This window comes from Streptomyces sp. NPDC018026 (assembly GCF_044327745.1).
Taxonomy (GTDB): domain Bacteria; phylum Actinomycetota; class Actinomycetes; order Streptomycetales; family Streptomycetaceae; genus Streptomyces; species Streptomyces rubrogriseus.
Genome location: NZ_JBIRFY010000007.1, coordinates 88,881 through 146,551 on the forward strand (window position 1 = coordinate 88,881; position 57,671 = coordinate 146,551).

The 57,671-nt window shown below is 72.5% G+C and carries 49 protein-coding genes and 1 pseudogene (1 of these 50 only partly in view); 6 read left to right on the forward strand and 44 right to left on the reverse strand.

Features of this window, described 5'->3' with window-relative positions; all coding sequences use genetic code 11:
- Positions 1-83 precede the first annotated feature (83 nt).
- The 10 genes and pseudogenes from ACH4D3_RS22420 to ACH4D3_RS22465 form a co-directional block, all read right to left on the reverse strand.
- On the reverse strand, positions 84-1,526 hold the full coding sequence (locus ACH4D3_RS22420) for a GuaB1 family IMP dehydrogenase-related protein (RefSeq protein ID WP_398325300.1): 1,443 nt from the start codon (positions 1,524-1,526) through the stop codon (positions 84-86).
- Positions 1,527-1,634: 108 nt separating this feature from the next.
- Positions 1,635-1,988, reverse strand: a complete 354-nt coding sequence (locus ACH4D3_RS22425; protein WP_398324556.1) for a barstar family protein — start codon at positions 1,986-1,988, stop codon at positions 1,635-1,637.
- 39 nt (positions 1,989-2,027) lie between these two features.
- Positions 2,028-3,071, reverse strand: coding sequence for a sugar-binding transcriptional regulator (locus ACH4D3_RS22430; protein ID WP_087810377.1), 1,044 nt, complete (start codon positions 3,069-3,071; stop codon positions 2,028-2,030).
- A 77-nt stretch (positions 3,072-3,148) separates the two neighbouring features.
- Complete coding sequence (rpe, locus tag ACH4D3_RS22435; protein WP_398324559.1) at positions 3,149-3,835, reverse strand: ribulose-phosphate 3-epimerase; 687 nt, start codon at positions 3,833-3,835, stop codon at positions 3,149-3,151.
- A gap of 183 nt (positions 3,836-4,018) precedes the next feature.
- A complete protein-coding gene (locus ACH4D3_RS22440) occupies positions 4,019-5,224 on the reverse strand; it encodes an ABC transporter substrate-binding protein (protein ID WP_398324562.1) in 1,206 nt (401 codons plus the stop codon).
- A complete protein-coding gene (locus ACH4D3_RS22445) occupies positions 5,221-6,159 on the reverse strand; it encodes a hypothetical protein (protein ID WP_398324565.1) in 939 nt (312 codons plus the stop codon). Before ACH4D3_RS22445 ends, ACH4D3_RS22440 begins: the two co-directional genes overlap by 4 nt.
- 62 nt (positions 6,160-6,221) lie before the next feature.
- Positions 6,222-7,649: a VWA domain-containing protein gene (locus ACH4D3_RS22450; RefSeq protein WP_398324568.1), complete on the reverse strand. Its 1,428-nt coding sequence runs from the start codon at positions 7,647-7,649 to the stop codon at positions 6,222-6,224.
- Positions 7,650-7,731: 82 nt separating this feature from the next.
- Entirely contained in the window at positions 7,732-9,060 is a 1,329-nt protein-coding gene (locus tag ACH4D3_RS22455; protein ID WP_398324571.1) for a tetratricopeptide repeat protein, read from the reverse strand.
- A gap of 187 nt (positions 9,061-9,247) precedes the next feature.
- Positions 9,248-10,150, reverse strand: a pseudogene (locus tag ACH4D3_RS22460) (serine/threonine protein kinase); the annotation flags it as partial.
- A complete protein-coding gene (locus ACH4D3_RS22465; RefSeq protein WP_398324574.1) occupies positions 10,140-11,870 on the reverse strand; it encodes a trypsin-like serine peptidase in 1,731 nt (576 codons plus the stop codon). The gene ACH4D3_RS22465 and the pseudogene ACH4D3_RS22460, both read right to left, overlap by 11 nt.
- A gap of 75 nt (positions 11,871-11,945) precedes the next feature.
- On the opposite strand from ACH4D3_RS22465, the gene ACH4D3_RS22470 reads away from it, so the two are divergent.
- The gene (locus tag ACH4D3_RS22470; protein WP_398324577.1) at positions 11,946-12,242 is read left to right on the forward strand and encodes a trypco2 family protein; all 297 of its coding nucleotides are present in this window, start codon (positions 11,946-11,948) and stop codon (positions 12,240-12,242) included.
- 22 nt (positions 12,243-12,264) lie between these two features.
- Here the strand turns inward: ACH4D3_RS22470 and ACH4D3_RS22475 are convergent, their stop codons facing one another.
- Positions 12,265-13,692 carry an RsmB/NOP family class I SAM-dependent RNA methyltransferase gene (locus ACH4D3_RS22475; protein WP_398324580.1) on the reverse strand — a complete coding sequence of 476 codons (1,428 nt, stop codon included), beginning with the start codon at positions 13,690-13,692 and terminating at the stop codon, positions 12,265-12,267.
- Positions 13,693-13,780: 88 nt separating this feature from the next.
- Positions 13,781-14,713: a methionyl-tRNA formyltransferase gene (fmt, locus tag ACH4D3_RS22480; protein WP_398324583.1), complete on the reverse strand. Its 933-nt coding sequence runs from the start codon at positions 14,711-14,713 to the stop codon at positions 13,781-13,783.
- Between the two features lie 312 nt (positions 14,714-15,025).
- Here fmt and ACH4D3_RS22485 point away from each other — a divergent pair, with 312 nt between their 5' ends.
- Entirely contained in the window at positions 15,026-15,577 is a 552-nt protein-coding gene (locus ACH4D3_RS22485) for a hypothetical protein (protein ID WP_398324586.1), read from the forward strand.
- 94 nt (positions 15,578-15,671) lie between these two features.
- On the opposite strand, the gene ACH4D3_RS22490 is transcribed toward ACH4D3_RS22485, so the two are convergent.
- The 14 genes from ACH4D3_RS22490 to pyrR all read right to left on the reverse strand — a co-directional run bounded on the left by ACH4D3_RS22490 (position 15,672) and on the right by pyrR (position 32,203).
- Positions 15,672-17,822, reverse strand: a complete 2,151-nt coding sequence (locus tag ACH4D3_RS22490; RefSeq protein WP_398324589.1) for a primosomal protein N' — start codon at positions 17,820-17,822, stop codon at positions 15,672-15,674.
- A 125-nt stretch (positions 17,823-17,947) separates the two neighbouring features.
- Entirely contained in the window at positions 17,948-19,156 is a 1,209-nt protein-coding gene (gene metK, locus ACH4D3_RS22495; protein ID WP_398324592.1) for a methionine adenosyltransferase, read from the reverse strand.
- A 239-nt stretch (positions 19,157-19,395) separates the two neighbouring features.
- Positions 19,396-20,598: a bifunctional phosphopantothenoylcysteine decarboxylase/phosphopantothenate--cysteine ligase CoaBC gene (coaBC, locus tag ACH4D3_RS22500; RefSeq protein ID WP_398324595.1), complete on the reverse strand. Its 1,203-nt coding sequence runs from the start codon at positions 20,596-20,598 to the stop codon at positions 19,396-19,398.
- Between the two features lie 122 nt (positions 20,599-20,720).
- Positions 20,721-20,993 (reverse strand): DNA-directed RNA polymerase subunit omega, encoded by a 273-nt coding sequence (gene rpoZ / locus ACH4D3_RS22505; RefSeq protein ID WP_003977348.1) that lies wholly within the window; start codon positions 20,991-20,993, stop codon positions 20,721-20,723.
- Between the two features lie 62 nt (positions 20,994-21,055).
- A complete protein-coding gene (gene gmk, locus ACH4D3_RS22510) occupies positions 21,056-21,649 on the reverse strand; it encodes a guanylate kinase (protein ID WP_003977347.1) in 594 nt (197 codons plus the stop codon).
- Between the two features lie 37 nt (positions 21,650-21,686).
- Positions 21,687-22,010: an integration host factor gene (locus ACH4D3_RS22515; RefSeq protein ID WP_003977346.1), complete on the reverse strand. Its 324-nt coding sequence runs from the start codon at positions 22,008-22,010 to the stop codon at positions 21,687-21,689.
- A 223-nt stretch (positions 22,011-22,233) separates the two neighbouring features.
- Complete coding sequence (gene pyrF, locus ACH4D3_RS22520) at positions 22,234-23,079, reverse strand: orotidine-5'-phosphate decarboxylase (protein ID WP_398324598.1); 846 nt, start codon at positions 23,077-23,079, stop codon at positions 22,234-22,236.
- Positions 23,076-24,182 (reverse strand): quinone-dependent dihydroorotate dehydrogenase, encoded by a 1,107-nt coding sequence (locus ACH4D3_RS22525; protein WP_087810368.1) that lies wholly within the window; start codon positions 24,180-24,182, stop codon positions 23,076-23,078. Before ACH4D3_RS22525 ends, pyrF begins: the two co-directional genes overlap by 4 nt.
- A 51-nt stretch (positions 24,183-24,233) precedes the next feature.
- The gene (carB, locus tag ACH4D3_RS22530) at positions 24,234-27,542 is read right to left on the reverse strand and encodes a carbamoyl-phosphate synthase large subunit (RefSeq protein ID WP_398324602.1); all 3,309 of its coding nucleotides are present in this window, start codon (positions 27,540-27,542) and stop codon (positions 24,234-24,236) included.
- Positions 27,535-28,677, reverse strand: a complete 1,143-nt coding sequence (gene carA / locus ACH4D3_RS22535; protein WP_398324605.1) for a glutamine-hydrolyzing carbamoyl-phosphate synthase small subunit — start codon at positions 28,675-28,677, stop codon at positions 27,535-27,537. Before carA ends, carB begins: the two co-directional genes overlap by 8 nt.
- Complete coding sequence (locus ACH4D3_RS22540; protein WP_398324608.1) at positions 28,674-29,249, reverse strand: hypothetical protein; 576 nt, start codon at positions 29,247-29,249, stop codon at positions 28,674-28,676. The genes carA and ACH4D3_RS22540 overlap by 4 nt, the downstream gene beginning before the upstream one ends.
- Positions 29,246-30,532: a dihydroorotase gene (locus ACH4D3_RS22545; RefSeq protein WP_398324611.1), complete on the reverse strand. Its 1,287-nt coding sequence runs from the start codon at positions 30,530-30,532 to the stop codon at positions 29,246-29,248. Before ACH4D3_RS22545 ends, ACH4D3_RS22540 begins: the two co-directional genes overlap by 4 nt.
- A 5-nt stretch (positions 30,533-30,537) precedes the next feature.
- Positions 30,538-31,518 carry an aspartate carbamoyltransferase catalytic subunit gene (locus ACH4D3_RS22550; protein ID WP_385969325.1) on the reverse strand — a complete coding sequence of 327 codons (981 nt, stop codon included), beginning with the start codon at positions 31,516-31,518 and terminating at the stop codon, positions 30,538-30,540.
- 115 nt (positions 31,519-31,633) lie between these two features.
- A complete protein-coding gene (gene pyrR / locus ACH4D3_RS22555; RefSeq protein ID WP_398324614.1) occupies positions 31,634-32,203 on the reverse strand; it encodes a bifunctional pyr operon transcriptional regulator/uracil phosphoribosyltransferase PyrR in 570 nt (189 codons plus the stop codon).
- A gap of 297 nt (positions 32,204-32,500) precedes the next feature.
- Between pyrR and bldD the strand changes: the two genes are divergently transcribed.
- Positions 32,501-33,004: a transcriptional regulator BldD gene (gene bldD / locus ACH4D3_RS22560; RefSeq protein WP_003977337.1), complete on the forward strand. Its 504-nt coding sequence runs from the start codon at positions 32,501-32,503 to the stop codon at positions 33,002-33,004.
- 203 nt (positions 33,005-33,207) lie between these two features.
- On the opposite strand, the gene nusB is transcribed toward bldD, so the two are convergent.
- The 12 genes from nusB to ACH4D3_RS22620 all read right to left on the reverse strand — a co-directional run bounded on the left by nusB (position 33,208) and on the right by ACH4D3_RS22620 (position 46,507).
- Entirely contained in the window at positions 33,208-33,636 is a 429-nt protein-coding gene (gene nusB, locus ACH4D3_RS22565; RefSeq protein ID WP_398324618.1) for a transcription antitermination factor NusB, read from the reverse strand.
- 2 nt (positions 33,637-33,638) lie between these two features.
- The gene (gene efp, locus ACH4D3_RS22570; protein ID WP_398324621.1) at positions 33,639-34,205 is read right to left on the reverse strand and encodes an elongation factor P; all 567 of its coding nucleotides are present in this window, start codon (positions 34,203-34,205) and stop codon (positions 33,639-33,641) included.
- A gap of 63 nt (positions 34,206-34,268) precedes the next feature.
- Positions 34,269-35,375, reverse strand: coding sequence for an aminopeptidase P family protein (locus ACH4D3_RS22575; RefSeq protein ID WP_398324624.1), 1,107 nt, complete (start codon positions 35,373-35,375; stop codon positions 34,269-34,271).
- Between the two features lie 161 nt (positions 35,376-35,536).
- Positions 35,537-36,406: a Pro-rich N-terminal domain-containing protein gene (locus tag ACH4D3_RS22580; protein WP_398324627.1), complete on the reverse strand. Its 870-nt coding sequence runs from the start codon at positions 36,404-36,406 to the stop codon at positions 35,537-35,539.
- A gap of 167 nt (positions 36,407-36,573) precedes the next feature.
- On the reverse strand, positions 36,574-38,223 hold the full coding sequence (gene aroB, locus ACH4D3_RS22585; RefSeq protein WP_398324630.1) for a 3-dehydroquinate synthase: 1,650 nt from the start codon (positions 38,221-38,223) through the stop codon (positions 36,574-36,576).
- Entirely contained in the window at positions 38,220-39,404 is a 1,185-nt protein-coding gene (aroC, locus tag ACH4D3_RS22590) for a chorismate synthase (RefSeq protein ID WP_398324633.1), read from the reverse strand. The genes aroB and aroC overlap by 4 nt, the downstream gene beginning before the upstream one ends.
- A gap of 417 nt (positions 39,405-39,821) precedes the next feature.
- Positions 39,822-40,661: a shikimate dehydrogenase gene (locus ACH4D3_RS22595; RefSeq protein WP_398324636.1), complete on the reverse strand. Its 840-nt coding sequence runs from the start codon at positions 40,659-40,661 to the stop codon at positions 39,822-39,824.
- The gene (gene mltG / locus ACH4D3_RS22600) at positions 40,642-42,390 is read right to left on the reverse strand and encodes an endolytic transglycosylase MltG (protein ID WP_398324638.1); all 1,749 of its coding nucleotides are present in this window, start codon (positions 42,388-42,390) and stop codon (positions 40,642-40,644) included. Before mltG ends, ACH4D3_RS22595 begins: the two co-directional genes overlap by 20 nt.
- Positions 42,391-42,518: 128 nt before the next feature.
- Entirely contained in the window at positions 42,519-42,983 is a 465-nt protein-coding gene (gene ruvX, locus ACH4D3_RS22605) for a Holliday junction resolvase RuvX (RefSeq protein WP_398325303.1), read from the reverse strand.
- A gap of 35 nt (positions 42,984-43,018) precedes the next feature.
- A complete protein-coding gene (gene alaS, locus ACH4D3_RS22610; RefSeq protein ID WP_398324641.1) occupies positions 43,019-45,691 on the reverse strand; it encodes an alanine--tRNA ligase in 2,673 nt (890 codons plus the stop codon).
- Positions 45,691-46,050: a hypothetical protein gene (locus ACH4D3_RS22615; RefSeq protein WP_398324644.1), complete on the reverse strand. Its 360-nt coding sequence runs from the start codon at positions 46,048-46,050 to the stop codon at positions 45,691-45,693. Before ACH4D3_RS22615 ends, alaS begins: the two co-directional genes overlap by 1 nt.
- A 7-nt stretch (positions 46,051-46,057) precedes the next feature.
- The gene (locus ACH4D3_RS22620) at positions 46,058-46,507 is read right to left on the reverse strand and encodes a DUF948 domain-containing protein (protein WP_398324646.1); all 450 of its coding nucleotides are present in this window, start codon (positions 46,505-46,507) and stop codon (positions 46,058-46,060) included.
- A 165-nt stretch (positions 46,508-46,672) separates the two neighbouring features.
- On the opposite strand from ACH4D3_RS22620, the gene ACH4D3_RS22625 reads away from it, so the two are divergent.
- A complete protein-coding gene (locus ACH4D3_RS22625) occupies positions 46,673-48,862 on the forward strand; it encodes an ATP-binding protein (RefSeq protein ID WP_398324649.1) in 2,190 nt (729 codons plus the stop codon).
- A 44-nt stretch (positions 48,863-48,906) separates the two neighbouring features.
- Here the strand turns inward: ACH4D3_RS22625 and rpsD are convergent, their stop codons facing one another.
- From rpsD to ACH4D3_RS22650, 5 genes are all read right to left on the reverse strand, one after another.
- Positions 48,907-49,521, reverse strand: coding sequence for a 30S ribosomal protein S4 (rpsD, locus tag ACH4D3_RS22630; protein ID WP_003977321.1), 615 nt, complete (start codon positions 49,519-49,521; stop codon positions 48,907-48,909).
- Between the two features lie 293 nt (positions 49,522-49,814).
- Positions 49,815-51,170 (reverse strand): replication-associated recombination protein A, encoded by a 1,356-nt coding sequence (locus ACH4D3_RS22635; RefSeq protein WP_398324652.1) that lies wholly within the window; start codon positions 51,168-51,170, stop codon positions 49,815-49,817.
- Positions 51,171-51,239: 69 nt separating this feature from the next.
- Complete coding sequence (locus tag ACH4D3_RS22640) at positions 51,240-51,902, reverse strand: vitamin K epoxide reductase family protein (protein ID WP_030871078.1); 663 nt, start codon at positions 51,900-51,902, stop codon at positions 51,240-51,242.
- A 196-nt stretch (positions 51,903-52,098) separates the two neighbouring features.
- The gene (gene hisS / locus ACH4D3_RS22645; protein WP_398324655.1) at positions 52,099-53,361 is read right to left on the reverse strand and encodes a histidine--tRNA ligase; all 1,263 of its coding nucleotides are present in this window, start codon (positions 53,359-53,361) and stop codon (positions 52,099-52,101) included.
- An 11-nt stretch (positions 53,362-53,372) separates the two neighbouring features.
- Positions 53,373-54,080 carry an MBL fold metallo-hydrolase gene (locus ACH4D3_RS22650; RefSeq protein ID WP_398324658.1) on the reverse strand — a complete coding sequence of 236 codons (708 nt, stop codon included), beginning with the start codon at positions 54,078-54,080 and terminating at the stop codon, positions 53,373-53,375.
- A 183-nt stretch (positions 54,081-54,263) separates the two neighbouring features.
- Between ACH4D3_RS22650 and ACH4D3_RS22655 the strand changes: the two genes are divergently transcribed.
- The gene (locus ACH4D3_RS22655; RefSeq protein ID WP_398324660.1) at positions 54,264-55,100 is read left to right on the forward strand and encodes a peptidylprolyl isomerase; all 837 of its coding nucleotides are present in this window, start codon (positions 54,264-54,266) and stop codon (positions 55,098-55,100) included.
- A 135-nt stretch (positions 55,101-55,235) separates the two neighbouring features.
- The gene (locus ACH4D3_RS22660; RefSeq protein ID WP_398324663.1) at positions 55,236-56,465 is read left to right on the forward strand and encodes a DUF349 domain-containing protein; all 1,230 of its coding nucleotides are present in this window, start codon (positions 55,236-55,238) and stop codon (positions 56,463-56,465) included.
- 79 nt (positions 56,466-56,544) lie between these two features.
- On the opposite strand, the gene relA is transcribed toward ACH4D3_RS22660, so the two are convergent.
- A protein-coding gene (gene relA, locus ACH4D3_RS22665) for a GTP pyrophosphokinase (protein ID WP_398324666.1) crosses the window boundary here: on the reverse strand, positions 56,545-57,671 show its 3' portion. The gene runs 1,417 nt beyond the window's last position; 1,127 of the gene's 2,544 nt are visible here — the last part of the coding sequence; its start codon lies beyond the right edge, outside the window; the stop codon is at positions 56,545-56,547.

Sequence of the window (57,671 nt, forward strand, 5' to 3'; positions counted from 1 at the left end):
GGTTGTCCCCTGCTCCCCCCGTGGGTTGCGGGGGGCTTGCACCCACCCCCCCCCCCCCCCGACGCGCCGGGCTTCGGGGCCGGTCAGCTCCAGCTGGCGTGCAGCGGCTTGCCCTCGGCGTAACCGGCGGCGCTCTGGATGCCGACGATGGCCTTCTCGGCGAACTCCTCCAGGGACCCGGCACCGGCGTAGGTGCAGGACGAGCGGACGCCCGCGATGATCGCGTCGATCAGGTCCTCGACGCCCGGCCGGGCCGGGTCGAGGAACATCCGCGAGGTGGAGATGCCCTCCTCGAACAGCGCCTTGCGGGCCCGGTCGTACGCCGACTCCTCCGAGGTGCGGTTGCGCACCGCGCGCGCGGAGGCCATGCCGAAGGACTCCTTGTAGGCGCGGCCGTTGGCGTCGTGCTGGAGGTCGCCCGGGGACTCGTAGGTGCCCGCGAACCAGGAGCCGACCATCACGTTGGACGCACCGGCCGCGAGGGCCATCGCCACGTCGCGCGGGTGGCGGACGCCGCCGTCGGCCCACACGTGCTTGCCGTACTTCCTGGCCTCGGCGGCGCACTCCAGGACGGCGGAGAACTGCGGCCGGCCCACGCCGGTCATCATCCGGGTGGTGCACATGGCACCGGGGCCCACGCCGACCTTGACGATGTCGGCGCCCGCCTCGATCAGGTCGCGCACGCCCTGGGCGGAGACGATGTTGCCCGCGACGATCGGGACCCGCGGGTCGAGGTCGCGCACCACCTTGACGGCGCTGATCATCGACTCCTGGTGACCGTGCGCGGTGTCGATGACGAGGGTGTCCACGCCCGCGTCGAGCAGCTGCTCGGCCTTGCCCGCGACGTCGCCGTTGATCCCGACGGCGGCGGCGATGCGCAGCCTGCCCTCGCCGTCGACGGCCGGGGTGTACAGGGTGGCGCGCAGGGCGCCCTTGCGGGTGAGGATGCCGGCGAGGCGGCCGTCCTTGTCCACGGCGGGCGCGTAGCGGCGGTTGGCGGCGTCGAGGGTGTTGAAGGCCTCGCGCGGGTCCAGGTCCGCGTCGATGAGGATCAGGTCCTTGGACATGACCTCCTCGAGCTGGGTGAAGCGGTCCACGCCGTTCAGGTCGGTGTCGGTGACCACGCCGACCGGCTTGTGGTCCTCGTCCACGACGACGCCCGCGTTGTGCGCGCGCTTGGGCAGCAGGGCCAGCGCGTCGGCGACGGTCTGGTGCGGGGCCAGCACGATCGGGGTGTCCAGGACGTGGTGGCGGCTCTTCACCCAGGAGACGACGTCGGTGACGACCTCGATCGGGATGTCCTGCGGGATGACCACGAGGCCGCCGCGCCGGGCCACCGTCTCGGCCATCCGGCGGCCCGCGATGGCGGTCATGTTGGCGACGACCAGCGGGATCGTGGTGCCCGTGCCGTCCGGGGAGCCGAGGTCCACGCCCTGCCGGGAGCCGACGGCGGAGCGGCTCGGCACCATGAACACGTCGTCGTACGTCAGGTCGTACGAGGGCTGGATGTCATTGAGGAAACGCACGTGCTGCACATCCCAGTCGATCAGAGGTGGCCCCCGGACAGGTCAGCCAGGGGGAAAGAGCACGTACTTCATTGTCCCACGACCGGTGGCCGATCATCCCCGGGCAGATCATCCAGGCTGGTCAGCGGCCTCCCTGGAGGATCCTCCAGGGCCGAGGGTGACGAACAGCCCCGGGCCGCGGTCGGTGGCCTCGGCGAAGACCTCCTCGGCGACGGCCCACTCGTCCGGCCGCGCCTCGGCGTACGCCCGCCAGCCCTCCACGACGAGGACCAGGCCCCGGTCGGCGGCACCCTCGGGCCACACGGAGGGGTCGGCGAGGGAGTCCGCGAGCGCGTCCCAGTTCCGGCCGAACCAGTCGGGCAGCGCCAGGTCGCGGACGCAGCGGTCCATCAGGCCTGCCTTGTCCGTGACCCCGCCGAGGTCCAGCGTGACCACGAGCCGTCCCGCGGAGTCCTCGGTCATGTCGCGCCCTTCTTCCCGTGGTTCCCTGCTGATCCGCCGTCAGATCCCGTCGGGGTCGGTCCGGTTGAGCGTCGACTTCGGCGCCGAGCCCGCCGTCATCAGGTAGTCCGCGGCCGAGGTGTCCGTGACCAGGCTGGTGACGAGACCGGAGCGCAGCACCGCGTCGATGGCCGCCGCCTTGCGCTGCCCGCCCGCGATCGCGACGACCTCGGGGATACGCCGGAGCTGGTCGGCCTTGACCGTGATGCACCGCTCCCCCAGGTCCCGCCCGACCCGGCGGCCCTCGGCGTCGAAGAGGTGCGCGGACATCTCGGCGGCGACCCCGAGCGAGGCGTAGTGCGCGCGCTCCTCGTCGCTGAGCATGTCGTGCACCGTCGAGATGCCGGGCTCCCAGGAGCCGATGGAGACGCAGGCGACCGTGACCTTGTCGAAGTACTCGAAGGCCCGGGCGATCCCGGTCTGGTGCCGCAGCGCCTGCGCGGTCGCCGCGTCCGGCAGCAGCATCGGCGCGTAGATGGGGTGCGCGTCGCCTCCCGACACCTGGGCGGCGCGGCGCACGGCCTCCACCGAGCCGCGCTCGGCCGTCCCGGCGTCGTACACGCCCGTCAGCTGCACCACGGTGCACGGCGGCAGCCGGTCGAGCGCCGCCGCCATGTGGATGGTGGACCGGCCCCAGGCCAGGCCCAGCACGTCGCCCTCGTTGACCAGCTCGCCGAGCAGGTCGGCGGCCACCTCCCCCAGGTTCTCCGGGTCGGGTGTCTCCTCGGCGTCGGCCGGGGACTCCACCACGACGGCGTGCCGGAGCCCGTAGCGGGCCCGCAGGGCGTCCGAGCGCTCGGCGTCCAGCTCGGCCGGCACCCGGATCTCGATGCGTACAAGGTCCCGCTCGAGGGCGGTCTCGAGAACCCGGGCCACCTTGAAGCGGCTGACGCCGAACTCCTCCGCGATCTGGATCTTGGACTTGCCCTCGAGGTAGAAGCGGCGGGCCATGGCCGCCGCCTGGACCAGCTCAGCGGGTCCCATCCGCATGGCTGAACGGCCCGCCGACATACCCGACACGGCGATCTCCTCACTGCTGTTCACACTCTGGATACGCCGTTCATCCTTGCAGATTCGGCGCACTTGATCAGCCCTGGTGGGAGCCGTTCACTTTCTGTTCCTCAGTGGTCGCAGGACCAGGATGCCTTGGCGGTCGCCGCAGCTGCCTGCGTGCGCAGTGCACGTACCGCCTCGGCCGGGTCGGATGCCCCGTACACGGCGGACCCCGCGACGAAGACGTCGGCGCCGGCGTCGGCGCACCGCTCGATCGTGGCCGCCGAGACACCGCCGTCGACCTGGAGCCACAGCTCCAGACCGTGCTTCCTGATCAGCTCACGGGTACGGCGGATCTTGGGAAGCATGATGTCGAGGAACGCCTGCCCACCGAAGCCGGGTTCAACCGTCATGATCAGCAGCATGTCGAGCTCGGGGAGCAGGTCCTCGTACGGCTCGATCGGCGTCGCGGGCTTGAGCGCCATGGACGCGCGGGCGCCCTTGGCCCGGATCTCGCGGGCCAGCCGTACCGGCGCGGCGGCCGCCTCGGCGTGGAAGGTGACGGAACCGGCGCCCGCCTCCACGTACTGCGGCGCCCAGCGGTCGGGGGCCTCGATCATCAGGTGGCAGTCGAGCGGGGTGTCGGTCGCGCGGGCCAGGGACTCGACCACCGGCACGCCGAGCGTGAGGTTCGGGACGAAGTGGTTGTCCATGACGTCGACGTGGAGCCAGTCGGCTCCCTCGACCGCCTTGGCCTCGTCCGCGAGGCGGGCGAAGTCGGCGGACAGGATGCTGGGGTTGATCTGCGCGGCCATGGGGCCAAGCCTGCCATGCCCTCCGGGGGTGGGCGGGGATGGGTCCGGGGTGGGCGGGGGTTCGTCGTCGGCCGCGGGCCCGGTGGTGGTTGCTCGCGCCCCCGCGGCGGAGCCGCACAGTGTCACAGCCCCGCGCCCCTTTGGGGCGCGTCCCCTGGGCCTGGGTGGCCAGACCCCCCTGGTTCAGGCAGCGCCGCAGACCGGGAGGTTCTGGGGTTTGCGTAGGCGGTCCAGTTCTTTGAGGCGGGTGTCCAGGGTCGTCGGGTCGGCGAAGGTGCGCAGGACCGCCTGGTGGAAGGCGTCGCGGGTGGTTCGGGGCATCGCGTCGGAGGCGTCCCAGCAGCGGGTGCGGCCGGGTTCGCGCAGGATGGCCCCGATCTCCCGCTCGGTGGCGTCCTGGTCCTCGTCGGCCGCGGCCGACCTGTTCGCCGTGTACTCCGGCAGCGCGGTGTCCGGGTCGGCGAGGTAGCGGATCAGCCGCTCGGCCTCCGGGGTCGGGTTCAGTACGGCCGCGAGGTCGCCGGAGACCTCCCAGGCGCCGGCGTCCGCTCCGGCGCCGGGCACGACCTCGGAGGAGTGGACGTGGTCGCCGCCCTCCTGCCGCCAGTACCCGGCGCGGAAGGAACCCTGGTGCTCCAGGCGGCCCGGCGCGCAGTCGGCGTCGAAGGCGGTGGTCAGCACCTGCTCGACCCGGGCACGGTCGCCCGCGCCCACCAGGTCGGCCCAGGTCGTCCAGGCCCTGCGCACGGCGTCGTCGGTCCACGGCAGCCTGCCGTTGGCCCACTCCTCGTACACCCGTGGGCCGGCCTGCTGGAGCAGGATGTCCTCCACCCAGTCGGTGCCCGGCCAGCCGGAGGTCGCGCCGGATTCCAGGCCGGCGCACCACCGTGCGGGAGGGCCGGCCGTCCCGGCCGTCGGTGCCGGTCCGGCGTACCACACCATGCTCTTGAGGCCGGTCTTCACGGGCAGCCAGTACGTGTGCGCGCCCTGCCCCGGCAGGGTGACCTCGGGGGCCCAGAACCGGTCGTAGTCCCCGGCGTCGAAGAGGCCGTCCAGCGGGTGGAGCCGGCCGTCGACGGCGTAGGCGAGCAGTTCGCCGGGGCCGGGCAGCACCGCCACGTCGGGCGGGTTGCCGGCCGCCATGTCGGCGGCCAGCACCTGGCTGAGCGCGGAGCTGCCCTGGTAGACGACGTCGATCCGGTACTTCTCCTCGAACGGCTCGACGACGCGCTCCTCGAACTGCTCGCGCTCCGTGCCGCTCCAGTTGGCGAGCAGGGTGACCGAGCCCTGCCAGTCGCGCGCCCAGCGCACCCCGGCGTACACCCCGGCGCCGAGCAGGACCAGGCAGACGCAGAGGATGCCGAGGGTGCGGGCGCCCGGGCGGCTCATCGCTGCCCCCGGAACCGGTACTCGGCGATCCGCGGCCACAGTCCCCACAGCGTCAGCGCCACCACCACGGCCCCTCCCAGCAGTATCCAGTCGGACAGCGAGGCCCAGAACCCGGCGTCCGCGAGCGCGCCCTGCACCTCGTCGGCCACCTCGGGGATGGCCTCCGGGGCGGCCGGCGGCACCCGTACCCCGGCGACGGAGTCGGTCATCGCACGGTGTGCCGAGACGGTCTGCCAGGCCAGTACGGGCACGCCGACGGCACACACCGCGGTGGCGGCCAGCAACCGCAGTTGCACGGGCCGCCGGAAGCGGCGCCGCAGGAACCGCTGGCTCTCCAGCAGCGCCCCGCACAGGGCCGCGTACAGCACCGCGACCGTGCACCAGCCGAGCCACAGCTGCCAGGGGAAGGCGGCCTGCCGCCGGGCCTCGGCCAGTTGTTCGCCGCGCAGGGCGTCCAGGCGGCTCATGATGTCGCCCTCGGTTCCGGCCTCGGCCTCCAGGCCGAGGACCTTCTCGGCGTAGTGGAGGAAGGCGGCGCGCAGCGGTGAGCCGTCCGGTTCGCGGCCCCGGCGCTCCACCCAGCCCGAGTAGACGGCGATCAGACCGGTGACGGTCTGGACGTCGTGGCGGCCCGCCAGCCCGGTGACGTTCTCCGAGGCGGCCAGGGCGAGGCTCTGCTGGGCGACCGAGACCTGGGTGAGGAACTCGCCGCTGGTGTCGCCCTCGGCGCCGGTCTCGCGGACCACGGCGTTCGCCTGGCGCAGCGCGCTCCGCGCGGTGTCGACGGCGCGGATGCCGGGCGTGCTCGCGGTGGACAGGGGAACGGTGTCGTCGTGCACGCCGCGGTAGGCGAAGAACAGCGCGAGGGTGGTCGCGGTCGCCAGCACCAGCAGCAGCCTGAGTCTGCGGACGAGGTCCCGGCCGGTGGTGCTCACGGCCGCGCCTCGAAGCGGTGGCCGCAGGCGGGGCAGAACCGGGCGGCCGCCGGAGCCTTCCGCTAGCAGGCCGGGCAGGGCACGGCGGCCCCGCCGCCCGGCGCGCCGCCTGCCGCACCGGAGCCGGTCCCGATGCCGGTGCCGGTGCCGGTGCCGGATGCGGGGCCGTAGGTGCTGTGGCTGCTCGCGGTGATCAGGTGCTGGAAGTCGACGGCCGTGACCTCGGGGCGCAGCGCGACCCGGCCGGACGGCGCGTCCTCGATCCGCACCAGCCGGGCCAGCCGGGTCAGCTGCTCGTCGGCGCCCATGGCGTGGGCGAGCCGCACGGCCCGGCCGAGCTGCTGTTCGGCCAGGTCGCGCTGTCCCCGGCGGTGGGCGTCGGTGGCGGCGGCGACGGCCTCGCCGAGTCGCTGGTGCTGCTCGAAGTGCTCGACCTGGGCGTCGGTGTGCCGGGACAGGGCCGGGTCGTCGGTCCAGTGCACCAGGCAGGGCCGCGGCGGCGGCAGCCGGACCTCGCCGACGCCTGGTACGCCCGGTACTTCGACGGCGACCACGGCGAGCTGGAGGTCCTCCCCACGCGGGCGGCCGGTCGGGTCGGCGGCCAGGCACAGCTGGTAGCGGCGCGTCTCGTCGCCCCAGGCCCGGGTGACGAACCGGCCGGTGCCGTCCTCGGCGGTCAGCTCCGCCTCGGTGGGGAAGACCTGTTTGAGGTAGCGCACGGTGCATCCGGGCATGACGGTCACGGAGACGACCAGTTCGGGGACGGTCTTGGTGAGCAGGCGGTTCATCAGCTGCTCGTACTCACCGGGCAGGGCCGCTTCCTCGCGCACGGAGGAGGCGCTGCCGTGCAGCCGGCTGGTGATCCGCAGCAGTTCCCGGCCGTCCCAGCCGTCACCAATCCCCCAGGCGTCGCAGACGAACCGGCCCGCGCACTCCTCCAGCACCCGGGCGAGCGGCATCTGCTCGTCGTGCTGGTTCTTGCCGTCGGTGAGCAGCAGGACGTGCCCGATGGGCGCGTCCTGCTCCGTCAGCAGCCGGCGGCTCAGGTCCAGCCAGGCGCCGATGCAGGTGCCGCCGCCCGCGGCCGTCTCGCGCACGGCGCGTTCCGCCCGCGCCCGGGTGCGGGCGGAGGCGCGGGCCATGCGCGGGGTGTCCGGGTACACCACGGCCGCCTGCTCGTTGCCCCGGACCACCGCGAACGGGGTGCCGTCGGGCAGCTTGCGGATCGCCGCCACGGCCGCCTGCTGCGCCGCGTGCAGCTTCTCCACCGGCCAGGTCATCGAGCTGGAGCAGTCCATGACCAGCACCTGCGCGAGCACCGGACCGCCGCCGGGGTGGCCGTCGCCCCCGGTGCCGTCCACGCGCACGCTGAGGATGGCGTGCATCCGCGGGTCGTCCGCCCCGCCGGGCAGGTACTTCCACTGGCTGATCTCCAGTCCGGCGGCCACCTGCCCGGCGGCCTCGCCCGTCCGGGGCGTTCCTGTCTCCACGTGTCCGTGCCCCCTCGCCCACGTCGTCGCTGCCTCGCACCGTCACGCGCTCACGCGCTCACGCGCTCACGTGCTCACGCGCTCACGCCGTACGCCGCCATCCCCGCACCAGCTCGCGCAGCCCGGCCGGTGCCGGGAGCACCGCGTACGCCGTGTCCAGCAGGTCGCCGCGCTCGCCGACGCTGCCCGCCTGGTCGGCGAGGCGCCTGAGCGACCCGGACAGCAGCCGGCGCAGCGCCTCCTCGGTGTCCTGCGGGCCGCACAGCTCGCCCGCGGGGAAGCCGCTCCCCCAGCCGCCGGGCGGGCGGCAGGCGAGCGCGCGCTCGCGCAGTTCGGTCACCAGCCGGTCCCGGGACCCGCTGCCGTCCAGGTGCAGCCCCGCCAGCCGTTCGGCGGCCTCGCGCAGTTCGGCGGCGAGCGGGGCGGGCCGGTCCGGCAGTCTGCCGGTCAGGATCCGCACCGCCGCGACGCGGGCGGCGTCGTAGTGCCGGGAGGTGGTCGGAACGCCGTCCAGGACGTCGACGGCCGGGCGGCGTCCGGCGCGGCGCAGCCGGACCCGGGCCAGTCCGAAGGCGGCGCTGCCCTGGGTGGGGTCGCGGCGCAGGACGGCCTCGTAGAACTCCTCGGCCTGCGCCCGACGGGCCCGCGTCCGTGCGGCCGCCTGCGCGTCGGCCGGTCCGGCTGCGCCCTCGGCGGACTCGCGGGGCTGCTCCGCGAGGTACTCGGCGCAGAAGCCGAGCGCCAGCTTGGGCGCCGCCTCGCCGGGCAGGGCCGCGTAGGTGGCGGCGAACTCGTCCTCCGCCTTGTCCACCGCGCCCCGGGTGAGGTGGACCAGCCCCCGGTGCCAGAAGATCCGCCAGTCGTAGTCGCCGCTCCACCCCTTGGCGCGTGCCACCCACTCCTCGGCCCGTGCGGCGTCCCCGGCCTCCAGATAGGCGCGGCACAGCCACAGCGCCGTCTCCACGGTCCGCAGCGCCGGGTCGCCCTCCGCCCGTTCGGCGATGCGGTCGGGGGTGTCCGCGGCGAGCCCGCCGAGCAGTACGGCCGCCGGGTCCGAGGCGTCGGGGAGCGGGACCGGCAGGGCCCGGGCCGCCGCCCGGGGTTCGGGGGCGCCGGCCGGCAGCTCCGGGGTCCCGGTTCCGGGGCGTCGCGTCCACCACTGGAGCGCCGGGACGGTGCCGAGGGCGGCGCCGAAGACCGCCGCGGTCGGCTCGAAGCGGGTGGAGCGTTCGGGATACGGGTCGTGACCGCCCAGGGCCTGGTCCTCGCGCAGCACCTCCCACAACTGGCGGGACATCTCGGCCGCGGAGCGGAACCGGGCGGCGGGCTCGGGGTGGGTGGCGCGGCGGATCAGCGCCTCGAAGGAGCGGGCGGCCAGCCCGGCGGGGCGGGTGGCGCGTTCGGCGAGCACCTTGAGGGTCCGGCCGACGGTGTACAGGTCGCTGTCGACGTCGAGTCCGCGCCGGTCGCGTTCGCGCTTCGGCGGGGCGTAGCCGTGGACGAGCCCGGAGGAGCGGTCGTCGATCCGGCGGATGGGCGCCCAGGTCGATGACCTTGATCTCCCGGCCGTAGTGGATGACGTTCTCGGGCTTCATGTCGCAGTAGAGCAGGCCCCGGTCGTGCAGGTACTCCAGGGCTCCGAGGATCTTGCAGCCGTACGTGATGACGTGCCCGAACGCGAAGCCGCCGGTGCCGAACAGCCGCGCCAGCTCCTCCTCGGGGGCGAAGCGGATCCAGGACAGGGACCGGCCGCCGACGTACTCCATGACGATGTAGCCGGTCGGTTCGGCGTCGCCGGGGACCTGGTGCTGGACGTGGGTGACGATGCGGACGATGTCACGGTGGTGCAGCGTGGTGAGCGAGCGGCGCTCCTCGACGGCCGCCCGGCGGGCCACGGCGTCGCCGGTGTTGATCAGGCCCTTGAGGACGACGTGCAGGCCGGGCACCCGGGTGTCCTCGGCGAGGTGGACCCAGCCGTGGCCGCCGACGGCGAGGTAGCCGAGCACCGTGTAGTGCCCGGCGACCCGGTCCCCGGGGTGCAGCTTCGGCCGGAACGAGTACTCCGTTCCGCACTCGGGGCAGAACCCGTGGTCGGGCGCGGGGCCGCCGTCGTAGGAGACACCGATGGTGCCGGCGCAGTTGTCGACGCCGCAGCGCCGCCCGCCGGTGGGGGGTCGGGCGACGATGTCGGCGGCCTCGGAGGGCTCCGGGGAGGGGAGGTGGGGCAGGACCAGCAGCCCGTCGCGGTCCAGCTCTCCGACGGCCGGGGCCCCTGGGCTCTGCGCGGGCCGGGCCGGTGCGCCGGGCCCGGCCGGGCCGGTGTCGGGCCGCACGGCGGCGGGCTCGGGTGCGGGGGGCCGGCGCAAGCAGGTGTCGCAGAACCCGGTGACCATGATGTGGCCGCCCTCGCAGTCGCCTCTGGCGCAGGCTCTTCCGCTCATGCCGGGGGCTCCCCGTGCGGCCTCGAATCGTGCCGGGGCGTTCTCGGTGTCATGCCGCATCCCCTCCGTCGTGGCCGTCGTGGGCGTCGTGGCCGTCGACGCGCCGGGTGTAGGCGTCCACCGCCGCTTCCGCCGCGCGTACGTCGCAGGGCCTTGCCCGGAGCAGCGTGTGGGCCCGGAGGTAGAGGCCGTCCACCGCCGGGTCCTCCTCGCCCCGCAGGGAGTGCTGGTGCAGGACCTGGTAGCTCCGCAGGCGCCCGGCGAGTTCGTCGCGCCGGTCGCGGAGCCGGTCCAGTGCCGCGGCACCCGCCGTCAGCCGGCCCTCGACCCGGTCGGCCAGCCGCTCGTACCGCGCGAGGTCCGGACCGGGTCCGGGGGCCGCTTCCCCATGCCCCTCCCCGTCGTGGTCCGCCGCGCCCGCCGCGCGGAGCAGGTCGGCGAGGGCGGCGTGTGCGGCCACCAGGTCGGAGTCGAGGGGGCGCATGCCCTGGGGCAGCACGGCGGCGAGGCGTTCGCGCAGGTCCTCGGCGAGCGGACCGGTGATCTCCGTCAGCCGCTCGACGAGCCGGGCACGCCGTCCCCGCGCGGGCCCGGTGAGCAGCTGCTCGCGCGCACGGCGGTGGCAGTCCCCGGCCGTGCGCAGGACGAGCAGCAGACGGCTGCCGTCGGCACGCAGCACGTCCAGCAGGTCCAGCACGCCGAGCGGATCGACCGCCTCGTCGACTCCGACGACGACCAGGTTGAGGTTGGCCCTCGCGGCGCGGATGCGATCCAGCGGGGCCTCCTCCGGGTGCGGCAGCCCCAGGCGTTCGGCGATCCGCTCGGCGATACCGGCCGAGGTCCGCCCCTGCGCGTGGACGGCGAGGTCGTGACCGCCGGCCGACGGAACGGTGCCCGGCGGGTCGAGGGAGGCCCGGTCGACGGAGACCGGGGTGCGCAACTCGCGGTCGGCGAGGGTGATGGCCCGGCGCAGGGTGGCCTCGCGCGCCGTGTCGCCGTGCCGGACGACGCTGATCTTCACCTGGCTGCCGTCGTCGCGCAGCCAGGCGGCGAGGCGCTGGGCGAACGGCCGGTCGAGCAGCTCCGGCAGTATGTCGTCGGCGGTGGACCGCAGTTGGGGGTCGACCGCGCTGGGCCCCGTGGTGACGGGGTCGAGCCGGGGCAGGTGGCGCACGATGGTCTCGACGGGACTCATGAAGGAGAACCGGTTGCCGTGCCGGTCCTCCTGGCCGCTGAGCACCATGCCGATGACCTCGCCGGTGTCGCTGTCGGCGACGCCCGCACCGCTGCACCCCGGGCTGGCCAGCTCACCGGGGCTGGCCGGGATCAGCTGGACCTGTCCGTCGCGTCCGCAGACCCCGACGGCGGTGGCGCGGAACCAGATGCCGCCGTTGTGCTCGTACGGGAAGCCGTACATCCGCACCTCGCGGTTGGGCGCGGACAGCCGGTGCAGCCGAACCGTTTCCTCGACGGGGCGGGGCCGCTCCAGCCGCAGCAGCGCCACGTCGCCGCTGGGGTCGCCGTCGGCGTCCAGCGTCTCCGGCACGTAGGCGTCGCGCTCCGGCCTGGCGGGGACCGCGGGCACGCCGTGGCCGACCGCGCCGACGAACTCCGCGGTCATCACGTCCGCCGTCCGGTCCACCACGTGGGCGCAGGTGAGCACCCACTCCGGAGTCAGCAGAATGCCGGCTCCCGCGATCTCCCCGTCCGCTCCCCGGATCCGCACCGCCCAGCTCGGCGTCGTCATCGGCGAGGCCGGGCCTCCCCCGCCAGCAGCCATATGCGAACTATACGGGCGTCTGCTCCTGTCGCATACTGCTGCGACAAGGGTGAACGGGCTTTGTACGGAGGCGAATTGACGAACGAACCGGGTTTCGTGGGACTGGCCGAGGTGATCGGCCGGATCCGCGGCGAACTGGAGGAGGCCCGCGCCGACGCGGAGGGCCGGGACCTCGGTTTCGCCGTGGAGAACGTGAGCCTGACCTTCACCGTGCAGGTCCACCGCGCGGGCAGCGGCCGGGGCGGCGTCCGCATCGGCGTGGTGACGGCCGAACTGGGCGGCTCCGTCGACCACCAGACCACCCATCAGGTCCAGGTGGACCTGAAACCGGAGCTGCCGGGCGGGGAGCGGGTGAAGGTGAGCAGACGCTAGGTGTATCGACCCGCGGCGCCGGTCACGAGGTCCGGCGCAGGAGTGCCAGGTACATGGCGTCCGTGCCGTGCACATGCGGCCACAGCTGGACGTCGGGTCCCTCGCCGAGGCCGGGGACGCCGGGCAGCAGCGGCCGGGCGTCGAGCAGCTCGGTGCCGGGGTGCTGCTTCAGGACGTCCGTGACGACGGCGCGGGTCTCGGCGAGGTGCGGCGAACAGGTCGCGTAGGCGACGACGCCGCCGACCCGTACGGCCTCCAGGGCGTTGCGCAGCAGCCCGCGCTGGAGCGGGGCGAAGCCGTCCAGGTCCTCGGGGCGGCGCCGCCAGCGCGCCTCGGGCCGGCGTCTCAGGGCGCCCAGGCCCGTGCACGGCACGTCGACCAGGACGCGGTCGAAGCTCCCGGGCCGCCACGCCGGGCGGGTCCCGTCGGCGGCGATCACCTGGTAGGGGCCGGGATTTCCGTCCAGGGCCCTGGCCACGAGCCCGGCGCGGTGCGGCTGCTTCTCGGAGGCCAGCAGGAAGGCACCCCGCTCGGCGGCCAGGGCACCGAGCAGCGCGGCCTTGCCGCCCGGCCCCGCGCACCCGTCCAGCCAGCGCCGGTCCGGCCCGTCCAGCGGCGCGTTGGCCAGGGCGAGGGCGACCAGCTGGCTGCCCTCGTCCTGCACACCGGCACGGCCCTCCCGCACCGCCTCGACGGCCCCGGGTTCGCCGCCCTCGCTCAGCCGCACGGCGTACGGCGACCAGCGTCCCGGTACGGCGGCCTCCTCGCCGAGCAGTTCGTCGGGGGTGGCCCGGCCCGGCCGCGCGACGAGGGTGACCTCGGGGCGTTCGTTGTCGGCGGCCAGCAGTTCCTCGATGCCCGCCCGGCCGCCGCCAAGCGAGTCCCACAGCGCGGAGACGACCCAGCGCGGGTGCGAGTGCACGACGGCCAGGTGGTCCTCGGGGTCCTCGTCGTAGGGCGGGGCGACCCGCTCCAGCCATCCGTCCAGATCGTCCCGGGCGACCTTGCGCAGCACGGCGTTGACGAACTTGGCCCGTCCGTCCCCGAGCACGACCCGGGCCAGCTCCACGGAGGCGGAGACGGCGGCGTGGCTCGGGATGCGCGTCCCCAGCAGCTGGTGCACGCCCAGGCTGAGGACATCGAGGACCGGCGGGTCGACCTCGCGCAGCGGCCGGTCCACGCAGTCCGCGATGATCGCGTCGTACGTCCCCTGGCGCCGCAGCGTCCCGTACACCAGCTCGGTCGCGAGGGCCGCGTCCCGGGCGTCGAACTTCTCGGGGCCCTCCTTCTCCCGCGCCTTGCGCAGCAGGGGCGGCAGGACGAGGTTGGCGTACGCGTCCCGCTCGTCCACGGCCCTGAGCGCCTCGAAGGCGAGCATGCGGACGGGGTCCTTCTGGGGCCTGCGGTACGGCTTGCCGGGCTTGCGGGGACGGCGGGGCTGCTCGCTCACGAAAAAGGTGCTCCGGGTGTGGGGTGAAGTGCGCTCACCAGCGTACGCCCGGCAGGTGGACGGTGAAGCGCGGGCGCTGCGGCGCCGGTCAGTCGCCGACCCGCTCGCCCTCGGTGATCCGCGCCCCGCGCGCCCAGTCCGCGGCCCGCATCGGCTTCTTGCCCTGCGCCTGCACCCACAGCAGCTCGACGGCGTGCGAGCCGGTGCCGACGTACACGTTGTTCTTCCCGGCGGCGACCTGCCCCGGGGCGAGGTCGCTCCGGTCGGGCAGCGGAACGGCCTGCACGAGCTTGAGCCGCTCGCCCCGGAAGGTGGTCCAGGCGCCGGGGGCCGGGGTGCAGCCGCGCACCACCCGGTCCACGCGCAGCGCCGGGGCGGTCCAGTCGACCCGCGCGTCCTCGACGGTGATCTTCGGGGCCAGGGTGACGCCCTCGCCGGGCTGGGGTACGGCCTCCAGGCTGCCGTCCTCGATGCCGTCCATGGTGGCCGCGAGCAGACCGGCACCGGCGAAGGCCAGCCGGGTCAGCAGGTCGCCGCTGGTGTCGGTGGGGCGGACGGTCTCGGTGACCGTCCCGTAGACGGGGCCGGAGTCCAGGCCCTCCTCGATCAGGAAGGTGGACGCGCCGGTGATCTCGTCGCCCGCCATCAGCGCGTGCTGCACGGGGGCGGCGCCGCGCCAGGCGGGCAGCAGCGAGAAGTGCAGGTTGACCCAGCCGCGGGCGGGCACGTCCAGGGCGACGCGGGGCAGCAGGGCGCCGTAGGCGACGACGGGGCAGCAGTCGGGCGCGATCTCGCGCAGCCGCTCCAGGAAGCCGGGGTCGCGCGGCTTCGCCGGCTTGAGCACCTCGATGCCCGCCTCCTCCGCCCGCTCGGCCACGGGAGAGGCGACGAGCCGGCGCCCCCGCCCGGCCGGAGCGTCGGGCCGCGTGACGACGGCGGCCACCTCGTGGCGCCCGGAGGCGATCAGGGCGTCCAGGGCGGGAACGGCGACCTCGGGGGTACCGGCGAAGACGAGCTTCATGGGTGGGACGGGCCTCTCGGGCAGGGGCGGTTGCGGGCGACGCACCAGTCTACGAGCCCGCAAGGTCACGGAAAGCCGCCGACGGCGCGGCACCACGACGGCACACGCTCACCTCTCGACCGACGGCGAACGGGTGATACGCGGGTGGGGGGACCCCGCCCCGAGGCCGAAGGCCGAGGGGGCGCACGAACAAACCCCCACGCCCCCACCCCGTGACCAACCCCGCACCCACACGTTGGTCAAGAAAGAGTTGACACACCGGGCCGCCCGCGCGGCCCGATTCCTTTCAACGCCGGTTCGAGAGGCTTGTTCATGGCCGACCACGCAACCCACGACGCCCAGGCTCGGGCCAGCCTGCACTTGCTGGTGCGGGACATCGAGCGGGTCCGCCGGCAGGTGGACGCACTGCGCACCCTCACCGCCCAGTTGGGCAACGTCTACCGCCCGCGCCGCTCCGGCCCCTCCACGGGCTTCGTCGTCTACGGACGTGCCCCCGCCCCGACCGTCCGCCTCGCCCAGGAGCTGCGGGACAGCGTCGAGACCCTGGTCACGGCCGCTGTCGACTTCGACCGTTCGCTCGGCTTCTCGTGGGACGCGGTGGGCTCCGCCCTCGGTGTCACCAAGCAGGCGGTGCACCGGCGCTACGGCTCCCGCCGCGCCGCCGCCCAGACGGTGTCCGCCGCCGAGGCCACCGAGCACACCCAGGAGCCGACGGGTACGCGCCCGGTCAACGTGGGCTCGGGCCTCCCCCCGGTGCCCACGGTCCCGGCGGCCCGCTCCATGCCGACCCAGCCGACGTCCGGCAGCCCGTCCCTGCGTGACGAGGTCCGCCCGACCGCCTTCCCCGGCCCGCGCAACGGCTGATCCGCACCGGCCGACCGAGGCGTCGAACCGGCCCCGTCCTCCCCGGCACTCCTCCGGGACGGCGGGGCCGCGGTGTGTCCGCTCCCTCCGCTCCTCATCCGATGTCGGGCGGATCGATCCGCACCCACACCGCCGTGTCGCTCCCCCGGGCCGTCCGTGCCGCCTGAGCCGCCTTCAGCGCACCGGCCAGCGCCGCCCCGCGCCCCGGCGGGACCCGGACCAGCGCACGCTCCCAGTGCTCCCCGGGCGGGGGCGCCCCCACCCGCCGCGGCCGCCCCGCCGGCGTGACCGGCAGGGGCACCGGGCCGAGCACCTCCGCCTCCCGGGGCAGTTCGACCGCGTCGAGGAAGCCGGTCACGGCCTCCGGCGGCCCCGCCACGGCCGCCATCCGCGACACCGGCGGAAAGCCCAGCTCGGCCCGTTCCGCCAGCTCTCGCAGCGCGTGTCCGGCCGGGTCCCAGCGCACCAGCGCCTGCACCGGCCGCAGCGTCGGCTCGGCGACCGCGACGACGGTGCCCCCGGCGCTCTGCGGGCGTACCAGGGCGGCGGCGGCCAGCCAGCGCCGCAGCGCGTCCTCTCCGGCACGCAGATCGGGGCGGCCGAGCATCGCCCAGCCGTCGAGCAGCAGCGCGGCCGCATAGCCGCCCTCCGCGACGGGTTCGGCCCCCGGGGTGCTCACCACCAGCGCCGGGGTGTCGGACACGGTGTCCAGCACGTGCTCCCGCCCGGAGGTGCGCACGGGCACGGCGGGGAAGGCCCGCCCCAGCTCCTCCGCGGTCCGCCGGGCGCCGACGATCTGCGCCCGCAGCCGGAACGCCCCGCACTCCGGGCAGTGCCAGGCGTTCTCCTCGCGCCCGCACCAGCCGCACCGCAGGGCGCATCCGGACTCCTGCCCCTCCAGGGGGCCCGAACAGTGCCGGCACCGCGCGGGCGTCCGGCACGCCGCGCAGGCCATCCGCGGTACGTAACCCCGCCGGGGCACCTGCACGAGTACTGGGCCGTGCCGCAGCCCGTCCCGGACGGCCTGCCAGGCGAGGGTGGGCAGCCGCGCGGCGCGGGCGGCCTCGTCCCGGGCCAGGTCCTGGTCCCCCACGGTCCGCACCAGCGGCACGGCCGCCCGTACCTGCTCCCGCGCGGCGATCAGCGGCCGGGCCCAGCCGGTCTCCACCAGCTGGGCCGCCTCCACGGTGCAGCTCCAGCCGCCCAGCAGGAAGGCGCACCGGTCCTGGGCGGCGCGCAGCAGCAGCACCTCCCGCGCGTGCGGCTGCGGGGCGTGCGGCTCGCTGTGGCTGTCGTCGCCGTCGTCCCACAGGGCGACCAGACCGAGGTCCCGGACCGGCGCGAACATGGCGGCCCTGGTCCCGATCACGGCCCGTACGGCCCCTCGGCGCACCGCGAGCCACTGCGCGTACCGCTTCTCGGGACCGGCGTCGGCGGTGAGCACCGCGTGCCGTCCCTCGCCCAGGAGCGCGGTGAGCGCGGCGTCGGCGCGGGCGACCGCCCGCCCGTCCGGCAGGACCACCAGGGCGCCCCGGCCGGAGGCCAGCGTGGCCGCCACGGCCCGCGCCAGCTCGTCCGTCCACTGCGGGCCGGGCAGCGCGTTCCACACCGCCCGGGGCGCGCCGCCGGAGGCGAGGGCGGCCACGAACGCGGCCCCCTGCTCGTACCGCGCCCACGACCCCGGCTCGGGGACCGGCGGTGCGGGCAGTGGCTCGGGCGAGGCCCGCTTCTCGGCGCGCGCGTTGCGCGGTGGTACGGCGAGCTGGAGGACGTCGGCGACGCTGCCCGCGTACCGGTCCGCGACCGCCCGGACCAGGCCGAGCAGCTCATCGTCGAGGATCCGCTCGGGCGAGACGACCTGGGCCAGCGCGGCCAGCGGCCCCGCGTAGTCGGACTCCGCCAGCCGCTCGACCAGGTAGCCGTCGATGAGCCCGCCGCCCTCGCGCCGCCCGTCCCGCACCCGGTGGCGTCCGGCGCCGAAGCGCACCCGCACCCGGACCCCCGGCTGGGCCTCGGCGTCCAGCTCCTCGGGGACGGCGTAGTCGAAGTACCGGTCGAGGTGCAGCATGCCCTTGTCGACGAGGACCCTGGCGACCGGCAGCTCCTTGGCCAGCGCGGCCCCGCGCCAGGTGCGCGGCTTGGCCCTCGGGGCCGCCGTCCTGCGCACCGTCTCCCGGATGAGCGCGAGCTGCTCGGGCGGCGCGTCCTGCGCGCCGCCCTGCTCGGGTCCGTTCTCGCTGCTCACGCCTGCATTCTCGCAAAGGCCACTGACAACACCGCCGGGGTCGGAACAAGTGGCGAGGCCCGGCGCCCCCCTCGGGGAGCGCCGGGCCTCGTCACATGCCGTGGGGCGCGGTGCGCCCCGGATCCTCAGAGGCCCGCGGCCTCGCGCAGCGCGTCCACGCGGTCGGTGCGCTCCCACGTGAAGTCGGGCAGCTCACGGCCGAAGTGACCGTACGCCGCGGTCTGGGCATAGATCGGGCGGAGCAGGTCGAGATCGCGGATGATGGCGGCCGGGCGCAGGTCGAAGACCTCGTCGATCGCCTTCTCGATCTTCTCGGTGTCGACCTTGGCGGTGCCGAAGGTCTCCACGAACAGACCCACGGGCTCGGCCTTGCCGATGGCGTAGGCGACCTGGACCTCGCAGCGCGCGGCGAGACCCGCGGCCACGACGTTCTTGGCGACCCAGCGCATCGCGTACGCCGCGGAGCGGTCCACCTTCGACGGGTCCTTGCCGGAGAAGGCGCCGCCGCCGTGCCGGGCCATGCCGCCGTAGGTGTCGATGATGATCTTGCGGCCGGTCAGACCGGCGTCGCCCATCGGGCCGCCGATCTCGAAGCGGCCGGTCGGGTTGACCAGGAGGCGGTAGTTCTCCGTGTCGATCTTGATGCCGTCCTCGAGGAGCGCCTTCAGCTCCGGCTCGACGACGAACTCCTTGATGTCCGGGGCCAGCAGCGACTCCAGGTCGATGTCGCTCGCGTGCTGGGAGGAGACGACGACCGTGTCCAGGCGGACGGCCTTGTCGCCGTCGTACTCGATGGTGACCTGGGTCTTGCCGTCCGGGCGCAGGTACGGGATGGTGCCGTTCTTGCGGACGTCGGACAGGCGCTTGGACAGGCGGTGCGCCAGGAAGACCGGCAGCGGCATCAGCGTCGGCGTCTCGTCGGACGCGTAGCCGAACATCAGGCCCTGGTCGCCCGCGCCCTGGCGGTCCAGCTCGTCCTCGTCGCCTTCGACCCGGTTCTCGTACGCCGTGTCGACGCCCTGTGCGATGTCCGGGGACTGGGCGCCGATGGAGACCGAGACGCCGCAGGAAGCGCCGTCGAAGCCCTTCTTGGAGGAGTCGTAGCCGATCTCCAGGATCTTGCCGCGGACCAGGTTGGCGATGTCCGCGTAGGCCTTGGTGGTGACCTCGCCGGCCACGTGCACCAGACCGGTGGTGATCAGGGTTTCGACGGCGACCCGGGAGGTCGGGTCCTCGCGCAGTAGCGCATCGAGAATCGTGTCGCTGATCTGGTCAGCGATCTTGTCGGGGTGACCTTCGGTCACGGACTCCGAGGTGAACAGGCGACGGGACACAACGCTCCCTGGGGTTGCAGCGGCTGCTGGCTGATCATTTGTGGACGGCACGGGGAGCTGCACCCGGCGACGTCCGAGAACAGTTTATCGGTCGCACTCTGCCGCGGGCCCACCTGTCTCAGCTCTCGGGAGGGCTGTGACCTGCGGCACGGGCATTCTGCCCAGAAGGAGGCGCCCTTGGCCAGGGGCGCCACGCTCGAATGCGTCGTCTTCGAGGCTCCTTCGAGCAAATGGGTCATTCACTCCAGCCGAGCGGCGACCAGGTCCCAGACCGTGTCGGCCAGGGCTTCCTTCGGGCCGCGGGCGACCGGCGTCTCGCTGCCGTCGGCGCCCAGGACCACCGCCTCGTTCTCCTCGGAGCCGAAGGTCTTGCGCTCCCCCACCTCGTTCACCACGAGGAGGTCGCAGCCCTTGCGTTTCAGCTTGGCCCGGCCGTTGGCCAGGACGTCGTCGGTCTCGGCGGCGAAGCCGACGACCACCTGTCCGGAGCGGGCCCTGGCCGTGGAGATCTCCGCGAGGATGTCCGGATTACGCACCAGGGTGATCGGTGCGGGTTCCTGGTCGTCCTTCTTCTTGATCTTCCCGGTGGCGTAGGTCGCGGGTCGGAAGTCCGCCACCGCCGCGGCCATGACGACGGCGTCGGCGTCGGCCGCGGCGCGCAGCATCGCCTCGCGCAGCTCCACCGCCGTACCGACGGGCACCACGTCCACGCCGGCCGGGTCGGGCATCGACGCGTTCGCCGCGACGAGGGTGACGCGGGCGCCGCGGGCGGCGGCGGTGCGGGCGAGGGCGTAGCCCTGCTTGCCGGAGGAGCGGTTGCCGAGGAAGCGGACCGGGTCCAGGGGCTCCCGGGTGCCGCCGGCGCTGACCACGACGTGCCGTCCGGCGAGGTCGGGCTCGCGCACCCCGCGGGCGAGCACCCGGCGGCAGACCTCGAAGATCTCGCCCGGGTCGGGCAGCCGGCCCTTGCCGGTGTCGACGCCGGTGAGGCGGCCGACGGCGGGCTCGATCACTACGGCGCCGCGGCGGCGCAGTGTCGCCACGTTCTCCCGGGTGGCCGGGTGCTCCCACATCTCGGTGTGCATCGCGGGCGCGAAGACGACCGGGCAGCGGGCGGTGAGCAGGGTGTTGGTGAGCAGGTCGTCGGCCAGGCCGTGGGCGGCCTTGGCGAGCAGGTCGGCGGTGGCCGGGGCGACGACGACCAGGTCGGCGTGCTGGCCGATGCGCACGTGCGGGACCTCGTGGACGTCGTCCCAGACCTCGGTCGACACGGGGTTGCCGGACAGCGCGGACCAGGTGGCGGCGCCCACGAAGTGCAGCGCGGAGGCGGTGGGGACGACCCGGACCTCGTGGCCCGACTCGGTGAGTCTGCGCAGCAGCTCGCAGGCCTTGTACGCGGCGATGCCGCCGCTGACCCCCAGAACGACCTTGGGCTTGTCCACCGTCTCTCCCCGTCTCCCCGGCTCGGATGTCGCGTACGACCCATCACACACCACAGGCCCGGCAGTCGCGCTGCCGGGCCTGTGGATAAGTCAGCTTCAGGCTGAAAATACTACCGCCGATGTTACTGCGCCGGGCCTTCGATGGCCTCGGAGGTCAGCAGTCCCGCGTTGATCTCGCGCAGGGCGATCGAGAGCGGCTTCTCGTGAACGTGGGTGTCGACGAGCGGACCGACGTACTCGAGGAGGCCCTCGCCGAGCTGCGAGTAGTACGCGTTGATCTGGCGGGCCCGCTTGGCCGCGTAGATCACGAGGCTGTACTTCGAGTCCGTGGCCTCGAGGAGCTCGTCGATCGGCGGGTTGATGATGCCCTCGGGCGCGGAGATGGAAGAGGACACGCTCTACCTTCCGATGGATGGGAAAGATTCAGCCGGGATGACCACAGGGTGACCAGTGGCGATCACACGACGTTCGTCAAGGCTAGCAGCTCGCGCGCCACGTCCTCGACGGAGGTGTTCACCAGGGTCTGGTCGAACTCCGGCTCGGCCGCCAGCTCGACCTTGGCCGCGGCGAGGCGGCGCTCGATCACCTCGGGCGGTTCGGTGCCCCGGCCGGTGAGCCTGCGCACCAGCTCGTCCCAGGAGGGCGGGGCCAGGAACACCAGCCGGGCCTCGGGCATGGACTCGCGGACCTGTCGCGCTCCCTGGAGGTCGATCTCCAGGAGGACCGGCTCACCGGCCTCCAGGCGCTCCAGGACGGCCGTGCGCGGCGTGCCGTAGCGGTTGCCGGCGAACTCGGCCCACTCCAGCAGCTCGCCGTTGGCGATCAGCTTGTCCATCTCCTCGTCGCTGACGAAGAAGTAGTGGACACCGTGCTGCTCGCCGGGGCGGGGCCTGCGGGTCGTCGCCGAGACCGACAGCCATACCTCGGGGTGTTCCTTGCGCATATGGGCGACGACCGTGCTCTTGCCGACCCCCGAGGGGCCGGAGAGCACGGTCAGCCGCGGACGTGCGTCCGGGGGTACGGGGGACGTCCCCCGGGGTGTTGCAGCCATGCAGCGATTATTCCAGCAATCCCGGAGTGGTCCGGACTCAGCTGCCGGTGCTGCCGAACTCGCGCTCCAGGGACGCGATCTGGTTGGACCCGAGACCGCGCACGCGGCGGCTCTCGGAGATGCCCAGTCGCTCCATGATCTGCTTGGCGCGGACTTTGCCCACGCCCGGCAGGGACTCGAGGAGGGCGGAGACCTTCATCTTGCCGATGACGTCGTTCTCCTGACCCTGCTTGATGACCTCGTGGAGGGAGGCGCCGGAGTGCTTGAGTCGATTCTTGACCTCGGCCCGCTCCCGGCGAGCCGCGGCGGCCTTTTCGAGCGCGGCTGCGCGCTGTTCAGGGGTAAGGGGCGGAAGAGCCACGCCTACGTCACCTCGGATGTCGAACTGTCGGATACGGACCGGTGAGGAACCTAGTCGCCCCTCACCTGGTGAGCCACGAACAACACGCTCGCCCGTTGACTCTCGACGGAGACTAGCGGTCAAGTCCGCCAGAGTCAGCGAGAACAGCGGAAAAGTCCTGGTCAGCCTCCGTCAGGACGGACATTTAGGACATACTCCCTCTGATTTGAGGATGTATCCAGGGTCAGGACGCCGTGACCGCGGTCCGGATCTCCGCCGCGAAGCGGTCGGCGGCCGTCCGCAACGCGGCCACGTCGGGACCGTGACGAAGGACACCCCGGCTGACGCTCGGCACCACGTCGCGCACCACGGCACCGAACACGCGCGGCAGGTCCGCGGGCGTGGCCCCCTGGGCTCCGATGCCCGGCGCCAGCAGCGGCCCGTTGATGCCCAGGTCGTACGAGGACAGGTCGCCGAGCGTGGCGCCGACCACTGCGCCGAAGGAGCCCAGCGGCTCCTCCCCCGCGTTCTCGGCGGCCAGGTGCGCCAGCATCGTCGCCCCGACGCTGCGCCCGTCGCCCCGCACCGCGTGCTGAACCTCGCCGCCCTCCGGGTTGGAGGTCAGCGCCAGCACGAACAGGCCCGCGCCGCTCTCGCGCGCCAGGTCCACGGCCGGCTTCAGGGAGCCGTAGCCGAGGTACGGGGAGACGGTCAGCGCGTCCGAGAACAGCGGCGCGTCCTTGTGCAGGAACGACTCGGCGTACGCCGCCATGGTCGAGCCGATGTCGCCGCGCTTGGCGTCCATGACGACCAGCGCACCGGCCGCCCGCGCCTCCTGGACCGACGTCTCCAGGACGGCGACACCGCGCGAGCCGAAGCGCTCGAAGAAGGCGCTCTGCGGCTTGAGGACGGCGACCCGGTCGGCCACCGCCTCCACGACGGTGCGGCTGAAGCGCTCCAGCCCGGCCACGTCGTCGTTCAGGCCCCACTCGGCGAGCAGGGAGGCGTGCGGGTCGATGCCGACGCACAGCGGACCGCGCTCGTCCATCGCGCGGCGCAGCCGGGCACCGAAGGGCTCCAGAACCGTCATGCGTGCTTCCTCACGTCGGCGCCGACCGCGTCGGCGAGGGTGGCGTACGGGCTCTGCCGCAGGCGCGCGGCGAGCCCCTTGTGGATGGCTCGGCCCCAGAAGGGTCCCTCGTAGATGAACGCGCTGTAGCCCTGGACCAGCGTGGCACCGGCCAGGATGCGCTCCCAGGCATCCTCGGCCGTCTCGACGCCGCCGACGCCGACCAGGGTGATCCGGTCGCCCACGCGCGCGTAGAGGCGGCGCAGCACCTCCAGGGAGCGTGCCTTGAGGGGTGCCCCGGACAGGCCGCCGGTCTCCCCGACGAGGGCGGGCGAGGAGGTCAGGCCGAGGCCCTCGCGCGCGATGGTGGTGTTGGTGGCGATGATGCCGTCCAGGCCCAGCTCCACGGCCAGGTCGGCGACCGCGTCCACGTCCTCGTCGGCGAGGTCCGGCGCGATCTTGACCAGCAGCGGGACGCGCCGGGCGGTCACCGCGCGGTCGGCGGCCTCGCGGACCGCGCTCAGCAGCGGGCGCAGCGCCTCGGTCGCCTGGAGGTTGCGCAGGCCGGGCGTGTTGGGCGAGGAGACGTTGACGACGAGGTAGTCGGCGTGCGGGGCCAGCCGCTCGGCGGACTTCACGTAGTCACCGGCGGCCTCCTCCTCCGGGACGACCTTCGTCTTGCCGATGTTGACGCCGACGACGGTCCGGAAGACGGGCGTGCGCGAGGCCAGCCGGGCCGCCACGGCCAGCGAGCCGTCGTTGTTGAAGCCCATGCGGTTGATCAGCGCGCGGTCGCCCACCAGGCGGAACAGCCGCTTCTTGGGGTTGCCGGGCTGGGGCTCGCCGGTGACGGTGCCGATCTCGACGTGGTCGAAGCCGAGCATCGCCATGCCGTCGATCGCGACCGCGTTCTTGTCGAACCCGGCGGCCAGCCCGAAGGGGCCGTGCATGCGCAGGCCGAGGGCCTCGGTACGCAACTCCTTGTACCGGGGTGCGAGCGCCGCGGCGACGAAGGTGCGCAGGACGGGGACGCGCACGGCGAGACGGATCCAGCGGAAGGCGAGGTGGTGGGCCCGCTCCGGGTCCATGCGGGAGAAGACGAGCTTGAAGAAGATCTTGTACATGATGTCCTCATGAAGAGGGGGACACCGTTTCCGGTGTCCCCCTCGGGGCTGCTAGTCGCGGGCGGCGATCAGGAATTCGGCGTGTTCCTGGAGTGAGCGCACTCCCACGTCGCCGTGGTTGAGGGCGTCGATGCCCTGCACCGCCGCCGCCAGCGCCTGGACCGTCGTCAGGCAGGGCACGGAGCGGGCCACGGCGGCCGTACGGATGTCGTAGCCGTCGAGGCGGCCGCCGGTGCCGTAGGGGGTGTTGACGATGAGGTCGACCTCGCCGTCGTGGATGAGCTGGACGATGGTCTTCTCGCCGTTCGGTCCTGTGCCCTCGGACTGCTTGCGCACGACGGTGGCGTTGATGCCGTTGCGCTTGAGGACCTCGGCGGTGCCGGAGGTGGCCATCAGCTCGAAGCCGTGGGCGACCAGCTCGCGGGCCGGGAAGATCATCGAGCGCTTGTCGCGGTTGGCGACCGAGATGAAGGCGCGGCCCTTGGTCGGCAGCGGCCCGTACGCGCCCGCCTGCGACTTGGCGTACGCCGTGCCGAAGACGGAGTCGATGCCCATGACCTCGCCGGTGGAGCGCATCTCCGGGCCCAGCACCGTGTCGACGCCGCGGCCGTGGATGTCCCGGAAGCGGGACCACGGCATCACGGCCTCCTTGACGGAGATCGGCGCGTCCAGCGGCAGGGTGCCGCCGTCGCCGCCGGCCGGGAGCAGGCCCTCGGCGCGCAGCTCGGCGATGGTGGCGCCCAGCGAGATGCGGGCGGCGGCCTTGGCCAGCGGCACCGCGGTCGCCTTCGAGGTGAAGGGGACGGTGCGCGAGGCGCGCGGGTTGGCCTCCAGGACGTACAGGATGTCCCCGGCCAGCGCGAACTGGATGTTGATCAGACCGCGCACGCCGACGCCCTTGGCGATGCCCTCGGTGGAGGCGCGCAGCCGCTTGATGTCGAAGCCGCCGAGCGTGATCGGGGGCAGGGCGCACGCCGAGTCGCCGGAGTGGATGCCGGCCTCCTCGATGTGCTCCATGACGCCGCCGAGGTACAGCTCCTCGCCGTCGTACAGGGCGTCGACGTCGATCTCGATCGCGTCGTCCAGGAAGCGGTCGACCAGGACCGGCCGGGAGGGGCTGATCTCGGTCGACTCGGCGATGTACGCCTCCAGCCGGGTCTCGTCGTAGACGATCTCCATGCCGCGTCCGCCGAGGACGTAGGAGGGGCGCACCAGGACCGGGTAGCCGATCTCGTCGGCGATGGCCTTGGCCCCGGCGAAGGTGGTGGCGGTGCCGTGCTTGGGGGCGGGCAGCCCGGCCTGCGCGAGGACCTGCCCGAAGGCGCCGCGGTCCTCGGCGGCGTGGATGGCCTCGGGCGGGGTGCCGACGACCGGCACGCCGTTGTCCTTGAGCGCCTGGGACAGGCCCAGCGGGGTCTGGCCGCCGAGCTGGACGATCACGCCCGCGACGGGACCGGCCTGCTGCTCCGCGTGGACGATCTCCAGGACGTCCTCCAGGGTGAGCGGCTCGAAGTAGAGCCGGTCGGAGGTGTCGTAGTCGGTGGAGACGGTCTCCGGGTTGCAGTTGACCATCACGGTCTCGTACCCGGCGTCCGACAGCGCGAAGGAGGCGTGGACGCAGGAGTAGTCGAACTCGATGCCCTGGCCGATGCGGTTCGGACCGGAGCCCAGGATGATCACCGCGGGCTTCTCACGAACAGCGACTTCCGTCTCCTCGTCGTAGGAGGAGTAGAAGTACGGCGTCTTCGCGGCGAACTCGGCGGCGCAGGTGTCGACCGTCTTGTAGACCGGGCGGATGCCGAGCGCGTGCCGCACCTCGCGGACGACGTCCTCGCGCAGCCCGCGGATCTCGCCGATCTGCTGGTCGGAGAAGCCGTGCCGCTTGGCCTCGGCGAGCAGGTCGGCGGTCAGCTCGGGCGCGGCGGCCAGCTCGTCGGCGGTCTCCTTGATCAGGAAGAGCTGGTCGACGAACCAGGGGTCGATCTTCGTGTGCTCGAAGACCTCCTCGGGCGTGGCGCCCGCGCGGATGGCCTGCATGACGGCGTTGATACGGCCGTCGGTGGGCCGCACGGCCTCCCGCAGCAGCTCCAGCTTGTCGCCGGGCGCGCCCACGAAGGTGAACTGGCTGCCCTTCTTCTCCAGCGAGCGCAGCGCCTTCTGGAAGGCCTCGGTGAAGTTCCGGCCGATGGCCATGGCCTCGCCGACCGACTTCATGGTGGTGGTGAGGGTGGAGTCGGCGCTCGGGAACTTCTCGAAGGCGAACCGCGGCGCCTTGACGACCACGTAGTCGAGGGTCGGCTCGAAGGAGGCCGGGGTCTCCTGCGTGATGTCGTTCGGGATCTCGTCCAGCGTGTAGCCGACGGCGAGCTTCGCGGCGATCTTGGCGATGGGGAAGCCGGTCGCCTTGGAGGCGAGGGCCGAGGAGCGCGACACGCGCGGGTTCATCTCGATGACGATCACGCGACCGTCCTCGGGGTTCACCGCGAACTGGATGTTGCAGCCGCCGGTGTCGACGCCGACCTCGCGGATGATGGCGATGCCGACGTCGCGCAGGGTCTGGTACTCGCGGTCGGTCAGGGTCATCGCGGGCGCGACGGTGATCGAGTCGCCGGTGTGCACGCCCATGGGGTCGAAGTTCTCGATGGAGCAGACGACCACGACGTTGTCGTTCTTGTCGCGCATCAGCTCCAGCTCGTACTCCTTCCAGCCGAGGATGGACTCCTCCAGGAGCACCTCGGTGGTCGGCGAGAGGGTGAGGCCCTGCCCGGCGATGCGGCGCAGCTCCTCCTCGTCGTGGGCGAAGCCGGATCCGGCGCCGCCCATGGTGAAGGAGGGGCGGACGACGACGGGGTAGCCGCCGAGCGCGTCGACGCCCTTGAGGACGTCGTCCATGGAGTGGCAGATGTAGGAGCGGGCGGACTCGCCGTGGCCGGTCTTCCTGCGGACCTCCTCGACGACCTCCTTGAACAGGTCGCGGTCCTCGCCCTTGTTGATGGCCTCCACATTGGCGCCGATCAGTTCGACGCCGTACTTCTCCAGGACGCCGTTGCCGTGCAGCGAGATCGCGGTGTTCAGGGCCGTCTGGCCGCCGAGGGTGGGCAGGAGGGCGTCGGGGCGCTCCTTGGCGATGATCTTCTCGACGAACTCGGGGGTGATCGGCTCGACGTAGGTGGCGTCGGCGATCTCCGGGTCGGTCATGATCGTCGCCGGGTTGGAGTTGACCAGGACGACGCGCAGGCCCTCGGCCTTGAGCACGCGGCACGCCTGGGTGCCGGAGTAGTCGAACTCGGCGGCCTGGCCGATGACGATCGGGCCGGAGCCGATGACCAGGACGGACTGGATATCGGTGCGCTTAGGCACGCTGGCCCTCCATGAGGTTCACGAAGCGGTCGAACAGGTAGGCGGCGTCGTGCGGGCCGGCCGCCGCTTCGGGGTGGTACTGGACGCTGAAGGCCGGCTTGTCGAGGAGCTGGAGTCCCTCCACCACGTTGTCGTTGAGGCAGACGTGGGAGACCTCGGCGCGGCCGTAGGGGGTGTCGGAGACCTGGTCGAGCGGGGCGTCGACGGCGAATCCGTGGTTGTGCGCGGTGACCTCGACCTTGCCGGTCGTACGGTCCTGCACGGGCTGGTTGATGCCGCGGTGGCCGTACTTCAGCTTGAAGGTGCCGAAGCCGAGCGCGCGGCCCAGGATCTGGTTGCCGAAGCAGATGCCGAAGAGCGGGGTGCCGCGCTCCAGGACGCCCCGCATGACGGAGACCGGGTGGTCGGCGGTGGACGGGTCGCCGGGGCCGTTGGAGAAGAACACGCCGTCCGGCTCGACGGCGTAGACATCCTCGACGGTGGCCGTGGCCGGCAGCACGTGCACCTCGATGCCGCGCTCGGCCATGCGGTGCGGGGTCATGCCCTTGATGCCGAGGTCGACGGCGGCGACGGTGTACTTCTTGTCCCCGATCGCCGGGACGACGTACGCCTCGGTGGTGGCGACCTCGGCGGAGAGGTCGGCGCCGCTCATCTCGGGGGCCTGGCGGACCTCGGCGAGCATGGTGCCCTCGTCGGGCAGCGCGTTGCCGGAGAAGATGCCGACGCGCATGGCGCCGCGCTCGCGCAGGTGGCGGGTGAGGGCGCGGGTGTCGATGCCGGAGATGCCGACGACGCCCTGGGCGGCCAGCTCCTGGTCGAGGGAGCGGGTGGAGCGCCAGTTGGAGGGCACGCGCGCGGGGTCGCGCACGACGTAGCCGGAGACCCAGATCTTCTTGGACTCCATGTCCTCGTCGTTGATCCCGGTGTTCCCGACGTGCGGGGCGGTCATCACGACGACCTGGCGGTGGTACGACGGGTCGGTGAGGGTCTCCTGGTAGCCGGTCATGCCGGTGGAGAACACGGCTTCGCCGAAGGTGGCCCCCACGGCCCCGTAGGCACGGCCGCGGAAGATCCGGCCGTCCTCCAGGACGAGTACGGCGGGAGTCCGGTGGGCTCCCCTGGTGGAGGTCGTCATCGTGCGCCTTCCGTTTCCGTCTTGTTGATCATGTCGTTCAGTTTTTCGACCCACTCGTTGTGCTCGGCCGCGTGGTCGGAGCGGAAGCCGGAGTCGATCAGCTTGTCGCCGTGCGCCCAGGTGACGACCAGCAGGCCGCCCTCGGTGAGGACCTTGCCGGCGATGCCCTTGTCGAGCCGGGCCTCGCGCAGCGCGGCGACGGGGACGAAGAAGTCCGCCGCGCCAGGGCGTACGACGTCCAGTCCCGCGTCGGTCAGGGTCAGCTCGACCCGGCTGCGGGTGCCCAGGCCGTGCGCGACGATGCGGTCCAGCCACTGTCCGGCGGTGGTGGAGCCGTGGTAGCGGCCGCTCATGCTCAGTTTCGCCGCACCGGGCGCGTCCGGCGCGGTGGGGAGGGCGGGCAGGTCGCTCTGGAGCGTGCCGCGCCACTTCCAGCCCTCGCGCATCAGCCAGTAGACGAGCGCGACGAAGAGGCCCAGGCCGACGACCCAGCCGGCCCGGGCGGCCCAGTCGGTCACTTCCGCCGATTCCTTCTCGGCGGCCAGCAGGATTACCGGTGCTGCAGATGTCACGTGAGCTTCCCGTCGAAGAGCGTGGCCTTGCCCCGCAGCCACGTGTGCGTCACACGGCCCGGCAGCTCACGCCCCTCGTAGGGGGTGTTGCGACTGCGCGAGGCGAAGCCCGCGGGGTCCACCTGGCCACGGTATGCCGCATCGACCAGGGTGAGGTTGGCGGGCTCACCGGCCGAGACGGGACGGCCGTGTCCGGTGGCCTGTCCGATCATGGCGGGCTTGAAGGACATCCGGTCGGCGACGCCGGCCCAGTCCAGCAGGCCCGTGTCCACCATGGTCTCCTGCACCACGGACAGCGCGGTCTCCAGGCCCACCATCCCCATGGCGGCGGCGGCCCACTCGCAGTCCTTGTCCTCGTGCGGGTGCGGGGCGTGGTCGGTGGCGACGATGTCGATCGTGCCGTCGGCGAGCGCCTCGCGCAGCGCCATGACGTCGCGCTCCGTGCGCAGCGGCGGGTTGACCTTGTAGACGGGGTTGTACGACCGGACCAGCTCGTCGGTGAGGAGCAGGTGGTGCGGGGTGACCTCGGCGGTGACGTCGATGCCGCGGGACTTGGCCCAGCGGACGATCTCGACGGACCCGGCGGTCGACAGGTGGCAGATGTGGACGCGGGAGCCTACGTGCTCGGCGAGCAGCACGTCCCGGGCGATGACCGACTCCTCGGCGACGGCGGGCCAGCCGCCGAGGCCCAGCTCGGCGGAGACGACGCCCTCGTTCATCTGGGCGCCCTCGGTGAGCCGGGGCTCCTGGGCATGCTGGGCGACGACGCCGTTGAAGGCCTTCACGTACTCCAGGGCGCGGCGCATGATCACGGCGTCGTGGACGCACTTGCCGTCGTCGGAGAAGACCGTGACACCGGCCGCGGACTCGTGCATGGCGCCCAGCTCGGCGAGCTTGGCGCCCTCCAGACCGACCGTGACGGCGCCGATGGGCTGCACGTCGCAGTAGCCGGACTCCTGGCCGAGCCGCCAGACCTGCTCGACGACGCCGGCGGTGTCGGCGACCGGGAAGGTGTTGGCCATGGCGAAGACGTTGGTGTAGCCGCCGCTCGCGGCCGCGCGGGCGCCGGTGAGGACGGTCTCGGAGTCCTCGCGGCCGGGCTCGCGCAGGTGGGTGTGCAGGTCGACCAGGCCGGGCAGCAGCACCTTGCCGCCCGCCTCGACGACCTCCGCGCCCTCGGCGGACAGGTCCTGGCCGACCGCTTCGACGACGCCGCCGTCGATCAGCACGTCCTGCGGCTCGCCGCCGAGCACCTTCGCACCGCGGATCAGGGTCTTGCTCATGTTTCTTACTTCTCCTCGGTGGGGCGGGCGTGGGACACGGCGGGCTCGTTGCCGCCGAGCAGCAGGTAGAGGACGGCCATCCGGATGGAGACGCCGTTGGTGACCTGCTCGACGACGGTGCAGCGGTCGGAGTCGGCGACCTCGGCGGTGATCTCCATGCCGCGGACCATGGGGCCGGGGTGCATCACGATGGCGTGGTCGGGCATCTTCGCCATCCGGTCGCCGTCGAGGCCGTAGCGGCGGGAGTACTCGCGCTCGGTGGGGAAGAACGCGGCGTTCATCCGCTCGCGCTGCACGCGCAGCAGCATCACCGCGTCGGACTTGGGCAGCGTGGAGTCGAGGTCGTAGGAGACCTCGCAGGGCCAGGTCTCGACGCCGACCGGCAGCAGGGTGGGCGGAGCGACGAGGGTGACCTGGGCGCCGAGGGTGTGCAGCAGGTCGACGTTGGAGCGGGCGACGCGGCTGTGCAGGATGTCGCCGACGAGCGTGATCCGGCGGCCGTCCAGGTCCTTGCCGAGCCCGGCGTCGCGGCCGACCAGGCGGCGGCGCATGGTGAAGGCGTCGAGCAGGGCCTGGGTGGGGTGCTGGTGAGTGCCGTCCCCGGCGTTGACCACGGCGGCGTCGATCCAGCCGGAGGTGGCCAGGCGGTAGGGGGCGCCGGACGCGCTGTGCCGGATGACGACGGCGTCGACGCCCATCGCCTCCAGGGTCTGGGCGGTGTCCTTGAGGGACTCGCCCTTGGAGACGCTGGAGCCCTTGGCGGTGAAGTTGATGACGTCCGCGGACAGCCGCTTCTCGGCGGCCTCGAAGGAGATCCGGGTCCGGGTGGAGTCCTCGAAGAAGAGGTTGACGACGGTCCGGCCGCGCAGGGTCGGCAGTTTCTTGATCGGCCGGTCCGCGACCCGGGCCATCTCCTCGGCGGTGTCGAGGATCAGGACGGCGTCGTCGCGGGTGAGGTCGGCGGCCGAGATGAGATGACGCTGCATCTGTCAGGCTCCGTAAGGCGATTCATGCGGAAGAGCGGGATAATTCGGGCGGCCGGGCGCGTGCGGGGGCGCGCCGAGCACGCGTACGGGCACGAAGGGGTGCGTACGCGGGGTGCTACGGGTGGGCGCCCGGGGCGGCCGGCTTGGCACCGAGCAGCACGGTGTCGCGACCGTCCTCCTCGGCGAGCTGGACCTTGACCGTCTCCCGCAGCGACGTCGGGAGGTTCTTGCCGACGTAGTCGGCGCGGATGGGCAGTTCGCGGTGGCCGCGGTCGACGAGTACGGCGAGCTGCACCGTGCGCGGGCGGCCGATGTCGTTCAGCGCGTCGAGTGCGGCGCGGATGGTGCGGCCGGAGAAGAGCACGTCGTCGACGAGGACGACGAGGCGGCCGTCGATGCCGTCACCGGGGATCTCGGTGCGGGCCAGGGCGCGCGGCGGGTGCATGCGCAGGTCGTCGCGGTACATGGTGATGTCGAGCGAGCCGACCGGCATCTTGCGCTCGGTGATCTGCTCCAGCTTGTCGGCGAGCCGCCGGGCGAGGAAGACGCCCCGGGTCGGAATGCCGAGGAGCACCACGTCGTCGGCGCCCTTGGCGCGCTCGACGATCTCGTGGGCGATGCGGGTCAGCACCCGCGCGATGTCGGGCCCTTCGAGAACGGGCCGGGCATCCTGCTGCTTGTCCATACGAAACGGACCCCCTTCTCCGCCTCACGGGACGGATCTTAAAGGACGTCGGATATGCGCCACCTACGGTAGCAGGCTCACAGAACCTCTCGGATGACCCCCCTGACACTCCCCCGTCACTCGTCTGCCCCACATCGATCACCCGCATGGAGTAACGGATGGCGAATACCACGGAAGAGTCGGTGCGGACCATTCGGCTTGACGCAGCAGAGTAACGCTGCGTAACCTCACAGTGAGTTACCAGCCGCGCGGCCGACAACACAGCCTGCCGCGTCGACACCTTGTCCGGGGAGCCATATGTCCAGCGAATACGCCAAACAGCTCGGGGCCAAGCTCCGGGCCATCCGCACCCAGCAGGGCCTTTCCCTCCACGGTGTCGAGGAGAAGTCCCAGGGCCGCTGGAAGGCCGTCGTGGTCGGTTCGTACGAGCGCGGCGACCGTGCCGTGACCGTGCAGCGCCTCGCCGAGCTGGCGGACTTCTACGGCGTCCCCGTGCAGGAGCTGCTGCCGGGCACCACCCCGGGCGGCGCCGCCGAGCCGCCGCCGAAGCTGGTCCTGGACCTGGAGCGGCTGGCCACCGTGCCGGCCGAGAAGGCGGGCCCGCTCCAGCGGTACGCGGCCACGATCCAGTCGCAGCGCGGTGACTACAACGGCAAGGTGCTCTCGATCCGCCAGGACGACCTGCGCACACTCGCCGTCATCTACGACCAGTCGCCCTCGGTCCTCACCGAGCAGCTGATCAGCTGGGGCGTCCTGGACGCGGACGCGCGCCGCGCGGTGGCGTCCCACGACGAGCTCTGAGCCTCACCCACCTCAGCAGAAACGTGCCGCCGGGGTGGCCGGAACCGTTCACACGGTCCCGGCCACCCCGGCGGCCTTTTGCACGTCGTGGGCTCAGCAGCCCCGGAAGGGGCGCGGGGAACTGCGCGACCAGCCACGGACAACCCGCAGCCGCCACGCCACCGCACCCCCATGGCGCCGCGCCCCCCGCACAACCGGCGGAGCTACTCGCGGCGCAACGAGGGCTTCAGGTCCTTCAGCCGGCCCAGCAGCCCGTTGATGAACGCGGGCGACTCGTCGGTGGAGAACTCCTTCGCCAGCTGCACCATCTCGTCCAGCACGACGGCGTCCGGGGTCGCGTCGACCCACAGCAGCTCGTACGCGCCCAGGCGCAGGATGTTGCGGTCGACGACCGGCATCCGGTCGAGCGTCCAGTCGACCGCGTACTGGGCGATCAGCTCGTCGATGCGCTCCGCCCGACCGGCGTAGCCCTCCACCAGCTCCATCGTGTACTCGCTCACCGGCGGCTGCCGGGTGTCGGACCGGGAGTGCCGGACCCAGTCGGCGAGCACCGTCAGGACGTCGGCGCCGCGCTGATCGCCCTCGAAGAGGATCTGGAAGGCGCGCTTGCGGGCCGTGTTGCGAGCAGCCACGGTTAGCTGTTCACCCGGCCGAGGTAGTCGCTCGTACGGGTGTCGACCTTGATCTTCTCACCGGTGGTGATGAAGAGCGGGACGTTGATCTGGTGACCGGTCTCCAGGGTGGCCGGCTTGGTGCCGCCGGTGGAGCGGTCGCCCTGGACGCCGGGCTCGGTCTCCTGGATGGTCAGCTCGACGGCGGCCGGCAGCTCGACGAAGAGCACCTCGCCCTCGTGCTGCGCGACGGTGGCCTCGAAGCCCTCGACGAGGAAGTGGGCGGCGTCGCCGACGACCTTGCGGTCGATCATCAGCTGGTCGTACGTCTCCATGTCCATGAAGACGAAGTAGTCGCCGTCCATGTACGAGAACTGCATGTCACGCTTGTCGACAGTGGCCGTCTCGACCTTGACGCCGGCGTTGAAGGTCTTGTCGACCACCTTGCCGGAAAGCACGTTCTTCAGCTTGGTGCGCACGAAGGCCGGGCCCTTGCCGGGCTTGACGTGCTGGAACTCGACGACGGACCAGAGCTGGCCGCCTTCGAGCTTGAGCACCAGGCCGTTCTTGAGGTCGTTCGTGGAAGCCACGGTTGCGGAATCTCCTGGACTGGACTGACGTGGACGACCCGGGAGCGTACGCACAGCGCGAGGCTAGAGCGCGAGCAGCTCCTTGGTCGTGATGGTGAGTAGCTCGGGTCCGCCGTCCGCCTCGGGGCGCACGACGAGCGTGTCATCGATCCGGACCCCGCCCCGGCCCGGGAGGTGAACCCCCGGTTCGACGGTGACCGGCACACAAGCGTCCAGTTTACCCATGGCCGCGGGCGCCAACTGAGGGTCCTCGTCGATTTCGAGTCCGACACCGTGCCCGGTGAGTGCCGGAAGGTGCTCCGCGTACCCCGCGGAGTCCAGTGGCTGGCGGGCCGCGCGGTCCACGTCACGGCAGGCGGCGCCGGGTGCGAGGGCCTCCCGTCCGGCGCGCTGGGCCGAGAAGACGAGGTCGTACAACTCGATCTGCCAGTCGGCCGGCGAGGTGCCGATGACGAAGGTGCGGCCGATCTCGCAACGGTAGCCGCGGTACGTCGCGCCCAGGCACACGGAGAGGAAGTCGCCCTCCTCGACCCGCCGGTCGGTGGGCCGGTGGCCGCGGCGCCCCGAGTTGGGTCCGGTGCCGACGGAGGTGGGGAAGGCGGGGCCGTCGGCGCCGTGGTCGACCAGGCGGCGTTCCAGCTCCAGGGCGAGGTGCCGCTCGGTGCGGCCGACCAGGATGGACTCCAGGAGCTCGCCGAGCGCCTGGTCGGCGATCTCGGCGCCGATGCGCAGGCAGGAGATCTCCTCCTCGTCCTTGACCACCCTCAGCTGTTCGACGGCCTGGCCGAGGTCGGTCAGGCGCAGCGCCGGCGCGACCGAGCGCATGGCGCGGTGCCGGACCACGGTGAGGTGGTGGTCCTCGGTGGCGAGGGACTCGGCGCCCTGGTCCGCGGCCAGGTCGGTGGCCGCGACGGCCGGATCGCCGCCGGGGCCGGGCAGCGCGCGCACCGGCAGCGACTCGTCGGGGCGGCCTTGTACGGGCCGGTCGTCCGGCGGGCCCGAGCAGACCAGCAGGTCCTCGGTCCTGCCGAGGAGCAGCACGGCGCCGTGCGGGGCGGCGCCCGCGAGATAGCGCACGTTGGCGGGCCGGGAGACGAGCGCCGCCGCGCTGCCGCCCGCGTTGCAGCGTTCCCGTAGGCGCGTCCGGCGGGCCGCGTAGACCTCTGACATGAGCCGAGCGTATGGCTCCGCCGGTGGGGGCGCCGCTTGGGTGGGCCGAGTGGGCGGGGCCGGGGGATGCGGGGTGCGCCTGTCGGGGTGGGGCCTTGTCGTGTGGCGTCCGAACGCCGGTGGGGGTTGCTCGCGCAGTTCCCCGCGCCCCTGCGGGGCGCTCACCAGTTCGGGGGGCTGGCTATGGAGCGGGAGAGGACCTCGTCGAGGAGGTGGGCGGTTTCCGGGATGTCGAGTTGGGAGTTGTCGATGATGGGGAGGCCGGAGCCGTACCAGCCGGCCATGCGGCCGTGGATGCGGGCGACCTCCTCGTCGGTGAGGCGCCGGTTGCCGCTGCGTTCGGCGTTGCGCTCCAGGACGATGTCCAGGCCCGGCAGGAGGACGACCGGGAGCAGGCCGGGGCCGACGTGCCGCTTCCAGCCGCCGAGGCCGACGACGGGGCGGTCCGGGAAGACCGCGTCGTCGAGGATGCAGGAGATGCCGTTGGCGAGGAAGTTGCGCGCGGAGAAGCCGCAGGTGCGGCGGGCGAGGCGGTACTGCGCCTCCGAGTGCTCGTTCCACCCGGTCTGGGGGTCGGCGAAGCCGGAGCGGACCCATTCGCGCACGTCGTCGAGGCTGATGTGGGCGGTGGGGACCCGGCGGTGGTCCGCCCAGTACTTGGCCACGCTGGTCTTGCCCGCGCCCGCGGGGCCGATGAGCAGCACCGCGAGGGTGGTCGTGGTGGGGTCGGGCGCGGCGGCCGTGGCGGGGGGCACGCTGGGCACGGCGACCGGGCCGCCGGGCGGCAGCGGCACATGGCCGGTGGTGTCCGGCGCGGCCGGGCCGGGAGCCGGCTGGTGCGGGGCCGGGCCGGAACCCGGATGCGGGACCGGGGCCTGCCGCGGCGCCGTGGGGTACCCCGGCGCCGGCGCGGGCACGGGGGCGGGTCCCTGGGGCGGGCCGGGGTGGTGTGCGGCCGGGGACCAGCCGAGGACCGGTCCGTGCCCCGGCTGATGGGGCGGCGGCAGCGGAGAACCCACGGGGTGCTGCATCCGGTGCCACTCCGTCTCGTACAGGCGATGGGCGCTGACGACGGGAAGGGGGCCCGTCGGCGTGCTACCGAACGGTACCGCCCCCGGCCGTCGTTTGGTGAACGGCCGGGGGCGGTCCGAAGTGCCCGTCCCGCCCGGCGAATCGGGTGGAACCGCGCACCGGGGTACTACTCGCCCACCTCGCCGTAGGCGGCGAGGAGGACGGCCGGGTCGGGGCCCTCCAGCACGGTGGGCCTGGCGAGGCCGTCCAGGACGATGAAGCGCAGCATGTCGCCGCGGGACTTCTTGTCGACCTTCATGTTCTCGACCAGCTTGGGCCACTGGTCGTAGCGGTAGTGCAGCGGCAGTCCGACCGCTTCGAGGATGCTGCGGTGGCGGTCGGCGGTGGCGTCGTCCAGCCGCCCGGCCAGGCGGCCCAGTTCGGCGGCGAAGTGCATGCCGACCGATACGGCGGCGCCGTGGCGCCACTTGTAGCGCTCGTTCTTCTCGATGGCGTGGCCGAGGGTGTGGCCGTAGTTCAGGATCTCCCGCAGGCCCGCTTCCTTCAGGTCGGACGAGACGACCTCGGCCTTGACCTTGATGGAGCGCACGATCAGCTCGGCGGTGTGCGGACCGGCCGGCGTCCGGGCGGCCTGCGGGTCGGACTCGATCAGGTCCAGGATCGAGGGGTCCGCGATGAAACCGGCCTTGATCACCTCGGCCAGTCCGGAGACGTAGTCATTGACCGGCAGCGAGTCCAGGGCGGCCAGGTCGCACAGGACACCGGCCGGCGGGTGGAAGGAGCCGACCAGGTTCTTGCCCTCGGCCGTGTTGATGCCGGTCTTGCCGCCGACGGCCGCGTCCACCATGGCCAGCACGGTGGTGGGGACGGCGATCCAGCGCACCCCGCGCAGCCAGGTCGCGGCCACGAACCCGGCCAGGTCGGTGCTGGCACCGCCGCCGACCCCGACCACGACGTCGGTGCGGGTGAACCCGGACTGGCCCAGCGCCTTCCAGCAGTACGCGGCGACCTCGGCGGTCTTGGCCTCCTCGGCGTTGGGCACCTGGATCGCGATCGCCTCGTAGCCCTGCCCGGCGAGGTCGGCGCGCAGCGCGTCACCGGTCTCGGCGAGCGCCTCGGGGTGGATCACCGCGACCCGCTTCGCCTTCGCCCCGATCAGACCGCCCAGCTCACCCAGGAGCTGACGGCCCACCAGGACCTCGTAGGGCTCGGACCCCGCGGTGCCGCCGATCTCGATCCTTGTCACGTCGTTCACCACAGCGTCCTCCGGCCGGGGGTCCGGGGGTTGTCCCCCGGGAGATACGGTCTGCAACTCCACTGCTTCCAGGGCGGCTCGGGTGACTTCTTCCGGTGTGCGGCCGTCGGTGGCCACCACGGCCGTGGCGACCTCCTCGTAGAGGTGCCGGCGGGCCTCCATCAGCTCGCGCCACTGCTTGCGCGGGTTGACCGTCAGCAACGGACGCGCCACGTTCAGGCCGGTGCGCCGCACCGCCTCCTCGACGTCCATCGAGAGGTAGACCACCCGGTGCCCGGCGAGCAGCGCGCGCGTGTCCGCGTCGAGGACCGCGCCGCCGCCGAGGCCGAGGACGCCGTCGTGCTCGCCGAGCGCGGTCCGCACGGCCTCCTTCTCCAGCTCGCGGAAGACCGGTTCGCCCTCGTCCACGAAGATCTCGGCGATGCTCCGTCCCTGCGCGGTGACGATGTCCTCGTCGGTGTCCCGGAAGCGGACGCCGAGCCGCTCGGCCAGCAACTGTCCGACGGTGGACTTGCCGACGCCCATCGGGCCGACGAGGACGACCTGCGGGCCGCCGCTCATCGGATGGCCAGGTGGTCGAGGTAGGAGCGCACGTTGCGGCGGGTCTCGGTCACGCTGTCGCCGCCGAACTTCTCCGCCACCGCGTCCGCCAGGACCAGCGCCACCATCGCCTCCGCGACGATCCCGGCGGCCGGCACCGCGGACACGTCGGAGCGCTGGTGGTGCGCCTGCGCGGCCTCGCCGGTGGCCACGTCCACGGTCTTCAGGGCGCGCGGCACCGTCGCGATCGGCTTCATCGCCGCACGCACCCGCAGCAGCTCGCCGGTGGTGAGCCCGCCCTCGGTACCGCCGGACCGGCCCGAGACGCGGCGGATGCCGTCGGGCGTGCCCACGATCTCGTCGTGCGCCTGGGAACCGGGCACCCGGGCCAGCTCGAACCCGTCACCGATCTCGACGCCCTTGATCGCCTGGATGCCCATCAGGGCGCCCGCGAGCCGCGCGTCGAGCTTGCGGTCCCAGTGGACGTGCGAGCCGAGGCCCACCGGCACGCCATAGGCGAGGACCTCCACGACGCCGCCGAGGGTGTCGCCGTCCTTGTGGGCCTGGTCGATCTCGGCGACCATCGCCTTCGACGCGTCCGCGTCCAGGCAGCGCACGGGGTCGGCGTCCAGCCTCTCGACGTCGGCCGGCGTCGGGTACACGCCGCGCGGCGCCTTCGCCGAGGCCAGCTCGACGACATGGCTGACGATCTCGACGCCGGCCGTCTCCTTCAGGTACGACCGGGCCACCGCGCCCAGGGCGACGCGGGCCGCCGTCTCACGGGCCGAGGCGCGCTCGAGGATCGGCCGGGCCTCGTCGAAGCCGTACTTCTGCATCCCGGCGAGGTCCGCGTGGCCGGGGCGCGGCCTGGTCAGCGGGGCGTTGCGGGCGAGGCCGGCCAGCACCTCCGGGTCCACCGGGTCGGCCGCCATGACCTGCTCCCACTTGGGCCACTCGGTGTTGCCGACCATCACGGCGACCGGGGAACCCATGGTCAGCCCGTGCCGGACGCCGCCGAGGAAGGTCACCTCGTCGCGCTCGAACTTCATCCGCGCACCGCGGCCGTAACCGAGCCGCCGCCTGGCCAGGTGGTCCGCCACCATCTCCGTGGTGATCGGCACACCGGCGGGCAGCCCCTCCAGCGTCGCGACGAGTGCGGGACCGTGGGACTCCCCCGCGGTCAGCCAGCGCAACCTGCTCAACGGTGCTCCTCAGTGCTCGCGCCCCGGTATGCCCCGCGTACGCGCCTTCTTCGCGTACGCGACGGTCCGACCGGGTGCGCGGCCCCGGTCCGCCGCCTCCGATCCTCCCACGTCCGGCCGCAGGACCCGGTCGCCGGTCCATTTGCCGGACGCCCGGCCGGACGGGCGCACAGCCCCGGGCGACGTCAGTCGGGACGGTTGCCCCGCTGCCGGGGCGGGGCGTGGGAACCGAGGAAGCCGGCCCCGCTCTCCTGCCGCCGCGGCGGAGCGTACGGGCCGAGGTGGTCGGCCCCGCCGCCCCGGTCGTACGGCGCCGTCGCGGGCAGGGCCGGACCCGTGCTCCTGGCGCGCCGCCGGGCGATCCCGCGCCACGCGCCTCGACCACCCAGCTCGCGACGACGGCGACCGGACGGGCTCCTAGCGGGCCGCGAGCGCGTGCTCCCCCGCCTTTCGCATGGCCGCCAGCGGTGCCGGTGTCCGGCCGGTCATCTGCTCCACCTGGAGCACTGCCTGGTGGAGCAGCAGGTCCAGGCCGCTGACGACGGCACCGCCGTGCGCCGACCAGCGGGCGGCGAGCGCGGTGGGCCAGGGGTCGTAGAGCACGTCGAAGAGCGTGGTGGGCATCTCGGGGACGGCGGCCGCGAGCGCGTCGGTGGCACCGGCCGGGGTGGTGGCCACGACCAGCGGGGCGCGCAGTGCCGCCGCGGCGTCCGCCCAGTCGGCGAGCCGTACGTCGACGCCGAGCCGTTCCGCCCAGCCCCGCATCTCGGCGGCGCGCGCCGCGCTGCGGACGTAGACGGAGACCTCGCCGGTGCAGATCCGGGCCAGCGCGGCGAGCGCGGAGGACGCGGTGGCGCCGGCGCCGAGGATCGCGGCGGACTCGACCTTCTCGATGCCGTGCTCGCGCAGGGCGGCGACGATGCCGGGGATGTCGGTGTTGTCGCCGGTCCTGCGGCCGTCCTCGGTGAGGACGACGGTGTTCACCGCGTCCACGGAGGCCGCCGTCTCACTGACCGAGTCGAGCAGCGGGATCACCGCCCGCTTGAGCGGCATGGTCAGCGACAGCCCCGCCCACTCGGGCCCGAGCCCCGCCAGGAAGCCCGGCAGGGCCGCCTCGTCCACGTCGAAGCGGTCGTACGTCCAGTCCGCGAGGCCCAGCTCCGCGTAGGCGGCGCGGTGCAGCACCGGGGAGAGTGAGTGGGCGATCGGGGAGCCGAGTACGGCGGCCCGGCGCCGGTCAGTTGCCGGAGCTGGCATCGAACTTGTCCTTCAGCTTCAGGAACTCGTCGTGGGTCTTGGCGAACTCGGTCTTCTTCACGCCGTCGGTGGCCACGAAGTAGATCCAGCCGTCCTCGGTGGGGTTGAGCGCCGCTTGCAGGGCCTCTTCACCGGGGTTGCTGATGGGTCCGGGCGGCAGGCCCCGGTGGTAGTAGGTGTTGTACGGGTCCGGGTTGGTGTTGATCTCGGACTCGCTGATGTGGATCTTGCTCTGGCGCATGAGGTAGTTGAAGGTCGAGTCGAACTGGAGCTTCTGGTTCGTCTCGGTGTTGTCGGTCTTGAGCCTGTTGTAGATGACCTCGGCCATCTTGCGGAAGTCCTCGTGGGTCTTGCCCTCCGCCTGCACCAGGCTCGCGGCGGTGAGCAGCTCCCACGGTCCTTCCAGGCCCAGACCCTCCGCCTTCTGCTCCAGGCCGATCTTCTCGTACTGCTCGCTGGCACGTGCCACCATCTGCTTGAGCACGTCCTCGGGCTTCTGCCCCTTGGCCGCCGAGTAGCTGGACGGGTAGAGGAAGCCTTCCAGGGGGTCCTTGACGTCCTTGTGGTTCAGCGCCCAGTCGGGCAGGCCGAGGCTCTTGTACTCGGACTTGGCGACCTTGGCGGTGGTGCCGTCCTTCACCTCGAGGCGTTTGTCGATGAGCTTGTAGACGTCGGCGTTGCGCCTGCCCTCGGCGATGATCAGGTTGCTGCGGCTCTTCGGGCTGAGCAGGAGTTCGACCGCACTCTCGGCCGACATCTCCTTCTGCAGCGTGTACACGCCGTCCTGGATGCTCTTGCCGCGGGGGTTGCTCTGCTGGGCGGCGATGAACGCGTCGACGCTCTTCACCACGCCCTGCCGCTTGAGTTCCTGGCCGATCGTGGAACCGCCCGCGCCCTTGGGGATGGTGACCGTCACCTGCTCGCCGTTGCCGCCGCCCGCGAAGTCCGGGGCCGCGCCGAAACGATCCTGGTAAAACTGGTAGCCGAAATATCCGATGCCTGCCACGCCGCCGCCGAGCACCAGGCAGACCACCAGGCAGGCGCATCCGCTGCGGCGTTTCTTGGGCTTGCCGCCGCCCCTGGTTCTGCGGTCCTCCCGGCCCTCGCGGCCGTCGCCCGGCGCGTCGTCGTCCTCGTCCGCGTCCCCGCCGGCGAAGAAGGCGTGCTCCCCCTCGTCCGGTCCGGGGTCCCAGTCGGTGCGCTGCGGCTCGGGCTCGGCGCGCCTGCGGGTGGGCGGCTCCGGCGGCGGGTACGCCTCGGGGGTGCCGTAGAAGTCGGGCTGCTCGGCGCCGTAGCCGCCGGCCTGCTGTCCGTAGGGGTCGGACGGGTCGGCCGGGTACTGCGCCTGGGGGTGTGCGCCGCCGCCCCAGCCGCCGTTGTCGTAGCCCTGCTGCGGCTGGGCCTGGGGTGCGTACTGCTGGTCGTACTGCTGCTGACCGTACTGGCGCTGGTCGTACTGCTGCTGACCGTACGGGTCGTACTGCTGTTCGGGGTGCTGGTGGGCGTACTGGTCGTACTGGGGCTGCCCGCCGCCGTAAGACTGCTGGCCGCCGTTGCTCCAGTCGCCGTAACCCTGCTGCGCCTGCTGCTCCGGATACTGCTGCGGCTGGCCGCCGTAGGGGGACTGCTGACCCGCCTGGGCCTGCTGTCCGCCCCATCCGCCGTCCCCGTACAACGGGTCCTCCGGATGCCACGGTTCGGAGCCTGGGCCCCGGCCATACTCAGTCATCGATCCCCTAGAGCCGCGAGGCGACGGGGCCCGGGGCCCTTGCCGAAGGGTCCGCTTCCGTTCCGCCTCTTGCTGTGCGGTGGCTGTTCGAATGCCTCCGCATCGCGCGGAACGTTACCGTACCGCGATCAGATGACCACTTCGACGCCCTCGCCGGGTGGCCTGCCTGACACCCGTTCGGATTCCAGGGCCTGCTGGAGGATGATCACGGCGGCGGCCTGGTCGATGACGGACCGGCCCTTCTTGGACTTCACCCCGGAGGCGCGCAGCCCCTGGCTCGCGGTGACCGTCGTCATGCGCTCGTCGACCAGCCGGACCGGAACGGGCGCGATGCCCTTGGCCAGCTCCTGCGTGAAGCGCCTGACCTTGGCCGCGGCCGGGCCCTCGCCCCCCTTGAGGGAGCGCGGGAGGCCCACGACGACCTCGATGGGCTCGTACTCCGCGACCAGGTGCCTGAGGCGCCGGTGCGCCGCCGGGACGTCGCGGCCGGGGACGGTCTCCACCGGGGTGGCGAGGATGCCGTCGGGGTCGCAGGACGCGACCCCGATACGGGCGTCGCCGACGTCGATCGCCAGGCGGCGGCCGCGGCGCATCACCGGGCCGTCCGCCTGGTCGTTCTCGGGGGTGCTCACTTGGCCGAGTCCGCCACGAGGCGCTCGACGGCGTCGACGGCGTCGCCGATGGCGGCCGGGTTCTGGCCGCCGCCCTGCGCGACGTCCGGCTTGCCGCCACCGCCGCCGCCGAGGGTCTTGGCGGCGGTGCGCACCAGGTCACCGGCCTTGAGGCCGCGCTCGCGGGCCGCCTCGTTGGTGGCGATGACGGTGAGGGGCTTGCCGCCCACCGTGGTGAACAGGGCCACGACGGCGGCCCGGCCGCCCTGGATGCGGCCGCGCACGTCGAGGACCAGCTTGCGCAGGTCGTCGGCGGTGGTGCCGTCGGGGACCTGGCCGGTCACCAGGGCCACGCCGCGCACGTCCTTGGCGGAGTCGGCGAGGCCGCCCGCGGCCTGGAGGACCTTCTCCGCGCGGAACTTCTCGATCTCCTTCTCGGCGTCCTTGAGCTTGCCGAGCATGGCGGAGACCTTCTCCGGCAGCTCCTCGGGACGGCCCTTGATCAGCTCCTGCAACTGGGCGACGACCGTGTGCTCGCGGGCGAGGAAGCTGTAGGCGTCCACGCCGACCAGGGCCTCGATGCGGCGCACGCCGGAGCCGATGGAGGACTCGCCGAGCAGCTTGACCAGGCCGAGCTGGGCGGTGTTGTGCACATGGGTGCCGCCGCACAGCTCCTTGGAGAAGTCGCCGATGGTCACGACGCGCACCCGCTCGCCGTACTTCTCGCCGAACTCGGCGATGGCGCCCTGCTTCTTGGCCTCGTCGATGCCCATGACGTCGGCGCGCACGTCGAGGTCGCGGGCGAGCACCTCGTTGATCTTCTGCTCGACGTCGGTCATCACGGCCGTCGGCACGGCGGACGGCGAGCCGAAGTCGAAGCGGAAGCGGCCGGGCTGGTTCTCGGAACCGGCCTGCGCGGCCGTCGGGCCGAGGGCGTCGCGCAGCGCCTGGTGGGTGAGGTGGGTGGCCGAGTGCGCGCGGGCGATGGCCTTGCGGCGGCGGTCGTCGATGGAGGCCTGGGCCTTGGCACCGACGGTGACCTCGCCGACCTGGACGACGCCCTTGTGGACGTACACGCCCGGCACCGGCTTCTGGCAGTCGCGGATCTCGATCACGGCGCCGGTGTCGACCCGGATCCGGCCGGTGTCGCCGATCTGGCCGCCGCCCTCGGCGTAGAACGGGGTGCGGTCCAGCACGATCTCGACCTCGTCGCCCTCGGTGGCCGCCGGGGAGGAGGCGCCGTCGACGAGGATGCCGACGATCGTGGACTCGGTCTCGGTGTCGGTGTAGCCGACGAAGTCGGTGGCACCCGCCTTGTCGGCGATCTCCCGGTAGGCACCGGCGCCCGCGTGGCCGGTCTTCTTGGCCTGGGCGTCGGCCTTGGCGCGCTCCCGCTGCTCCTTCATCAGGCGCCGGAAGCCGTCCTCGTCCACGGACAGCCCCTGCTCGGCGGCCATCTCCAGGGTGAGGTCGATCGGGAAGCCCCAGGTGTCGTGGAGCAGGAACGCCTTGTCGCCGGCGAGGACGGTGCCGCCGGCGGCCTTGGTGTCGGTGACGGCCGTGTCGAGGATGTTGGTGCCGGCCTTCAGCGTCTTCAGGAAGGCGTTCTCCTCGGCGAGGGCGACCTTCTCGATCCGCTCGCGGTCGGTGATCAGCTCGGGGTACTGCTGCCCCATCATGCCGATCACGACGTCGATGAGGTCCTTGACGACCGGCCCGGTGGCGCCGAGCAGCCGCATGTTGCGGATGGCGCGGCGCATGATGCGGCGCAGCACGTAGCCGCGGCCCTCGTTGCCGGGGGTGACGCCGTCGCCGATGAGCATCACGGAGGTGCGCATGTGGTCGGTGACCACGCGCAGGGAGACGTCCGAGGCCTGGGCGTCGCCGTAGGCCACGCCGGTCAGTTCGGTGGCCTTCTCGATGACGGCCATGGAGGTGTCGATCTCGTACATGTTCTGCACGCCCTGCAGAATCATGGCGAGGCGTTCCAGGCCGAGGCCGGTGTCGATGTTCTTGCTCGGCAGCTCGCCGAGGATCTCGAACTCCTCCTTGCCGATGCCCTCGCCCCGCTCGTACTGCATGAAGACGAGGTTCCAGATCTCCACGTACCGCTCGTCGTTGACGGCGGGGCCGCCCTCGGCGCCGAACTCGGGGCCGCGGTCGTAGTTGATCTCGGAGCAGGGGCCGCAGGGGCCGGGGACGCCCATGGACCAGTAGTTGTCCTTCTTGCCGAGGCGCTGGATGCGCTCGGAGGGGACGCCCACGACGTCGTGCCAGATGCGCTCGGCCTCGTCGTCGTCCTTGTACACGGTGATCCACAGGCGCTCGGGGTCGAGGCCGTAACCGCCCTTGTCCTGGGGGCTGGTGAGCAGCTCCCAGGCGTACTTGATGGCGCCTTCCTTGAAGTAGTCGCCGAAGGAGAAGTTGCCGCACATCTGGAAGAAGGTGCCGTGCCGGGTGGTCTTGCCGACCTCTTCGATGTCCGGTGTGCGCACGCACTTCTGCACGCTGGTGGCGCGGTCGAAGGGCGGCTTGACCTCACCCAGGAAGTAGGGCTTGAAGGGCACCATGCCGGCCGGGACGAGGAGCAGAGTCGGGTCGTCCGCGATGAGCGACGCCGAAGGGACGACGGTGTGACCGCGCTCCTCGAAGAAGCTCAACCAGCGGCGACGAATCTCGGCCGACTCCATCAGTGGTCCTCATTCCGGTTGTACGAGTACGTGGTCGTCCTGTCGTCGACGACGTACTTGGGGTCCTTGCTGTTCTCGATGGCGGCGTGGTGCCTCAGTGCGGGCAGTTCACGGTCGACGGGGGCCTTCAGGCCCAGCGCGTCGTCCAGTTCGGCCTCCCGCTGGGCCATGTTGTCGCGGACGTCGAGTGCGAAGCCCACCGCGCGGTCCCTGACCCGGGTGCCCACGTCGAGCGCCTTGTTCGCCGCGGTGGCGGCGAGGCTGTCGGGGGTGAGCTGCTTGAGCTTCCGGTTGACCTTGGTGGTGGCCCACACACCGGCGGCCACGCCGGTGCCGAACCAGAACGTACGGCGGAACATCGCTCGGTCAGCCCTTCTTCCGCTTCGTCCGCCGCGCGGCCGGGAGCGTGCGGCCCACGATCACGGTGCTCCGCGCCTGGGCGGCCGGGGCGGACATGTCCTCCTTGCGACCGCCGAGTGCCCGGCGCACGCCGTACCCGAACGCCGCGACCTTGACCAGCGGGCCGCCGAAGGTGGAGGCCACGGTGGTGGACAGCGCGGAGGCGTTCGAGGTGACCTCCTGGACGTCGGAGGCGATCGCGTCGACCCGGTCGATCTGGGTCTGCGCGCTGCGCACCGCCGCCGAGGCGTCGGCCAGCAGCGGAACCGCCTGGTCGGTCACGTCCGCCACGAGTTTGGTGGTCGTCCTGAGCGTCTGGGCCAGCCTCGCCAGTGCGACGGCGAGGAAGGAGACCAGGATCGCCCAGAAGACGGCCACCAGGATCCCGGCCACCTCGCCACCGGACACTGTGTGCACCCGCTCCCTGAAAGACGTGCCTGAACATCGGGAAAGTCGTGCACCGAGCCTATCGCGCCGGGCGCGGGGCTCCGTACCGGATTCCCTGTCGCGCGCGGCGCGGTGCGGTCGAGTTCGGTGAAGCGATTGTACGGAGTGAATACGGTTCAGTACGCTCCGTGTTTCATGCGAGACCATCGGCGCGACGGCATCCCGCACGGCAATCTCCCACTGGAGCTCGACACCTTCGTCGGGAGAGGGGCGCAGCTGGCGGAGCTGGCGCGGACGCTGGACTCCGCACGGCTGGTGACCGTCACCGGGTCCGGCGGAGTCGGCAAGTCCCGGCTGGCCGCGCGTGCGGCCGCGCGCCGCTCTCCCCGGGACGGGGTGTGGCGGGTGCAGCTGGCGCCGGTGCGGGACGAGGAGTTCGTCGACTACGCGGTCGTGGAGGCGCTGGGCCTGACCGACCACACGACCCGGCTGCCCCGCGAGACGCTGCTCGCGCACCTGGCCGAGCGGGAGCTGCTGCTGCTCCTGGACGGGGTCGAGCACCTGGTGGACGCCTGCGCGGCGCTGGTGGCCGAGCTGCTGGGCCGTGCTCCGGGGCTCAGGGTGCTGGCCGTGGGGCGCAGACCGCTGGGCGTGGCCGGGGAGCGGCTGGTCCCGCTGGCGCCGCTGGGCACGGAGGAGGCGGTGGAGCTGCTGACGGTCCGGGCCGGGCAGCGGAGCGTCACCTGCGGCCTCGACGCGGACCCGGACGCGGACCAGCGGGAGGTGCGCGAGCTGTGCCGGCGGCTTGACGGCATCCCGCTGGCGATCGAGCTGGCGGCGGGGCGCCTGGACGCGCTGTCTCCAGGGCAGGTGCTGCGCCGCCTCGACGACCGGTTCCGGCTGCTGACGGGCGGGGACCGCACCGCGCTGCCCCGGCACCGCACGCTGCGCACGGCGATCGGCTGGAGCCACGAGCTGTGCACGCCGCCGGAGCGGCTGCTGTGGGCGCGGCTTTCGGTGTTCGCCGGGCCGTTCGACCTGGAGGCCGCCGAGTACGTGTGCAGCGGGGACGGAATGCCGGCCGACGACGTGCTCGACGTGCTCTGCGCGCTGCTCTCGCAGTCCGTGCTGACCCGCGAGGAGTCCCCGGCCGGGGTGCGCTACCGGATGCTCGACACGGTGCGGGCGTACGGCGCCGACTGGCTGGCGGCGACGGGGGACGCGGACCGGCTGCGGCGGCGGCACCGGGACTGGTACGTGGGCCTGGCGACCTGGTGCGAGCTGGAGTGGTTCTCGCCGCGCCAGGGGGAGGTCGCCGCGCGGGTGGACGCCGAACTGCCCAATCTGCGCAGCGCCCTGGAGCACTGCCTGGACGAGCCGGACGGCGCCCACCTGGGCCAGTACCTGGCGGGCGCCCTGTGGTTCCACTGGGTGGGCTGCGGACGGCTGTCGGAGGGGCGGCACTGGCTGGAGCAGGCGGTGCGGCTGGACGCGGAGCCGACGGCCGGCGAGCAGTCCCGGCTGAAGGCGCTGTGGGTGCTCGCCTACGTGGCGATCCTCCAGGGCGACACGGTGCCGGCGCTGGCGGCGCTCCAGGAGTGCCGCCAGGAGGCGGAGCGCTCGGCGAATCCCACGGCGGTGGCGTACGCGGAGCACCGCACCGGCTGTCTGGCGCTGGTGACGGACGACCTGCCGCGCGCGGAGACGCTGCTGCGCTCCGCGCTGCACCGCTACCGGGAGATCGGCGAACTGAACAGCAACGTGCTGATGGCCCAGGTGGAGCTGGCGATGGCCCGGGCCTTCCAGGGCGATCTGCCGGACGCGGTGCGCCTGTGCGAGGACGTGCGCCAGGTGTGCGAGGACCACGGCGAGCGTTGGGCCCGCGGGTACGCCCTGTACGTCCTCGCCTACGCGGCCTGGAGCGACGGTGAGCCGGTGCGCGCCCGTGAGCTGCTGGCCGACTGCCTGGGCAGTGCGCACCGCTTCCGCGACCAGCTGGGCTCGGTGCTCGCGGTGGAGCTGCTGGCCCTGGTCACGGTGGCGGAGGGCGACGCGGCGGAGGCGGCGGTGCTGCAGGGCGCGGCGGGGCGGATGTGGCCGTCGGTGGGGCTGCCGCTGTTCGGCTCGGCGCACTACAACGCGCCGCACGAGCTGTGCGAGGCGGCGGCGCGGGAGCAGCTGGGCGACGAGCGGTACGAGGAGTGCGTGCGGCACGGGGCTCGGCTCGGGCGCCGGGAGGCGGTGGCGCGGGCCCTGCGCCGGCCCGGGGCGAGGGCCTCGCTGCCGGCGCCGCGCCCGGCGGCCGTGCGGCGGGCTCCGGCGGGGGCCCGGACGGCGAAGCCCGCCGCCTCGCCCACCCGGAAGGGCGGGGAGACGGCGGGCTGAGGTACCGCTGGTACGGCGCCTGCTGCTTCAGCGTTTCCGCTGGATCAGCGGGCGTAGTACTCGACGACGAGCTGCTCGTCGCAGATCACCGGGATCTCCTTGCGGTTCGGCTCGCGGTCCAGGCGGAACGCCAGGGCCTTGAGGTTCACCTGGAGGTAGCGCGGGGTCTCGCCGTCGGGGGCGAAGCCACCCTCGCGGGCGATGGTGAAGAGCGTCTTCTCCTTGGAGCGCTCGCGCACCTGCACCACGTCGTCCGGGCGGACGCGGAAGGACGGCTTGTCGACCTTCTGGCCGTTGACCTGGATGTGGCCGTGCACGACCATCTGGCGGGCCTGGTAGATCGTGCGGGCGATGCCCGAACGCAGGACCAGCGCGTCGAGACGGCGCTCCAGCTCGATGACCAGGGCCTCGCCGGTCTTCATGTTGGTCTTGGAGGCACGCTCGTAGGCGCGGACGAGCTGACGCTCGCTGAGGTCGTACTGCGCGCGCAGACGCTGCTTCTCGAGCAGACGGACCTTGTAGTCCGAGTTCTGCTTGCGGCCGCGGCCGTGCTCACCCGGCGGGTAGGGGCGGGCCTCGAAGTACTTGACGGCCTTCGGGGTCAGCGCGATGCCGAGGGCACGCGACTTCTTGACCTTGGGGCGGGGCTGGTTCGCCACTGTCTGTGTCTCTTTCCTGGATTTCCGGCTTGTCAGGGTTGAGGGAGGTCGCATCCGCAGCCTGGGAAACCCGCCGGGTCCGCTCGGGACCTGCCGGGCAGCCGCTCCCTGGTCTGGGCACATACGTGCAGCACGCGAGTGGCCCACCGACCGCTCCCGGATGTCCGGGTGGTGGTGGGCTGCCCGCGACACCATCGACGGTGCGCGACGCTCCTGGAACCCGTGAGGGCTCCGGCCGGTCGTCCCGTTCTGACTGCACGGGACACGGCACTCCGAGGGATTCTACAGGCTGCTCAGGACGGCTTGCGACCGAGGTGTCCCCGGGTCCACTCCACGGCGTCCGCGTACCGGGCCTCGGCGCCGTGCCGGGTCGGCGTGTAGTACGTCCGGTCCTTGAGCCCGTCCGGGGCGTACTGCTGGGCGGCGATGCCCTCGGGCAGGTCGTGCGGGTACACGTAGCCCTGCCCGTGTCCCAGCTTGCCCGCGCCCTTGTAGTGGCTGTCGCGCAGGTGGGCCGGGACCGGTCCGGTGTGCCCCTTGCGCACGTCGTCCAGGGCGGCGCCGATGGCGGTGGTCGCGGCGTTGGACTTGGGGGCCAGCGCCAGGGCGATGGTGGCGTGGCTGAGGGTGAGGGCGGCCTCGGGGAAGCCGATCATGGCGACGGCCTGGGCGGCGGCGACGGCGATCTGCAGGGCGTTCGGATCGGCCAGGCCGATGTCCTCGCTGGCCGAGATCATCAGGCGCCGGGCGATGAAGCGGGGGTCCTCACCGGCCTCGACCATCCGGGCCAGGTAGTGCAGGGCGGCGTCCACGTCGGAGCCGCGGATGGACTTGATCAGGGCGCTGGCGACGTCGTAGTGCTGGTCGCCGTCGCGGTCGTACTTCACCGCGGCCCGGTCGACCGTCTCCTCCAGCGTGGTCAGGCCGATCTCCGCCTCGCCCTTGTCGAGCGCGGCCCCGGCGGCGGCCTCCAGCGCGGTGAGCGCGCGCCGGGCGTCGCCGCCCGCGATGCGCAGGAGGTGCTCCTCGGTGTCCTCGGGCAGGGCGAGGGCACCCCGCAGGCCGCGCTCGTCGGTCAGGGCGCGGCGCAGCAGGTCCCGGAGGTCTTCGTCGGTGAGGGGTTCGAGGGTGAGCAGGAGGGAGCGGGAGAGCAGCGGGGAGATCACCGAGAAGTACGGGTTCTCGGTGGTGGCGGCGATCAGGGTGACCCAGCGGTTCTCCACGGCCGGGAGCAGGGAGTCCTGCTGGGCCTTGCTGAAGCGGTGGATCTCGTCGAGGAAGAGGACCGTCTCCTTGCCGTACCCGCCGACCGCGCGGCGGGCGCCGTCGATGACCGCGCGGACCTCCTTGACGCCCGCGGTGATCGCCGACAGCTCCACGAAGCGCTTGTTGGTGGCCTTGGAGACGACGTACGCCAGGGTGGTCTTGCCGGTGCCCGGCGGGCCCCAGAGGATGACCGAGGAGGGCCCCGCGGGACCGGACGCGCCCTCGCCGACCAGGCGGCGCAGGGGGGATCCGGGCTTGAGCAGGTGCTGCTGGCCGACGACCTCGTCGAGGGTGCGCGGGCGCATCCGCACGGCGAGGGGGCTGCCGGTCGGGTCCTTCTCCTGGCGTTCTTCGGCTGCGGCGGTGAACAGATCGGGCTCCACGCCCTGAACCCTAAATGACCGCACCGACAACGCGGCGGGCCCGGTGGGCCCGCCCGCGCGGAAGGCCGGTCAGCTGGTCCAGAAGTCCCACCAGCGGGTGAGGATCATCATGCCGATGATGCCGATGTGCAGCACCGGCAGGACCCAGGTGAACTCGCCGAAGAAGCCGCGCAGCCAGCCCGGCGCGGGCAGGAAGCCCTTGCGGACGTTGAAGGACGTCACGTACCAGAACATCAGGATCGTGGCGACCCAGGCCAGGCAGCACCACAGGCACAGCGAGTTGATCCGGTACAGGGACTGGAACTGCAGCCAGGAGACGAACGCGACACCGAACAGGCAGCCGGCGTTGAAGGTCAGCCAGTACCAGCGCGGATAGGTGGCGCGGGCGAGCAGGCTCATGCCGACGCAGATGACGATGCCGTAGGCGACGAGGCCGAGCATCGGGTTGGGGAAACCGAAGACGGAGGCCTGGTCGCTCTCCATGATGTTGCCGCAGGAGACGACCGGGTTGAGGCTGCAGCCGGGCGTGAACGTGGTGCCGGCGACCTTGGCCTCGAGGATCTTCTGCTTGTCGATCGTGATGACCCACGCGGCGAGCAGGCCGGCCGCGCCCGTGATCACCAGGAGCAGCGCGAGGGCCCGGCTGCCGCCCTCGGTGCGCGGGGTGCGGGTGCCGCTGTCCGGCGCGGACTCTGCCACGGTGGAGACGTCCTTCACTGTCGTCTTGCTCATCACGCCGATTCCGTCACTGGGGAGTGGGACCTGCTTCGGGCAGGGGCCATTGTGCCGCACAAGCCTGTATGGGCACCGTTCGATGAGCCTATGAACGGATCGGCAATCACTCCGGAGCGGCGCGTTCCGGCCATCAGCCGTTCCTCTGGGGCACGCGCGAGCGAAAACACGTGCCCCGGAGGGGTGCCGGCCCGCGCTAGCCGAGCCTCGACTCCAGCTCCGCCACGATCTCGTTGACGCCGATCGCGGTCTGCTCGCCGGACTCCATGTCCTTGAGCTGGACGACGCCGTCGGCGAGGTCGCGCTCGCCCAGGATCAGGGCGTAGCGGGCGCCCGAGCGGTTGGCCCCCTTCATCGCGGCCTTGAGGCCCTTCCCGCCGTAGGAGAAGTCGGCGGCGACGCCGTTCTTGCGCAGCTCGGTGACCTTGGCGAACAGGATCCGGCGGGCCTCCTCGCCGAGCGGGACCGCGAAGACGGAGGTGGCGGACGGGATGTCCAGTTCGATGCCCTCCGCCTCCAGGGCGAGGACGGTGCGGTCGACGCCGAGGGCCCAGCCGACCGAGGGCAGGGAGGGGCCGCCGATCATCTCGGACAGGCCGTCGTAGCGGCCGCCGCCGCCCACCGCGGACTGGGAGCCCAGGCCGTCGTGCACGAACTCGAACGTCGTGCGTGTGTAGTAGTCCAGGCCGCGCACCAGCTTCGGGTCGTCCTCGAAGACCACGCCCGCCGCCGTGATCAGCTCGCGCACCTCCTCGTGGTACGCCTTGCAGGCGTCGCACAGGTAGTCGCGCAGCAGCGGGGCGTCGGTGAGCTGCTTCTGGACGTCCGGGCGCTTGTCGTCCAGGACGCGCAGCGGATTGATCTCCGCGCGGCGCAGGGTCTCCTCGTCCAGGTCGAGCCCCCGCAGGAAGTCCTGGAGCGCGGCCCGGTAGACCGGGCGGCACTCCTTGTCGCCCAGCGAGTTGAGCAGGATGCGGAAGTTCCGCAGGCCGAGTGCGCGGTACGACTGGTCGGCCAGGATGATCAGTTCGGCGTCCAGGGCCGGGTCCTCGGCGCCGATCGCCTCGGCGCCGACCTGGGAGAAGTGGCGGTAACGGCCCTTCTGGGGACGCTCGTAGCGGTACTGCGAGCCCGAGTACCAGACCTTGACGGGCAGGCCGCCCGCCTTGTGCAGGTTGGCCTCCAGCACCGCGCGCAGCACGGGAGCGGTGGTCTCCGGGCGCAGGGCGAGCCGGTCGCCGCCCCTGGTCTCGAAGACGTACATCTCCTTGGTCACGATGTCGGTGGACTCGCCGACACCGCGCGCGAACAGTTCGACGTTCTCGAAGCCGGGCGTCTCGATGTAGCCGTAGCCGGAGTTGCGCAGCGGGGCGGCGATCGCCTCGCGGACGGCCAGGTACTTGGCGGAGTCGGGCGGCAGCAGGTCGTACGTGCCCCTGGGGGCCTTGAAGGTGCTCACGGAAGGTCTCGTCACATTCCTCGTCGGGGCGCGTTCGGAGCGCCCTGGCCGGCGGCCACCTGCCGCAGGTACGGGTTGGTGGCACGTTCCTGGCCGATGGTCGTGTACTCGTTGTGACCGGGCAGCACCACGGTGGAGTCGTCGAGCGGCAGGCACACCCGTGCCAGGGACTCGAGCATGTCGTCCATGGAGCCACCGGGGAGGTCGGTGCGTCCGATGGAGCCGGCGAACAGCAGGTCGCCCGAGAACATGACCGGCGGGACGTCCGCCGCCTCGGGCAGGCCGAAGGTCACCGACCCCTTGGTATGGCCCGGGGCGTGCGCGACGGTCAGCTCCAGGCCCGCCAGCGCCAGCTTCGCGCCGTCGGTCAGCTCCTTGACGTCGTCCGGCTCCCCCACGGTCAGCTCACCCATGATCGGCATGCCGACGCCGCGGCCGATCCCCTTCTCGGGGTCGCTCATCATGTAGCGGTCCTCGGGGTGGATCCAGGCCGGCACGTCGTGGGCGCCGCACACCGGGACGACCGAGGCGACGTGGTCGATGTGGCCGTGGGTGAGGACGACGGCGACGGGCTTGAGCCGATGCTTGCGGATCGCTTCCTCGACTCCGGGAGCCGCCTGGTGGCCCGGGTCGATGATCACGCACTCCTCACCGGCGGCGGGGGCGACGAGGTAGCAGTTCGTCGCCCAGGCCCCGGCGCGGAACCCGGCAATGAGCACGATCGTCCTTCGTTTGGGTCGGTACGGGTGGGCTTGCGAACGGGTCGCGCCCATGGTCAGAGCCTACCGGCGGTGCCGATTCCTCAGCGAACCCATATACGGTACGGGGCTACACGCCCACGGTCGGCTCATCGCACCCACGCGTACCGGTCGGCACACGAAGACGCATGAGGAGAGAACCCGGTGGTCACCCAGGAGCAGCGGCGGCGTCAGCTCGCCCGGGAGAAGTTCTTGCGGCAGCAGCAGCGACGCACCTCCGCGCGACGCAAGGCACGCACGCGCAACGCCGCGATCGCGTCGGTGCTCGGCGTCATTCTGATCGGCAGTGTCGCGCTGTACACGACCGGCGTGGTCCTGGGGGACGACGACGACGGCAAGACGAACGCGGGCGCGGAGGTCACGCCGAGCGCGTCGGCTCCGAGCAAGGCGCCGGACCCGTGCGACAAGCCGGCCGAGGGCAAGGTCGAGACGCAGACCTGGAAGAAGGAACCCGCGCTGACCGTCGACGAGTCGGCGAAGTACACGATGAAGCTGGCCACCACGTGCGGCGACATAGACATCGCGCTGAAGGCGAAGGCGGCACCGCACACCGTCAACTCGTTCGACTTCCTGGCCGGCAAGGGCTACTTCGACCACACCAAGTGCCACCGGCTCACCACCGAGGGCATCTACGTCCTGCAGTGCGGCGACCCCACGGCCCAGGGCAACGGCGGTCCCGGCTACAACATCCCGGACGAGAACCTGAAGGACAAGAGCCTCAAGGACAACATCTACCCGGCGGGCACGGTCGCGATGGCGAACACCGGGCAGCCCGACTCCGGCGGCAGCCAGTTCTTCCTCGTGTACCAGGACAGCCAGCTGCCCCCGAGCTACACCCCGTTCGGCACCGTGTCGGACGAGGGCATGACCGTACTGAAGAAGATCGCCTCCGCGGGAGCCCAGCCCGCGGACCCCGCGACCGGGAACACCGCGCCCAACGCGACGGTCGTGATCGACAAGGCGACCGTCACGAAATCCTGACCCTCATCAGCGAAAGTTCGACTCGCGCGGGTGCGGACAGGCCACCCGCCGGTCGCCTATGTTGGCCGAGACGAAACTGTGGACGATGCCCGGGGGTAGCGAAGCCCTCCGCAGGCATCATGTGGAGGAGGCGCTGTGAGCAGCGACCCGTGGGGCCGCGTCGATGAGACGGGGACCGTGTACGTGCGTACGGCCGACGGCGAGCAGGTCGTCGGTTCCTGGCAGGCAGGCTCCCCCGAGGAGGCACTGGCCTACTTCGAACGCAAGTACGAAGGCCTGGTTGTCGAGATCGGCCTCCTCGAGAAGCGGGTGAAGACCACCGACCTGTCGGCCAAGGACGCCCAGACCGCCGTCGACCACCTGCGCGAGCAGGTGGACGCGCACCACGCGGTCGGCGACCTGGACGCCCTGCGGGCCCGGCTGGACCAGCTCGTCGCGCTCGTGGAGACCCGGCGCGAGGAGCGCAAGGCCCAGCGGGCCAAGCAGTCCGACGAGGCGCGCGGCGCCAAGGAGGCCCTGGTCGCCGAGGCCGAGGAGCTGGCGCGCTCGGACCAGTGGCGGGCGGCCGGTGAGCGGCTGCGGTCCCTGGTCGACACCTGGAAGGGCCTGCCGCGTCTGGACCGCAAGTCCGACGACGAGCTGTGGCACCGCTTCTCGCACGCCCGCTCGGCGTTCTCCAAGCGCCGCAAGCAGCACTTCGCGCAGCTCGACGCACAGCGCGAGGAGGCCCGGCGGATCAAGGAGCGGCTGGTCTCCGAGGCCGAGGCGCTGTCGAACTCGACCGACTGGGGACCGACGGCCGCGCGCTACCGCGACCTGATGTCCGAGTGGAAGGCCGCGGGCCGGGCCCAGCGCGAGCACGAGGACGACCTGTGGAACCGCTTCCGCGGCGCCCAGGACGTGTTCTTCGCCGCCCGCAGCTCGGTCTTCGCCGAGCGGGACGCCGAGCAGTCGGAGAACCTGAAGCTCAAGGAGGAGCTGGTCACGGAGGCCGAGAAGCTCGTCCCGGTCACCGACCTGAAGTCGGCCCGCGCCGCGTTCCGTTCGGTCAACGAGCGCTGGGAGGCCATCGGCCACGTGCCGCGCGACGCCCGGCCGAAGGTCGAGGGGCGGATGCACGCGGTCGAGCGTGCCCTCCAGGAGGCCGAGGAGGCCGAGTGGCGCCGGACCAACCCGGAGGCACGCGCGCGTGCCGAGGGCCTGACCGGTCAGCTCCAGGCCGCCGTGGACAAGCTGCGCTCCCAGGTCGAGCAGGCGCGCGCCCAGGGCAACGACGCCAAGGCCGACAAGCTCGCGCGTGAGCTGGAGGGCCGCCAGGCGCTCCTCGACCAGGCGCTCAAGGGGCTGCACGAGTTCGGCGGCTGACCGTCGCCGACCGGACACGAGAGGGGCTCCCGTACGGTGCGTACGGGAGCCCCTCTCGTGTGTGCGCCTGTGCGGCCCGCTAGGACGGCCTGCGCGCCGAAGTCACCCGGTACACGTCGTAGACGCCCTCGACGCCGCGTACGGCCTTCAGGACGTGCCCCAGGTGCTTCGGGTCGCCCATCTCGAAGGTGAAGCGGGAGGTGGCCACCCGGTCGCGGGAGGTCTGGACGGCCGCCGAGAGGATGTTGACGTGCTGGTCGGACAGCACGCGGGTGACGTCCGACAGCAGCCGGGAGCGGTCCAGCGCCTCGACCTGGATGGCGACCAGGAAGACCGAGGACTGGGTCGGCGCCCACTCGACCTCGAGGATGCGCTCCGGCTCGCGGGAGAGCGAGTCCACGTTCACGCAGTCGCTGCGGTGGACGGAGACGCCGCTGCCGCGGGTGACGAAGCCGATGATCGGGTCGCCGGGCACCGGCGTGCAGCAGCGGGCCAGCTTGACCCACACGTCCTCGACGCCCTTGACGACCACGCCCGGGTCGGCGTTCGCCCGGCGCTTGCGGCCGCGGCCGCGGGACGGCGGGACCGACTCGTCGATCTCCTCGGTGGCGGCCTCCTCGCCGCCGAGCGCCTGGACCAGCTTCTGCACGATGTTCGGCGCGGAGACGTGGCCCTCGCCGATCGCGGCGTACAGCGCGGAGATGTCCGAGTAGCGCATCTCGTGCGCGAGCGTGACCAGGGAGTCACCGGTGAGGATGCGCTGGATCGGCAGGTTCTGCTTGCGCATCGCGCGGACGATGGCGTCCTTGCCCTGCTCGATCGCCTCGTCGCGGCGCTCCTTGGAGAACCAGGCGCGGATCTTGTTGCGGGCGCGCGGCGACTTCACGAAGCCCAGCCAGTCGCGGGAGGGGCCGGCGCCGGCCGCCTTGGAGGTGAAGACCTCTACCAGGTCGCCGTTGTCCAGGGTGGACTCCAGCGGCACCAGCCGTCCGTTGACCCGTGCCCCTATGGTGCGGTGGCCGACCTCGGTGTGGACGGCGTAGGCGAAGTCCACGGGGGTGGCCCCGGCCGGGAGCGCTATGACGTCGCCCTTCGGGGTGAAGACGAAGACCTCGTTGCGGGAGAGGTCGAAGCGCAGGGACTCCAGGAACTCGCCGGGGTCCTCGGTCTCCTTCTGCCAGTCGAGTAGCTGGCGCAGCCACGCCA

Coding starts and splice junctions, on each gene's coding strand:
- ACH4D3_RS22625 (WP_398324649.1), top strand. CDS start 46,673: ATGCGAGACCATCGGCGCGACGGCATCCCGCACGGCAATCTCCCACTG.
- ruvX (WP_398325303.1), bottom strand. CDS start 42,983: ATGCGCCGCGGCCGCCGCCTGGCGATCGACGTCGGCGACGCCCGTATC.
- pyrR (WP_398324614.1), bottom strand. CDS start 32,203: ATGGACAAGCAGCAGGATGCCCGGCCCGTTCTCGAAGGGCCCGACATC.
- ACH4D3_RS22545 (WP_398324611.1), bottom strand. CDS start 30,532: ATGAGCAAGACCCTGATCCGCGGTGCGAAGGTGCTCGGCGGCGAGCCG.
- bldD (WP_003977337.1), top strand. CDS start 32,501: ATGTCCAGCGAATACGCCAAACAGCTCGGGGCCAAGCTCCGGGCCATC.
- ACH4D3_RS22485 (WP_398324586.1), top strand. CDS start 15,026: ATGGCCGACCACGCAACCCACGACGCCCAGGCTCGGGCCAGCCTGCAC.
- ACH4D3_RS22525 (WP_087810368.1), bottom strand. CDS start 24,182: ATGTACAAGATCTTCTTCAAGCTCGTCTTCTCCCGCATGGACCCGGAG.
- ACH4D3_RS22595 (WP_398324636.1), bottom strand. CDS start 40,661: ATGCCAGCTCCGGCAACTGACCGGCGCCGGGCCGCCGTACTCGGCTCC.
- pyrF (WP_398324598.1), bottom strand. CDS start 23,079: ATGACGGTTCTGGAGCCCTTCGGTGCCCGGCTGCGCCGCGCGATGGAC.
- ACH4D3_RS22580 (WP_398324627.1), bottom strand. CDS start 36,406: ATGCAGCACCCCGTGGGTTCTCCGCTGCCGCCGCCCCATCAGCCGGGG.
- alaS (WP_398324641.1), bottom strand. CDS start 45,691: ATGGAGTCGGCCGAGATTCGTCGCCGCTGGTTGAGCTTCTTCGAGGAG.
- rpe (WP_398324559.1), bottom strand. CDS start 3,835: ATGGCCGCGCAGATCAACCCCAGCATCCTGTCCGCCGACTTCGCCCGC.
- ACH4D3_RS22465 (WP_398324574.1), bottom strand. CDS start 11,870: ATGGCTGCTGGCGGGGGAGGCCCGGCCTCGCCGATGACGACGCCGAGC.
- fmt (WP_398324583.1), bottom strand. CDS start 14,713: ATGAAGCTCGTCTTCGCCGGTACCCCCGAGGTCGCCGTTCCCGCCCTG.
- ACH4D3_RS22425 (WP_398324556.1), bottom strand. CDS start 1,988: ATGACCGAGGACTCCGCGGGACGGCTCGTGGTCACGCTGGACCTCGGC.
- carA (WP_398324605.1), bottom strand. CDS start 28,677: ATGACGACCTCCACCAGGGGAGCCCACCGGACTCCCGCCGTACTCGTC.
- mltG (WP_398324638.1), bottom strand. CDS start 42,390: ATGACTGAGTATGGCCGGGGCCCAGGCTCCGAACCGTGGCATCCGGAG.
- gmk (WP_003977347.1), bottom strand. CDS start 21,649: ATGGCTGCAACACCCCGGGGGACGTCCCCCGTACCCCCGGACGCACGT.
- ACH4D3_RS22640 (WP_030871078.1), bottom strand. CDS start 51,902: ATGAGCAAGACGACAGTGAAGGACGTCTCCACCGTGGCAGAGTCCGCG.
- ACH4D3_RS22615 (WP_398324644.1), bottom strand. CDS start 46,050: ATGTTCCGCCGTACGTTCTGGTTCGGCACCGGCGTGGCCGCCGGTGTG.
- ACH4D3_RS22440 (WP_398324562.1), bottom strand. CDS start 5,224: ATGAGCCGCCCGGGCGCCCGCACCCTCGGCATCCTCTGCGTCTGCCTG.
- ACH4D3_RS22550 (WP_385969325.1), bottom strand. CDS start 31,518: ATGCAGCGTCATCTCATCTCGGCCGCCGACCTCACCCGCGACGACGCC.
- ACH4D3_RS22575 (WP_398324624.1), bottom strand. CDS start 35,375: ATGTCAGAGGTCTACGCGGCCCGCCGGACGCGCCTACGGGAACGCTGC.
- aroB (WP_398324630.1), bottom strand. CDS start 38,223: ATGAGCGGCGGCCCGCAGGTCGTCCTCGTCGGCCCGATGGGCGTCGGC.